The sequence below is a fragment of the Bradyrhizobium sp. McL0616 genome (assembly GCF_049993385.1).
Lineage (GTDB): Bacteria > Pseudomonadota > Alphaproteobacteria > Rhizobiales > Xanthobacteraceae > Bradyrhizobium.
In genome coordinates, this window is sequence record NZ_CP188255.1 from 8,184,199 (window position 1) to 8,241,529 (window position 57,331).

At 63.9% G+C, this 57,331-nt stretch carries 47 protein-coding genes (2 of these 47 running past the window's edge); 27 read left to right on the top strand and 20 right to left on the bottom strand.

The genetic code is table 11. The annotated features are described in order from the left end of the window. Positions 1-210, top strand: the final stretch of a protein-coding gene (locus tag ACPPVR_RS39520; protein WP_426611880.1) for an ABC transporter substrate-binding protein. Its footprint begins 1,386 nt before the window's first position; the window shows 210 of its 1,596 coding nt (coding positions 1,387-1,596); its start codon lies off the left edge, out of view; the stop codon is at positions 208-210. A 212-nt stretch (positions 211-422) separates the two neighbouring features. Here ACPPVR_RS39520 and ACPPVR_RS39525 read toward each other — a convergent pair whose 3' ends face one another. Continuing rightward, the gene (locus ACPPVR_RS39525; protein WP_426611881.1) at positions 423-2,654 is read right to left on the bottom strand and encodes a CHASE2 domain-containing protein; all 2,232 of its coding nucleotides are present in this window, start codon (positions 2,652-2,654) and stop codon (positions 423-425) included. A gap of 160 nt (positions 2,655-2,814) precedes the next feature. Continuing rightward, complete coding sequence (locus tag ACPPVR_RS39530) at positions 2,815-10,038, bottom strand: VCBS domain-containing protein (RefSeq protein ID WP_426611882.1); 7,224 nt, start codon at positions 10,036-10,038, stop codon at positions 2,815-2,817. Between the two features lie 616 nt (positions 10,039-10,654). On the opposite strand from ACPPVR_RS39530, the gene ACPPVR_RS39535 reads away from it, so the two are divergent. Together ACPPVR_RS39535 and ACPPVR_RS39540 are read left to right on the top strand one after the other, a co-directional pair. Continuing rightward, complete coding sequence (locus ACPPVR_RS39535; RefSeq protein ID WP_426611883.1) at positions 10,655-11,407, top strand: transglutaminase-like cysteine peptidase; 753 nt, start codon at positions 10,655-10,657, stop codon at positions 11,405-11,407. A 96-nt stretch (positions 11,408-11,503) separates the two neighbouring features. Beyond that, positions 11,504-12,628 carry a lysozyme inhibitor LprI family protein gene (locus ACPPVR_RS39540; RefSeq protein WP_426611884.1) on the top strand — a complete coding sequence of 375 codons (1,125 nt, stop codon included), beginning with the start codon at positions 11,504-11,506 and terminating at the stop codon, positions 12,626-12,628. A gap of 193 nt (positions 12,629-12,821) precedes the next feature. Here ACPPVR_RS39540 and ACPPVR_RS39545 read toward each other — a convergent pair whose 3' ends face one another. From ACPPVR_RS39545 to ACPPVR_RS39570, 6 genes are all read right to left on the bottom strand, one after another. After that, positions 12,822-14,021 (bottom strand): ABC transporter substrate-binding protein, encoded by a 1,200-nt coding sequence (locus tag ACPPVR_RS39545; RefSeq protein WP_426611885.1) that lies wholly within the window; start codon positions 14,019-14,021, stop codon positions 12,822-12,824. Between the two features lie 73 nt (positions 14,022-14,094). Beyond that, a complete protein-coding gene (locus ACPPVR_RS39550) occupies positions 14,095-15,933 on the bottom strand; it encodes an AMP-dependent synthetase/ligase (RefSeq protein ID WP_426611886.1) in 1,839 nt (612 codons plus the stop codon). A gap of 96 nt (positions 15,934-16,029) precedes the next feature. Beyond that, positions 16,030-16,818 carry an ABC transporter ATP-binding protein gene (locus ACPPVR_RS39555; RefSeq protein WP_426611887.1) on the bottom strand — a complete coding sequence of 263 codons (789 nt, stop codon included), beginning with the start codon at positions 16,816-16,818 and terminating at the stop codon, positions 16,030-16,032. Positions 16,819-16,822: 4 nt separating this feature from the next. Continuing rightward, entirely contained in the window at positions 16,823-17,581 is a 759-nt protein-coding gene (locus ACPPVR_RS39560) for an ABC transporter ATP-binding protein (RefSeq protein WP_280705026.1), read from the bottom strand. Then, entirely contained in the window at positions 17,578-18,729 is a 1,152-nt protein-coding gene (locus ACPPVR_RS39565) for a branched-chain amino acid ABC transporter permease (RefSeq protein ID WP_426611888.1), read from the bottom strand. The genes ACPPVR_RS39560 and ACPPVR_RS39565 overlap by 4 nt, the downstream gene beginning before the upstream one ends. Before the next feature lie 5 nt (positions 18,730-18,734). After that, entirely contained in the window at positions 18,735-19,610 is an 876-nt protein-coding gene (locus ACPPVR_RS39570) for a branched-chain amino acid ABC transporter permease (protein WP_426611889.1), read from the bottom strand. A 263-nt stretch (positions 19,611-19,873) separates the two neighbouring features. On the opposite strand from ACPPVR_RS39570, the gene ACPPVR_RS39575 reads away from it, so the two are divergent. The 4 genes from ACPPVR_RS39575 to ACPPVR_RS39590 all read left to right on the top strand — a co-directional run bounded on the left by ACPPVR_RS39575 (position 19,874) and on the right by ACPPVR_RS39590 (position 24,369). After that, positions 19,874-20,623, top strand: a complete 750-nt coding sequence (locus ACPPVR_RS39575) for an ABC transporter ATP-binding protein (RefSeq protein ID WP_426616279.1) — start codon at positions 19,874-19,876, stop codon at positions 20,621-20,623. Next, a complete protein-coding gene (locus tag ACPPVR_RS39580; protein ID WP_426611890.1) occupies positions 20,620-22,146 on the top strand; it encodes a permease in 1,527 nt (508 codons plus the stop codon). Before ACPPVR_RS39575 ends, ACPPVR_RS39580 begins: the two co-directional genes overlap by 4 nt. 105 nt (positions 22,147-22,251) lie before the next feature. Further along, positions 22,252-23,064 (top strand): MBL fold metallo-hydrolase, encoded by an 813-nt coding sequence (locus ACPPVR_RS39585; protein ID WP_426611891.1) that lies wholly within the window; start codon positions 22,252-22,254, stop codon positions 23,062-23,064. A 252-nt stretch (positions 23,065-23,316) separates the two neighbouring features. Beyond that, complete coding sequence (locus tag ACPPVR_RS39590) at positions 23,317-24,369, top strand: amidohydrolase family protein (RefSeq protein WP_426611892.1); 1,053 nt, start codon at positions 23,317-23,319, stop codon at positions 24,367-24,369. A 129-nt stretch (positions 24,370-24,498) separates the two neighbouring features. Here the strand turns inward: ACPPVR_RS39590 and ACPPVR_RS39595 are convergent, their stop codons facing one another. After that, a complete protein-coding gene (locus tag ACPPVR_RS39595; RefSeq protein ID WP_426611893.1) occupies positions 24,499-24,954 on the bottom strand; it encodes a cupin domain-containing protein in 456 nt (151 codons plus the stop codon). A gap of 269 nt (positions 24,955-25,223) precedes the next feature. On the opposite strand from ACPPVR_RS39595, the gene ACPPVR_RS39600 reads away from it, so the two are divergent. Then, positions 25,224-25,466 (top strand): hypothetical protein, encoded by a 243-nt coding sequence (locus ACPPVR_RS39600; protein WP_426611894.1) that lies wholly within the window; start codon positions 25,224-25,226, stop codon positions 25,464-25,466. A gap of 82 nt (positions 25,467-25,548) precedes the next feature. Here ACPPVR_RS39600 and ACPPVR_RS39605 read toward each other — a convergent pair whose 3' ends face one another. After that, the gene (locus ACPPVR_RS39605) at positions 25,549-26,805 is read right to left on the bottom strand and encodes an aminopeptidase (protein ID WP_426611895.1); all 1,257 of its coding nucleotides are present in this window, start codon (positions 26,803-26,805) and stop codon (positions 25,549-25,551) included. A 130-nt stretch (positions 26,806-26,935) separates the two neighbouring features. After that, on the bottom strand, positions 26,936-28,297 hold the full coding sequence (gene pcaB / locus ACPPVR_RS39610; RefSeq protein WP_426611896.1) for a 3-carboxy-cis,cis-muconate cycloisomerase: 1,362 nt from the start codon (positions 28,295-28,297) through the stop codon (positions 26,936-26,938). A 400-nt stretch (positions 28,298-28,697) separates the two neighbouring features. On the opposite strand from pcaB, the gene ACPPVR_RS39615 reads away from it, so the two are divergent. Next, positions 28,698-30,257, top strand: a complete 1,560-nt coding sequence (locus tag ACPPVR_RS39615; RefSeq protein ID WP_426611897.1) for a winged helix-turn-helix domain-containing protein — start codon at positions 28,698-28,700, stop codon at positions 30,255-30,257. A 38-nt stretch (positions 30,258-30,295) separates the two neighbouring features. On the opposite strand, the gene ACPPVR_RS39620 is transcribed toward ACPPVR_RS39615, so the two are convergent. Together ACPPVR_RS39620 and mddA are read right to left on the bottom strand one after the other, a co-directional pair. Beyond that, positions 30,296-30,718: a GFA family protein gene (locus ACPPVR_RS39620; RefSeq protein WP_426611898.1), complete on the bottom strand. Its 423-nt coding sequence runs from the start codon at positions 30,716-30,718 to the stop codon at positions 30,296-30,298. Positions 30,719-30,795: 77 nt separating this feature from the next. Next, positions 30,796-31,584: a methanethiol S-methyltransferase gene (gene mddA, locus ACPPVR_RS39625; protein ID WP_426611899.1), complete on the bottom strand. Its 789-nt coding sequence runs from the start codon at positions 31,582-31,584 to the stop codon at positions 30,796-30,798. Positions 31,585-31,718: 134 nt separating this feature from the next. On the opposite strand from mddA, the gene ACPPVR_RS39630 reads away from it, so the two are divergent. Further along, positions 31,719-33,269 (top strand): winged helix-turn-helix domain-containing protein, encoded by a 1,551-nt coding sequence (locus ACPPVR_RS39630; RefSeq protein ID WP_426611900.1) that lies wholly within the window; start codon positions 31,719-31,721, stop codon positions 33,267-33,269. A gap of 9 nt (positions 33,270-33,278) precedes the next feature. Here ACPPVR_RS39630 and ACPPVR_RS39635 read toward each other — a convergent pair whose 3' ends face one another. The 3 genes from ACPPVR_RS39635 to ACPPVR_RS39645 all read right to left on the bottom strand — a co-directional run bounded on the left by ACPPVR_RS39635 (position 33,279) and on the right by ACPPVR_RS39645 (position 35,433). Continuing rightward, the gene (locus ACPPVR_RS39635; protein ID WP_426611901.1) at positions 33,279-33,848 is read right to left on the bottom strand and encodes a DUF2147 domain-containing protein; all 570 of its coding nucleotides are present in this window, start codon (positions 33,846-33,848) and stop codon (positions 33,279-33,281) included. A gap of 32 nt (positions 33,849-33,880) precedes the next feature. Further along, entirely contained in the window at positions 33,881-34,543 is a 663-nt protein-coding gene (locus ACPPVR_RS39640) for a DUF3313 domain-containing protein (protein ID WP_426611902.1), read from the bottom strand. A 251-nt stretch (positions 34,544-34,794) separates the two neighbouring features. Then, positions 34,795-35,433, bottom strand: coding sequence for a TetR/AcrR family transcriptional regulator (locus ACPPVR_RS39645; RefSeq protein ID WP_426611903.1), 639 nt, complete (start codon positions 35,431-35,433; stop codon positions 34,795-34,797). 216 nt (positions 35,434-35,649) lie between these two features. Here ACPPVR_RS39645 and ACPPVR_RS39650 point away from each other — a divergent pair, with 216 nt between their 5' ends. The 4 genes from ACPPVR_RS39650 to ACPPVR_RS39665 all read left to right on the top strand — a co-directional run bounded on the left by ACPPVR_RS39650 (position 35,650) and on the right by ACPPVR_RS39665 (position 40,895). Next, positions 35,650-37,200, top strand: coding sequence for an ABC transporter substrate-binding protein (locus ACPPVR_RS39650; protein WP_426611904.1), 1,551 nt, complete (start codon positions 35,650-35,652; stop codon positions 37,198-37,200). A 265-nt stretch (positions 37,201-37,465) separates the two neighbouring features. After that, positions 37,466-38,437 carry an ABC transporter permease gene (locus tag ACPPVR_RS39655; RefSeq protein WP_426611905.1) on the top strand — a complete coding sequence of 324 codons (972 nt, stop codon included), beginning with the start codon at positions 37,466-37,468 and terminating at the stop codon, positions 38,435-38,437. Continuing rightward, positions 38,434-39,273 carry an ABC transporter permease gene (locus ACPPVR_RS39660; RefSeq protein WP_426611906.1) on the top strand — a complete coding sequence of 280 codons (840 nt, stop codon included), beginning with the start codon at positions 38,434-38,436 and terminating at the stop codon, positions 39,271-39,273. Before ACPPVR_RS39655 ends, ACPPVR_RS39660 begins: the two co-directional genes overlap by 4 nt. A 2-nt stretch (positions 39,274-39,275) precedes the next feature. Continuing rightward, positions 39,276-40,895: an ABC transporter ATP-binding protein gene (locus ACPPVR_RS39665; protein WP_426616280.1), complete on the top strand. Its 1,620-nt coding sequence runs from the start codon at positions 39,276-39,278 to the stop codon at positions 40,893-40,895. A gap of 18 nt (positions 40,896-40,913) precedes the next feature. On the opposite strand, the gene ACPPVR_RS39670 is transcribed toward ACPPVR_RS39665, so the two are convergent. Then, on the bottom strand, positions 40,914-41,177 hold the full coding sequence (locus ACPPVR_RS39670; protein WP_426611907.1) for a hypothetical protein: 264 nt from the start codon (positions 41,175-41,177) through the stop codon (positions 40,914-40,916). Between the two features lie 363 nt (positions 41,178-41,540). On the opposite strand from ACPPVR_RS39670, the gene ACPPVR_RS39675 reads away from it, so the two are divergent. The 4 genes from ACPPVR_RS39675 (at position 41,541) to ACPPVR_RS39690 (ending at position 43,090) form a co-directional block, all read left to right on the top strand. Further along, the gene (locus ACPPVR_RS39675) at positions 41,541-41,705 is read left to right on the top strand and encodes a hypothetical protein (RefSeq protein WP_426611908.1); all 165 of its coding nucleotides are present in this window, start codon (positions 41,541-41,543) and stop codon (positions 41,703-41,705) included. Continuing rightward, positions 41,702-41,911 carry a hypothetical protein gene (locus ACPPVR_RS39680; RefSeq protein WP_426611909.1) on the top strand — a complete coding sequence of 70 codons (210 nt, stop codon included), beginning with the start codon at positions 41,702-41,704 and terminating at the stop codon, positions 41,909-41,911. Before ACPPVR_RS39675 ends, ACPPVR_RS39680 begins: the two co-directional genes overlap by 4 nt. A 104-nt stretch (positions 41,912-42,015) precedes the next feature. After that, entirely contained in the window at positions 42,016-42,528 is a 513-nt protein-coding gene (locus ACPPVR_RS39685) for a PaaI family thioesterase (protein ID WP_426611910.1), read from the top strand. A gap of 139 nt (positions 42,529-42,667) precedes the next feature. Then, positions 42,668-43,090, top strand: coding sequence for an organic hydroperoxide resistance protein (locus tag ACPPVR_RS39690; RefSeq protein ID WP_426611911.1), 423 nt, complete (start codon positions 42,668-42,670; stop codon positions 43,088-43,090). An 18-nt stretch (positions 43,091-43,108) separates the two neighbouring features. Here ACPPVR_RS39690 and ACPPVR_RS39695 read toward each other — a convergent pair whose 3' ends face one another. After that, entirely contained in the window at positions 43,109-44,032 is a 924-nt protein-coding gene (locus ACPPVR_RS39695) for a LysR family transcriptional regulator (protein WP_426611912.1), read from the bottom strand. Between the two features lie 143 nt (positions 44,033-44,175). Here ACPPVR_RS39695 and ACPPVR_RS39700 point away from each other — a divergent pair, with 143 nt between their 5' ends. Genes ACPPVR_RS39700 through ACPPVR_RS39710 form a run of 3 tightly spaced genes read left to right on the top strand, consistent with a single transcriptional unit; the run spans position 44,176 to position 46,644 of the window. After that, complete coding sequence (locus ACPPVR_RS39700; protein ID WP_426611913.1) at positions 44,176-44,760, top strand: FMN-dependent NADH-azoreductase; 585 nt, start codon at positions 44,176-44,178, stop codon at positions 44,758-44,760. 27 nt (positions 44,761-44,787) lie between these two features. Then, positions 44,788-45,735: an alpha/beta fold hydrolase gene (locus ACPPVR_RS39705; RefSeq protein WP_426611914.1), complete on the top strand. Its 948-nt coding sequence runs from the start codon at positions 44,788-44,790 to the stop codon at positions 45,733-45,735. A 42-nt stretch (positions 45,736-45,777) separates the two neighbouring features. Next, the gene (locus ACPPVR_RS39710) at positions 45,778-46,644 is read left to right on the top strand and encodes an alpha/beta hydrolase (RefSeq protein WP_426611915.1); all 867 of its coding nucleotides are present in this window, start codon (positions 45,778-45,780) and stop codon (positions 46,642-46,644) included. 53 nt (positions 46,645-46,697) lie between these two features. Here ACPPVR_RS39710 and ACPPVR_RS39715 read toward each other — a convergent pair whose 3' ends face one another. Next, positions 46,698-46,979, bottom strand: coding sequence for a hypothetical protein (locus tag ACPPVR_RS39715; RefSeq protein ID WP_426611916.1), 282 nt, complete (start codon positions 46,977-46,979; stop codon positions 46,698-46,700). 110 nt (positions 46,980-47,089) lie between these two features. Continuing rightward, positions 47,090-47,431: a hypothetical protein gene (locus ACPPVR_RS39720; protein ID WP_426611917.1), complete on the bottom strand. Its 342-nt coding sequence runs from the start codon at positions 47,429-47,431 to the stop codon at positions 47,090-47,092. Positions 47,432-47,552: 121 nt separating this feature from the next. On the opposite strand from ACPPVR_RS39720, the gene ACPPVR_RS39725 reads away from it, so the two are divergent. The 6 genes from ACPPVR_RS39725 to ACPPVR_RS39750 all read left to right on the top strand — a co-directional run. Beyond that, positions 47,553-47,873 (top strand): hypothetical protein, encoded by a 321-nt coding sequence (locus ACPPVR_RS39725; RefSeq protein ID WP_426611918.1) that lies wholly within the window; start codon positions 47,553-47,555, stop codon positions 47,871-47,873. A gap of 213 nt (positions 47,874-48,086) precedes the next feature. Further along, a complete protein-coding gene (locus tag ACPPVR_RS39730; protein ID WP_426611919.1) occupies positions 48,087-48,812 on the top strand; it encodes an outer membrane protein in 726 nt (241 codons plus the stop codon). Positions 48,813-48,977: 165 nt separating this feature from the next. Continuing rightward, positions 48,978-51,119: a methyl-accepting chemotaxis protein gene (locus ACPPVR_RS39735; RefSeq protein ID WP_426611920.1), complete on the top strand. Its 2,142-nt coding sequence runs from the start codon at positions 48,978-48,980 to the stop codon at positions 51,117-51,119. Between the two features lie 95 nt (positions 51,120-51,214). Further along, positions 51,215-52,276 carry an MBL fold metallo-hydrolase gene (locus ACPPVR_RS39740; protein WP_426611921.1) on the top strand — a complete coding sequence of 354 codons (1,062 nt, stop codon included), beginning with the start codon at positions 51,215-51,217 and terminating at the stop codon, positions 52,274-52,276. A gap of 210 nt (positions 52,277-52,486) precedes the next feature. Further along, positions 52,487-53,716, top strand: a complete 1,230-nt coding sequence (gene hemA, locus ACPPVR_RS39745) for a 5-aminolevulinate synthase (protein ID WP_426611922.1) — start codon at positions 52,487-52,489, stop codon at positions 53,714-53,716. 156 nt (positions 53,717-53,872) lie between these two features. After that, positions 53,873-57,331, top strand: the 5' portion of a protein-coding gene (locus tag ACPPVR_RS39750) for a PAS domain-containing hybrid sensor histidine kinase/response regulator (protein WP_426611923.1). The gene runs 51 nt beyond the window's last position; only the first 3,459 of its 3,510 coding nucleotides appear in the window; the start codon lies at positions 53,873-53,875; its stop codon lies off the right edge, out of view.

Sequence of the window (57,331 nt, forward strand, 5' to 3'; positions counted from 1 at the left end):
GTCGACGCGTTGATCAGCGAGGCCAAGCAGACCTTCGACACCGCCAAGCAGGACGATCTGATCGCGCAGGCGCATGCCCTGATCGTCGACGATGCCGTGCTGGTCTGGGTCGTCCACGACACCAACCCGCACGCGCTGTCGCCGAAGATCAAGCAGTTCGTCCAGGCGCAGCACTGGTTCCAGGATCTGACCACGATCGGGGTGGAGTGAGGGGGCTGCGGCGCCAAATTCGATGAATGCGGTCGTCGCGGCCTTCGCCGGGACGACCGCCGAGAGCCATTGCCCACAAACCCCTCAACAGACTCGTCATTGCTAGCGGAGCGAAGCAATCCAGAAATGCATCCGCGGAGACACTCTGGATTGCTTCGCTCCGCTCGCAATGACGGAGTGCGGGCGACGGCGGAGCCCACACACTTGCCCCCCTACTTCGTCAGCAACGCATACGCCCCGTTCCAGCCCTCCGGCGGCGGATCGATCTTGAAATCCTTGATGCGCGCCTCATAAAGCCCGAACAGCTTTTCCAGCGTGTCGGCGTCCTCGCTCCGGCGGCCGCGTTCGATGGCGTCGAGAGCGCCCTGCCAGTTGCGGCTGCGGTAGCAGCCGAGCATTTCGATGGTGATGTTGCGCAGGCGCTGGAAGGCGCCCGAATGCATCACGTCATCGCGGCCGGCGATGGCGTAGATCACTTCCGGCTCGCTCTTGCCTTTGACCATGATGAAGTCGAGTTCGAGGATCGCGAACTTGTCCTTGACGGCGAGCGCCGTCCTGGAGCCGACGATGATCGGGAAGCCGTATTCCTTGGTCTGGCCTTCCAGGCGGGACGCCAGGTTCACGCTGTCGCCGAGCACCGAATAGTTGAATTTCTGGTCGGACCCCATGTTGCCGACCACGCCGATGCCGGTGTTGAGGCCGATACCGACATTGAGCGGGATGAAGACGTGACCGCCGTCAGTGGCCTCCTGCTGGCGCTCCTTGTTGACCTCGTCGAGCTTCTCCAGCATGCCGACCGCCGCCTCGCAGGCGTTGACCTCATGCGCCTTGTCGTCGAGTGGCGCGTTCCAGAACGCCATGATGGCGTCGCCCATATATTTGTCGATCGTGCCTCTGTTCGCGCGGATGACGTTGGTGAGCGGCGTCAGGAAGCGGTTCATCAGCGTGATCAGGCCTTGCGGATCACGCTTGAAGCTTTCCGAGATCGAGGTGAAGCCGCGCACGTCGGAGAACATGATCGTCATCTCGCGTTCCTCACCGCCGAGCTTGAGCTTCTCCGGTGCCTGCGCCAGCTGCTCGACCAGCTCCGGCGACATGTATTGCGCGAACATGCCGCGGATCTGCACGCGCTGCCGCTGCTCACGCACGAAGCTGGCGAAAATGAAGGTCAGGTAGATCGCGGTCGTCGACAGCAGCGGATAGGTGAAGTCGATGAGATAGCGGTATTGCGCATAGAAGAACCAGGACACACCGACCAGGATGGCCGCGAAGGTCGCGCCCGCGAGCACCAGCCGCACCGGCCCGAGATTCGGCGTGAAGATGATGACGAGAATGCCGATGATCAGCGCGGCGAGCAGTTCGACGCCGAGCGCATAGTTCGGCTGGGAGATGACCGCGCCGCTCAGCACGCTTTCGAGCACCTGGGCGTGGATCTCGACGCCCGGCATGTTGGAAGACACCGGCGTGGTCTTGAGGTCGTTCAACCCGACCGCGGAGGTGCCGATCAAGATCAGCTTGCCGGCGATCTTGCTCGGCGGCGCGGTGTTGTCGAGCACGTCGACGGCGGAGACGTAGATCGAAGAATCCTGGCGGGCATAATGCACCCAGAGCTGGCCGTTCTTGTCGGTCGGGATCTCGACGCCCTTGAGGCGGACGGCCCGTACGCCGGTCTTGTCGGTCCGGACCAGCAGCGTCGGCGTGCCGGTCACGACGCGCAGGATCTCGAGGCTGAGCGAGGGCATGATGTGGCCCTGGGCGCGCATGATCATCGGCACGCGGCGGATCAGGCCGTCGCGCTCGGTCCTGATCGTGAACAGGCCGCGGCCGGCGGCGACGTTCTCGATGATGGGCACGTTGCGCAGCAGACCTGGGAATTCGAACAGGAAGTTTTCGGCATTCTCCTCGCCGACCGTCGCGACGCCGGTGAAGGGAAGCGTCTTGTCGATCTCGGAGCCGATCGCAGGCTGCCCGGTTTCGCCCAGCACCACGCGCGAGCGCTTGATGGCTTCCGAAAGGATCTGGTCGTTGCTCGGCAGCTCACGCAGCCTGGCGCGGGTGGCGTCGTCCAGATAGCGCATCTGGTTCGCGACCAGGTCCGGGTTGAGCCGGTCGGGCTCGGAGAACACCACGTCGAAGCCGATCACCACCGCGCCATTGTTGGTGAGATTGGCGATCAGGTCGGCGATACGCGTGCGCGACCACGGCCACTGGCCGAGCCTGGCCAGGCTCTTGTCGTCGATGTCGACGATGGTGACCGGCCGTACCGTCTTGTGGCGCGGGTCGATCAGCTGAAACATGTCGAAGGTGCGCAGCCGCAGCTCCTGGACCGGCGGCGGATCCCAGAGCCGGATGCCGGCAAATATGACCAGCAGCGCAAGGCACATCAGCCGCGCAAGACCGAACTTTCGCGCGAACCATCGGCGCAAGATTCTGAGACGTTTCATGTCAGTCGAACTTCCTGCCGCGCATCACGCTCTCGGACCGATCATGGAGCGTCGGCGCGCGATTGGCCATTCCGCAGGCCGCAGGATCATCGATTTTTTGCTGCGGTCAAGATGCTCGCGCGTAGCCGGCAGGCCCGCCGGTCACCAGGTCCGCCGGCCATCAGGAGACGTGGAAGATGAAATCGCTGGCCTTGAGGGCTGCGGTCACGTTCTTCAGCAGCAGCTGCTCGTGCTCCGTGACCGATCCCTCGCCGATCTGATGCTGCCAGGCGACCACCGTATCGCCGGACTGCTGGGTGATGGTGAGACCGTAGATGGAGCTGACATCCGAGAACTGGCGCAGGTCGATTTTATCGCCTGTCGCGAAATCGGTGATGGTGTGATGGGCGTCGTCCCCGGTCCAGTTCGGCGCGAACACGAATTGATCCTTGCCACCGCCGCCGGTCAGCGTATCGCCAGTCGTCGTCGCGAAAATGACGTCCTTGCCGCTGGTGCCTTGCAGGGTGATGCCCTTACCAGGGTCACCGGCCTTGTTGAAGATGAAATGGATCGAATCATATCGACCTTCGGAATCGGCGACGGTCAGCACGATCTGCTCGGTAGCTGGCGGAGTCGGTCCCGGGTCGTAAGTACCACCGTTTTGGAAGATGGGGTTGATGTCGCTGAGCGAGCCCGACGCGAAGTCCGGCGTGACGCTCGTGCCCGAATGTCCCGTCGTCGCCGTGACCGTGAAGGTGTCCGTCGCGGCACCTGGATCGATGTCGGAAACCGTGAGGTTGGTGAGGGTATCGGTGTTGAACTCGCTGTTATACGAGATCAGGAGATGGCTGGTGTCGATGACGGGCCCGCCGACGGGCGCGGTCACGCTCGTACCGATCGTGGCGGCTTTGTCAGACACCGGGGCCGTGCCATCCGTGCTCATGGCCGTGATGTCGATCGTCGCCGGCGACGCGGAGGAGGTCGTGATAGCGCCGTTGTAGGTATTGTCGAGCGCGTGGACGCCGAGCGGGTCCGGCGTGCCGGTGTAGCCGTCGGCCGGCACGAAACGGATCAGCGTGTCGGTAGCCAGCACCAGCGCCTGCGTGTCGCAGACCGATCCGATATCCACCCACTGATGGGTGCCGGCAATCTCGTATTGCCAAACCCCCTCGGTGGCCGTAGCCGCGTCCGAGGTGACCGCGATGGCCTTGAAGCTCGCGCCGTCGTCGACGTCGTGGAACTTGCCTGCGAAGAGATCGCTGACGGTGTCGCCGCCGGGATTGCTCTGGTTGCCGGCGACGGAGGCCAAGGTCGTGCAGTCGAGCGTCGGCGCATCGTTGCTGCCGTTGATGTTGATGGTGACAATCTCGCCCGTGCCGGTCGTGTGACCGTCGTTGGGCACGATGGTGTATTGCAGCGAGAGCGTCTGGCCGGCGGCGAGAAAGTCGAAGGGCTGCTCGCCCGAATTGAAATGCCACGAGAACTGGGTGTGGGTGGCGGTGCCGTTGAGGATATCGCCGCACTGCACCGTGAGATAGCTCAGCAAATCCGGGGCCGACAATCCCTCAAACCCGTCCGCCTGCAAATGGCCATCGAGATAGATGGCGACGTCCGTGGCGGATGCCGTCACGTGATCGGTGGCGTCGGCGTCGGACACGGTCAGCGTGCCGGTCTTGCTCAGCCCCGCATTGGTCTCGGTCAGGGTGGCGCTGGCGGTGTCGTTGGTCCCGGTCGTGATCGCCGGCGCGTCGTTCTTGCCCGTGATGGTGACGGTGACCTCAGCGGTGTCGGTCTTGTGGTGGCTGTCCTCGATCGTGATGGTGGACACCACTGTCGCGGTCTGGCCTTCGCCGAGGAAATCCAGCGAGCTGTCGGCAATCGAATAGCTCCAGCCGACGGTGCCGTTGTTCTTGCCGGTCTGCTGCAGCGACAGCGCGTTTTCCAGCGCCGTGATCTCGTCCGGCGTCAACGTCAGGTGCGTGATGCCGTCGGTGTCGAGCCCGGTGACGGATTGGTCGGTGACCTTCGCCGTCGGCCGGTCTGTCAGGTCGACATCGGTGAAATGGATCGCGCCGCCAGTCGGCGTCGACTGGTCGATCGTCGCCGTGGCGCCGGTGAGGTCCGGCTGCTCCGTCAGGACCGCGCTCTGCGAGGTCTCGGCGGCGATGAAGGTCGGCTTGTCGTCGTCGGCATTGAGCGTGATCAGCGTGCCGCCATGGCCGTCGCTGCTGCCGGCGAAACTAGCGTTGCTGTAATCCTCGCCGACGAGCTTCACCGTGATGCTGTGACCGTAGGCATCGCTGACGACGAGATCGCCGGTTTCGTCGTCGTAGGTTGCCGAGGTGCCACCGTCGAACTTGATGGTCGACAGATCCAGCTTGTCGGTCGCGGCGAAGCCAGCCACTGATCCGCCGAAGCTCGTCGTGCCGATCTGGAGTTCGGCACCGTCACCATGGAAGCTCATAGTCTGCGACACCGTGCCGTCGACATCAAGCGTCGCGCCGGCGTCGATCGTGACCGAGCCGGTGCCCGACAGCGAGCCGACCAGCGTCAGGGTTCCGGTGTGAACCTCGATGGTGGCGGTGTTGGTGACAGTGCCGGAGATCGACGCGGTGCCCCAGCTATCGATCACACTGTCATTTTCGAGGCTCAGCCCGGTCCCGGAGATCGACGCGCCGTGCAGGTCGATCGTGCCATGATTGACGATCGAGGACGCATCGCCGAACACGCCGCTGCCGGCGACCGTCCAGGTGCCGCCGCTCTCGTTGTTGAACGTGGCGGTGGCGACCGAGATGCTGCCGTCGATGTGGCCGGTGTTGTTGATCGTGATGGCGCCGCCGGTCTCGAAGATCGCGTAGCTCGTCGAGGTCACGAGCGCGGCGTCGGGCCCGATGGTGCCGGAATTGGTGATCGTTGCCGTGCCGCTGGCATTCTCATAGATCGAGATCGCGGCAATACCGTTGGCGCCGACCACCGAGCCGGTGTTCGTAACGTGCGTCGAGCCGGTTGCGCCGGCGCCGTCCTGATCGACACTGATGCCGAACGAGCTCGTGCCGGTGACATGCCCGCTATTGGTGATGGTGACGTTGCCGGCACCGTTGGCGACAATGTCGAGACCGACCGCGCCGGTTGCAGCACCACCGATGGTCGCCGTGATGTCGCCTGCGCCGGTCGCGCCGTCGTGCAGGACAATGCCATCGCCGGCAAGCCCGATGACGTCGCCGACCGTCGTCAGCGAAATGTTGCCGATGCCGTTCTGGGTGACAACGATGCCGTTGGTCGCGCCGGTCAGCGTGCCGGTCGGCGTCAGCACGATGTCGCCGCGGCTACCGCTCAGCCCGCCCGACGCGGTGAAGTCGAGCGCGTCGCCCTTCCCGGTCGTGATGTTGGCATCACCGGTGACCGTGAAGGTCCCGGCGGTCGTCGCCTGACCGGTGATGGTGCCGGTAAAGGTATGGCCCGCAACCTTGTCGAGCCTGAGCGTATCGGCGCCGCCCGCGAAGGTGACGGTCTGCGCGTCGGCACCGCCGAGCTCCAACGTCGCCTTGTCGTCGATGATCAGCGTGCCGGCGCCAGTGAGGCCGCCAGCGAGATCGAGCGTGCCGGCCTGCACCTCGATGGTGCCGGTGTTGGTGACCGCAGCCGATATCGTGCTGGAGCCGGACACGCCGTAGAGATTGCCGGAATTGTTCAGGCTGCCGCCGTTGATCGAAACGTCCGTCAGATAGAGCTTTGACGTACCGTCAACCGTGACTGTCCCGCCGTCGTTGGTGACGGTCAGCGTCGAGAGCTTCAGGATGCCGCCGCCGATCGCCTTGATATCCGCGGTGTTGACGATCAGCTCGCCGGAAATATCGAGCTCGCCGCCATTCGCCTGGACCAGGTGGCTGTTGGTGAGCGTATGGGACACGACGGGATCAATCGTCAGCTTGCCGCTGGTAACAGTGATCGTGCCGGTGTTGGTGATGTCGGCTTCGGAGATCGCGCTCGTGCCAGTCGATTCCAGCGTGCCCGCGATCGTCACCGCGCCGCCGTCGATCGTCGCGCCGTTCAACGTCAGCGTCTTGCTCGCATCGACCGCGACCGTGCCGCGGTTGGTGATCGCGGTGCCCGCAACCGTCGCATCGTCGAGCGCCAGCGTGACGTCGCTCTCGACCGTGACGATGCCCTCGCTCAGCGTCGCCTGACCGTCGATCGTGCTGTCGCCGGTGACGTCGATGCTGCCGCCGCCCTTGACGGCACCGCCGCTGAGCGTGGCGCCGCTCAGGGTCAACGCGGCATTGGTGTCGACGATGATGCTGCCGCTGGAATTGTAGACCGTCGATCCCTCGATCGCGAGTGCGCCAAGGGCGACTACCTCGATGGTGCCGGCATTGGTGACGGTCTCGCCGTCCAGCGCATTGCCGGTGCCGCTGACATTGAGGGCGCTGTTGTTCTTCAGGATGCCGTGGCTGAGCACGGCGTTGCCGGTCAGATCAATCTCACTGTTGTTCGTAACAGTCCCCGCGCCGTCGATCGTCGCGCCGTTGACGATCAGCTTGCCGCTGGCATCGACGGTGACCGCGCCGTTGTTGGTGACGCTGGAGGCCAGATGGATCGTCAGCCAGCCATTTGCCAGGACCTCGATGGTGCCGCTCGACGTGTTGGAGACGGTCTCGTGGGCGAACTCTGCCGCGCCCTTGACGTTGACCATGCCGGAATTGTTCAGCGTGCCGTTCTCGATCAGGCCGTTGCCATCGAGCTCCAGCGCACCTGCGATCGTGACCGTGCCGCCGTCGACGGTCACGGTACCGGCGACCAGCGTCGCGCCGGCATCGACCTGCAAGGTGCCGCCGATATTGGCAATATCGCTCTTCAGTGCCAGCGTGCCGCCGGAGAGGTCGATCGTGCCGGAATTGCTGATTGTGGTCAGGGTATCGATCGTGCCGCCTGCGGCCAGCGTGAGCGTGCCCGCATTCGTAATCTTGCTGGTATTGGTGACGATCAGGCCGGATTTCCGGGTGATCGTTTCGACATCGATCGCGCCACCGAGGAAAACGTGGCCTCCGAGGGTGTTGGTGAACCTCGCGTCGGCGTTCAGGGTGAGCGTGCCCGCGATCGTCAACGTGCTCTGGTTGATCAGCTGCGGCGCCGTGTGGTGCACCTTTGTGTCGTAGTCGTCCATCGTCAGCGACTTGGCATACGCGGCCGCGTCGATCGTGACGGGATAGGACGGCGTCAGCCCGTGCAGCTGGTCGGTGATGACGATGGCATCATCTTTGAGCGTCGGCGCGGCGCCGGTCTCCCAGTTCGCGCCGTCCTTCCAGAAGCCGCCGGACGGCGCTCCGGGCTTGCTCGTCGCGATCCACACCACGGCGGGCGCGTCGGTACCCGTGATCGTGACGGTGATGGTCTGATCCGAGGTCGCGCCTTGCGAATCGGTGACCGTGACCGTGTAGGTCAGCGTCACCACTTCGCCAGCCGGGATGAAGTCGGCGAGGTAGACGGGAAGATCGGCCAACGACCAATCCACAACGCCATTGCCGGTTCCGGTGCTGTCAGTGTGGATCCCAACCGACATCGCGTTTGCGAAGATTTTCTGGATCGCGTCCGGCACGGTGCCGTCCGGCAGGGTGGCGCTGGTCAGATTCACCGACACCGTGTGCTTGTCGGTCAGGTCGACGTCGGTGAATTTCAGCGTGCCCGAGGTCGGGACGTCGCTGGTGAGCGGGCCGCCGGGAACGCTGGTGCCACCCGAGAATGTGATGGTCGGCACACTGGTGGTGATCACCGGCTTATCGTTGGTGCCGGTGATGGTGATGGTGATCGGGATGGTGGCGGTTTCGGGGTCGATCGAGAAATTGTTGTCGACGCGGACCATGTAGGTCAGCGTCAGCGTCTCGCCGGCCGCGAGGAAGTCGAAGGCGTGGTCGGGGATCGTGTAGGTCCCGAGCGCCGAGCCGTTGTTGTTGTTGCCACCGTCCGCGACGACATTGATCTTGATCAGCGTCGCCGCGATGTCCTGCTTCTGGAGAGCCGTGAGCGAGTTGGTGACGTCGTGATGGCCGGCGTCCATATAGGCGTAGTTCGGCGCGTCGGCGAGGTCCACCGATACCGTCGGCCGGTCGCCGAGGTTTTGGTCGACGAAGTTGACGCGGAAGATGATGATGTCGGGAGGCACGGCGTCGCCGGTCGTGTCCGCACGGTCGCCGGTCGCGTTCGCGTGCTCGGGCACCTTGAATGCCGACGTCACATTGCCGTTGGAATCGAGGATGCTCGAATGGGGCGGGCCAGGAATACGGGTGCTGGACTGCGGGGAAAGGTCCGGTCCTTGCGTTCCCGGTCCATTGAGGTTCGTGAACACCAGGGTCGCACTTGCGCCGGCCTGCGTCTTGATCATCAGACCGTCGACGGTCTGCGTGATCGTGTCGGTGAAATTCGAGGTCAGCTTGGTGTTGGTGCCATTGTCCGTGAACTTCAGCGTGAACACGTCCGTGATCAGCTTCTGCACATCCGGCGACATCAGCGCACTGCTGATCGAGACGTTGCCGCCGCTGATCTGGATCATCTGGCCGGCCTGGTTGACCGTCGCGATCGGCAGCAGCGTGAGCTTGTCGAACAGAATGTAGGAGCCGGTGGTGCCGTTCGGCTCGACCAGAACCTGGAAGCTCGCCTGCGGTTGCGGATCGCCGCCACCGGCGGGCACGACGAAATTGATCTGGGTCAGCACGGCCGTGCCACGGATGCCCATGGTGGCGACCGGCGTGTCGATCTTCATGTCGCCGTGCTTGGCGGTCTCGCCGGCGACGAAGGTGATGGTGCCCGCGACCAGGCTGAGCAGCGAGGAATTGTTCGACCCGTTGGGGTCGTAGACCATCTCGTTCAGCAGCATCCGCGCGTTGGAGGAGAGGCCGAACACGGTACCGTCGATGAAGGTGACGCCGAGCGTCGAGTCGCCGCCGGTCGAGACCACGTCGCCCTTCTCGACATTGTCGCCGTTGTTCAAAATGATCGAGACGCCGTTGCGGACCGCGGTCGCGCTACCGGAGAGCTTGGTGACGTGGCCGATGACCTGCGCCGCGGCGACGCCGGGCGCGGCCTGCGCGTATTCAACGTGCCCCGTGAGCGCGTTGACGATGTCACCGGTCAGGTGGGCGCCATCGGGCGAGGCGATCGCCGCGCGCTTGTCGCCCCTGAAATAATCGTGAACGACGAACTCATGGCCGTCATGAGACAGCACGAGGTCCACACCCTCGCGCTTGAACTCGCCGTTGAAGATCAGGTTGGCGTCGGGGACGACGAACGCGCCCTGGGGCACATGGCCATGCCCCTTCGCAGTAAAGGAATCGACATGGCCATCGGCGGGCAAGCGGGAACCCAAGCCGTCCATGGAGAGCGCGGCGTCAAATTTGCCTGCGTAGTTCAACCGGGCACCGTAATAGGGTTAATATTTAAATAAGTATCGACCGCCTAAGCTTGCATATCATTACCAAGTCCTTAGCGAAACCATCTATTGCTTGTGTGATTTCGCGTCACTAGGCGGTTGGCGCCCGTGCGGATCCCCTACCCACAGAGAAAGCAAGGTAATTCTGGGAATTTTTACAAGTAGATCTTAGTTTATTTGAACGCATGTCCCGTCATCCCATGTATTCCGCAGTAGAAATCTGACAGCGGATACTTACTTCATCTTTTCTTCGTGGTGCCCCACGGCATACTGCGGCAAATACGGAGCTAAATCTGTGATCCAGCTAACAGAACCGGTGAAATAGCGGGTCATTAGCCATAGGCGTAGAATCGACGTCCCCACAACTTCTATCTGCAATTGGTCCGCTTTCGCGGCGGCCGAGGTACCCCTAGCCCCCGATTCGTAAGATTTTACGCAAAATGGGCAGTCCCGCTTCAGCCTGCCCCACGGTTTTGGGACCGCAGCCGGGCGCATTAAGCAGAACAAAACGGCCCGTCTCGCACTATCTCCTCGAAAGCAACAAAGCCCGGCACGCACAGGTCGAGGGGGACCTGGCGAAGCCGGAAGGGGATGTCAGATGGAGACCGCTGCTCACAGGCGCGCCTGGCGCGCCATCCTTGCTCTGTGCGGATTGATCCTGTTCGGATCGGCCGCCGATCTTCGTGCCGGCACATTGCTGTCGCCGGGACCAGGCGTGCTCGTGCGCAAATCCGCCGAGCCGTTCGGCGTGTTCGCCTTCGCCATCTCCACCGGCAGCCTGCGGCAGAAATGGTTCGCGCTGAAGGACAAGCTGGACGACGACATGGTGCAGCTTGCGCTGTGCGACGGCGACCGCGACAATTGCGCGTCACCCGCGGCGCTCAGGCTGCTCGCCATTGTCGACCAGGCCCGCACCCGCGAGGGCCGCGCGCGGCTTGGCGAGACCAACCGCGCCATCAATCTGGCCATCCACGCCGCCAATGACGGCACTGAGGACGTCTGGAGCTCGCCGCTTGCGACTTTCGAGCGCGGCGCCGGCGACTGTGAGGATTACGCCATCGCCAAGCTCGCCGCGCTGCGGCTGGCGGGCGTTGCCGCCGAGGACCTCCGCATCGTCGTGGTGCGCGATACGCTGGCGGGCGAAGCGCATGCGGTTGCGGCTGCACGGCTCGACGGCCACTGGCTGATGCTCGACAACCGCCGCATGGCGATGGTCGAGGATGAGAACGCGCGCACCTACCAGCCGCTGTTCGTGCTCTATCAGTCCGCCGTGCTGAAATATGTCGGCGAGCCCGTGCAGTTCTCCGGGCTCGAGAGCCCGCGCCTGTCGCTGGTTGCCGAGACGCGCTGAATTATCTTGTAGCCTAGGCCGTTCCGCCACAACCCCATTCCGTCACGCCGCCTGGAACTGCTAGCATGGCTCCAACCATGCTGGGGGACGACTGGAATGCGGTTCATCGTGCTGTCTGTGCTTGCGTTACTGGCTTGGCCGGCGGCGCCAGGTTTCGCCCAATCCGGCACGCCCGACCGCTCCATCGCCGACAAGCTGCCGCTGTTCGCCAAGAACAACTGCCAGCAGAACCGCGACCCCGCCAATCAACTGTTGTGCGGTGACCCCGAGCTTGCCGCCGCCGCCGAGAAGCTGAGCGCGGCGATCGAGGCGCGGCTTGCCCGCCTGCCGGATCGCCTGCCCGCGATTGAGGAAAATGCGATCTGGATCAAGCAGCGGAGCCTCGGCTGCGGTATCATTGGCCAGACCGCGATCCGCTACGACGACGTCGACCGGATCAAGGCCTGCCTGCTCAAGGTCACCGAGGAGCGCGCCGCGATCCTGCGCGATGCCGATTTCGACTGTCTGGCGGCCAACACCGCGGCCGGCGCGATGATCTGCGCAGACCCGTCACTGGCGCTTACCGAGACCGAGCTCAACAGTGGCGTGCTCGGCCTGATCGGCAGACTGGACCCGACTGCGGCACGCTTTGCCTTCGCCGAATACGGAAGATGGACGCGGGAGCGCGACCGCAAATGCAATCTGGTCGGCAAGGAGAACGTGCCGCTTGCCGAGTTGACCTTCGCGGAGGACTGTCTCGCCGACTATCTGAAGCGCAGGACCGACGAGATCGCCGCCGCCAAGGGTGATCCGAAAAAGGTGTTCGGCCGGCAGGTCGCGGCCAAATCGCCCGACACCGACGCCGTCGACTTCTGCGCCGCGCGGATCCATGCCGCCAATTCCTGCGGCAATTTCGTCCGCATCAACCGCGTCTACGCGCTCGACAGCCAGGTAAGCGGGCAGGACGCGCAGGTCACCGGCGAGATCGAGATGGTCGTGCTGGCGCCCTTCACCGCCTGTAGCAAGGTCGCCACCACCTGCACCGGCACCTGCTGGGACTTGAGGACCGGTCGTCCGCAGCCCGGCGCCGGCAACAAAGAGCGCTCCGCAGAGGCCTTCAATGTCACCCGCCGGCTCAGGATCGAGCGGACCTTTGCCTTCGTGAAAGCCAATGACGGCTGGCGATGCCGGGAAGACGAGCTGGCGCCGGTGACTCTAGGTGTCTCGGGCGGGGGGTCGTAGAAGCCGCGTGTCGCGCTCTCTTCCTTCTCCCCTTCTTGTGGGAGAAGGTGGCGCGCGTAAGCGCGCCGGATGAGGGGTTCTTTCCGCGCGCAAGACTGTTCATGAGGATAGAGACCCCTCACCCGGCTCGCCGCTTCGCGGCGATCCACCCTCTCCCCATGGGGAGAGGGTGCACTGCCCGCGCGATCAGAAATCAAAACATCAGGTTGTCCTTCACCAGCACCCAACGGCCGCCCTTGACCTGCTGCACCTGGGTGATGGTGTTGGCGAGGTGGTCGGTCTTGGAGAACTTGGTCGGTGGCGAGTTGAAGATGTCGAGGAATTTGTCACCCGACTCCAGCGAATCCAGCATCTTCTGTCCGGTCAGATCCTTGCCCGCCTTGTCCGCATAGAACGCGAATGTCGTCACCGCGTTGTAGCCGATGATCGCCTGCGTGTTGGCGTCGGTGCCGAACATCTTCTTGTAGTTGATCAGCCAGTCGTGGACCTTGCCCTTGGCCGTGTCCTCATACGGGATCTCGAAGCCCGACGCCGCATAGAGCCCTTCGACCGCCTCCTTGCCCAGCGTCGGCACCTCCAGCACGTTGGTCGGCGTGGCGCCGAGGAAGGTGACGTCCCAGCCGAGCTTCTTCGCTTCCGTCATCGCGCCGATGGTCTCGCGGATCACGGTGCCGAGCACGACGAGATCGCAGCCGTCCGACTTCATCTTGGCGACCTGCGCGCTGAAATCGGAGGCGCCGCGCTTGTAGCTCGTGATCGAGGCCGGTTGCACCTTCATGGCGGTGAGCTGCTGATTGAAGCCGTCGAGCACGTTCTTCCCGTACTCGTCGTCCTGATGCATGATGCAGGGCTTCTGGAAGCCCTTCCATTCCATCATGTATTTCAGCGCGGCGCGCGTGCTCTCGACATAAGGCAAGAGATTGTTGAATTTCAGCCGCTCCTGCGGCTTGGCCGGATCGAACTTGAAGGTGAACTCGGCGGCGGTGAGCGGAAACAGCTGGAGCACGCCGGCGTCGAACAGGATGTCCTGCGCGGCCAGCGTCGGCGCCGATCCCATCGAGCCGATCATGACGAAAATCTTGTCGCGTTCGACCATTTTCTGCGAGGCCAGCACGCCCTTCTTCGGATCGTAGCCGTTGTCCTCGAGGATCATCCTGATCTTGCGTCCCTGAATGCCGCCGGCGGCGTTGATCTCCTCGACCGCCATCTTCATGCCGTTGGAGACCGGCACGCCCCACACCTTGATCGGGCCCGACAGATCCTGATGGGTGCCGATGACGATCTCGTTCGCCGAGATGCCTTCATTGGTGACCTTGGTTTGCGCTACGGCCGGCAGACACGTGAGCGCCATTGCCCCCACCGCAAGGCCGAACGCTCTCAACGATCTCGACATTGACGTCTCCTCCTCAGGCCTATGTTGCACGAAGGGCATGGCCACGGCTCCTTCGCTGTTTTTCAAACGAGATTCAAGCGACCGCCCGCGCGTGATACATCGCATCGATTTCGGCGGCATAGCGCTTGTTCACGAAATTCCGTTTCAGCTTCATGGTCGGCGTCAGCTCTTCGTCTTCCGGGGTGAGCTGGCGCTCGATCAGGTAAAATTTCTTGATGGTCTCGACGCGGGCGAAATTGCCGTTGACCGCTTCGATCTCGCGCCAGATCAGGTCCTGGATCTCCGTCGCCCGGCACAGGCTGGCGTAATTGGTGAAGGGGATGTCGTGATCCTGCGCGAACTTCTCGACGTTCTCCTGGTCGATCATCACGAGGCAGGTCAGATACGGCCGCTTGTCGCCGATCACCACGGCATCCGAAATGTAGGGCGAGAATTTGAGCTGGTTCTCGACCTCGGACGGCGTGATGTTCTTGCCGCCGGAGGTGATGATGATGTCCTTCATCCGGTCGGTGATGCGGACGAAACCTTCATTGTCGATGGTGCCGACGTCGCCGGTACGCAGCCAGCCGCGCGGGTCGATGGCTTCCGCGGTCTTCTCCGGCTGGTTCAGGTAGCCCATGAACAGGAAGTCGCCCTTGATCAGGATCTCGCCGTCGGGCGACAGCGCGACCTCGCCCCAGGACACCGGTGTGCCGACCGAGCCGAGCTTGATGCGCTCTGCCGGCATCATGGTGGCGACGCCGCAATTCTCGGTCTGGCCGTAGACCTCGTGGATGTCGATGCCGAGCGCGAGATACCAGCGGATCAAATCCGGCGCGATCGGCGCCGCGCCGGTGAAGGCGATGCGGCAGCGGTCGAGCCCGATCATGCGGCGGATGTTGCGGAACGCGAGCCGGTAGGCGAACTGGTTGGCGATGCGCAGCGACAGCGGCGGCATCTTGCCCTCGATCCGGCAATCCGTCATGCGCAGACCGACGTTAATGGCGCGGCGATAGACCCATTGCTGGAACGGCGTCGCATCCTTCAACGCGATGGTGATGGCGGAATAGAATTTCTCCCAGATGCGCGGCACCGCGAAGAAGACGGTCGGCTGCACCTCGCGCAGATTATCCGGCACCGTCTCCGGGCTCTCCGCAAAATTCATCACCGAGCCGAGCGCGACCGAAATGTAGTAGCCGGCGACCCGCTCGGCGACGTGGCACAGCGGCAGGAAGATCAGCCGGTCCTCGTCCTCTCGGGCCGAAATGAAATCGTTGGCGTGACGCATTTGGTGCGTCACGCTGCGGTTGGCGTGCATGGCGCCCTTGGGCGGGCCGGTGGTGCCGGAGGTGTAGACGAGCACGGCGAGATCGCCGGCGTTGCGGCAATTGATCATTTCCTGCCACAGCGCCTCGCGGCCAACCATGTGATTGCTACCGAGCCCGCGAAACTCGTCGAGCGACATCACCATGTCGTCGGAGAAGCCGCCGAGGCCCTCCATGTCGAACACGATGATCTTCTGCAGGCTCGGACAGCGCGCGCGGCGGGCGAGGATCTTGTCGAGCTGCTCCTCGTCTTCGGCGAAAATCACCTTCGTGGCGGAATCGTTGAGGAGATACTCGACCTGGGCCGCCGCATCGGTCGGATAAATTCCCGAGGAGACGCCGCCGGCGCACAAGATGCCCATGTCGGCATAGACCCATTCGGGCACGGCGTTGGCGATGATGGAGGCGACGTCGCCGGGCCTGAAGCCGATCGCATGGAGGGCGTAGGCGATCTCCTTCGAGATTTGCAGCCATTCGCGCCAGCTGGTCGGCTGCCAGATGCCGAAGGTCTTCTCGCGGATCGCAGGTCTGTCACCGCGCACCTCCGCTGCGCGCAAGAAGCTCCTCGCGATCGTATCAGCGACCGTCAGCACCGCCGGACGGGCCATGCGCGTCTCCTCCTTGTCGCTTTTCCCTCCGCTGCCTGCCTTGCCGGCGGTCTATGTTTTACGGATGGGCTTGTCCATTTAACGCCAAGTCTCGCTCTAACGCCAAGTTTTCTTCTTTTTCCAGCGCCGCTCACCGCGCGCGCCCTGTTCCTTGGCACCAAGGTAGAACTCCTGGATGTCCTTCGAATGCATCAAGCGGTCGCAGCTGTCGTTCATCACGATACGGCCGATCTCCAGCACGTAGCCGTAGTGCGCCGTCTCCAGTGCCACCCTGGCGTTCTGCTCGACCAGCAGGATCGACATGCCCTGCTCCTCGTTGACGCGGCGAATGATGGTAAAGATCTCCTTGACCAGGATCGGCGACAGGCCGAGCGAGGGCTCGTCGAGCAGCAACAGCGTCGGCCGGTTCATCAGCGCGCGTCCGATCGCGAGCATCTGCTGCTCACCGCCGGAGAGCTGGCCGGCCGGCTGGTTGATGCGCTCCTTCAGCCGCGGGAAGTAGCCGTAGACGCGATCGAGATCTTCCGCGACGCCGCCGCGATCCCGGCGCGGATAGGCGCCCATCATCAAATTCTCGCGCACGGAGAGGAACGGGAACACCTCGCGCCCTTCCGGCACGTGGCTGAGGCCGAGCCGCACGATCCTGTCGGCCTCCATGCGCTGGATCGGCTTGCCCAGGAACTCAATCGAGCCCTTCTGCGGATCGAGAATGCCCGAGATGGTCTTCAGCACCGTGGTCTTGCCGGCGCCGTTGGCGCCGAGCAGCGTGACGATGCGGCCGCGCGGCACCTCCAGCGAGATGCCGCGGATCGCCATGATCGGCCCGTAATAGCTCTCGATGTTGGAGAGCTTCAAGATGATGTCTGATGTCACCGCGGCATCCATCGCGTCAGGCCCCCAGATACGCAGCGACGACGTCGGGATGCTGCTGCACCTCGGCTGGAGATCCCATCGCCAGCACCCGACCGTAGTTCAGCGCGATGACGCGATCGGAGACGCGGTTGACCAGCGACATGTCGTGCTCGACCATCAGCACGGTGACACCGAGCTCGCTCTTCATGTCGCGGATCCAGAACGACATGTCGTCGGTCTCCTCCACGTTCAGCCCCGACGACGGCTCATCAAGCAGGATCAGCTTGGGCTCGGAGCACAGCGCGCGCGCGAGCTCGATCACCTTGCGCACGCCGTAGGGAAGACCCGAGATCAGCTTGTCGCGATAGGGTTCGAGGTCGAGGAATTCGATGACCTGCTCGACCCGGCGGCGATGCAGCTTCTCGTGCGCGCGCACGCTCGGCAGGAACAGCAATTCCTGCCAGAGCTGCGTGGTCGAATGGCGGTGGCGGCCGACCAGGAGATTCGACAATACGGTCGCGTTCTCGAACAGCTCGATGTTCTGGAAGGTACGGGCGATGCCGAGCCTGGCGATGTCGTAGGGCGGCTGCTCCGTGATGTCCTGGTCCTCGAAGAAGATGCGGCCCGAGGTCGGCCGGTAGATCCGCGAGATCAAATTGAAGATCGAGCTCTTGCCCGCGCCATTCGGCCCGATGATCGAAAGAATCTCGCCCTTCTCGACCGCGAACGACACCGCATCGACGGCCTTCAGGCCCCCGAAATGCAGCGACAAATTCTCGGCGCGAAAATAACTCATCGGTTGCGCTCAGACTTCACGTAGATCTTCTGCCGCTTGAAGGTCGCGCGCTTGTAGAGCGGGAAGAGCTGGAAGAAGAGCTTGATCTTGAGCCAGCGGCCGTAGAGCCCGAGCGGCTCGAATTGCACGAACAGCACGATGATGATGCCGTAGATCGCGCCCTTGAGACCGTTGAGCGAAGCGAAGGCCGCGACCTTCGACTGCACGTTTGCCGCGCCTTGCGTGCCGGCGCCGAAGGTGGCCGCAATGCCGGCGATGATGCCGGGCATGTCGTCCTTCAGGTAAGTCAGGAACGGATCGATCATCACGATGAAGATCGCGCCGAGCACCGCGCCGTGCAGCGAGAAAGTGCCGCCGATCAGGATCACGATGATGAACTCGATCGAGAGCTGGAGCGTGAACATCTCCGGCGAGATGAAGGAAAGCTTGTGCGCGAACAGCACGCCGGCAAAACCGGTGATCGCGGCCGAGATCGCAAAGGATTTGACCTTGTAGAGCGCGACGTTGATGCCCATGCTGCGCGCCGCTGTCTCGCTATCGCGGATTGCGACAAAGGCCCGGCCCGTCGGCGAGCGCAGCAAATTCAGCGTCCCGACGATGGTCAGCACCAGCACGGCGAGACAGAGGAAATAGAACGTCGGACTGTCGCGCGAGACCGTGACGCCGAGCAGCGACGGCGCCTTGATCCGCAGGCCCTCATTGCCGTTGGTGACGCTTTCCCAGCGCGCCAGAATCTCCTCGACGATGAAGGCGAAGGAGATGGTGGCGATGACGAGATAGATGCCCTGGAGCCGCAGCGCGGGAAATCCGACCAGCGCGCCGATCAGGCCGGTCAGCGCGCCCGCGGCGAGGAAATAGACCGGAAACGGCACATTGTATTTCTGCAAATAGGCGGCCGTGTAGGCGCCGATCGCGAGGAACGCCGCGTGTCCGAGCGAGGCTTGCCCGGTAAAGCCGGTGAGGATCAGCAGCGCCACGCCGACGGTCGCATAGATGCAGACGAAGACGAGCTGGCTCATCAGATAACTGGAGAGCACGTAAGGCGCGATCAGCAGCACAGCCAGCAAGAGGCCGTAGGAGACGAAATAGCCCGAATGCGGAAACAGCCTGATGTCGTCCTTATAGTCGGTCTTGAACAGGAAGCGCATCGCGTTCAGACCTTCTTGCGGACGTGCAGGCCGAACAGGCCTTCGGGCTTCAGCAGCAGCACGGCGAGCAGCACGATGTAGGGCGCGACGTCTTTCCAGCCCTCCGCCAGATAGAAGCCGGCCATGCTCTCGATCACGCCGATCAGGACGCCGCCGACGACCGCGCCGGGAATCGAGCCGAAGCCGCCAAGCACTGCGGCCGGAAACGCCTTCAGCCCGAGCACGAGGCCGACATTGGAGTGGATGAAGGTGATCGGCGCTAGCAGCACGCCGGCGCAGGTGGCGACCGCCGCGCTGATCGCCCAGACGATCGAGACCACGCGCTTGACCGGGATGCCCATGTAATAGGCCGCCAGCATGTTCTCGGAACTGGCGCGCATCGCGGTGCCGAGTGTGGTCTTGTTGAAGAACAGCCAGAGCAGCGCGCACAGGATCATCGTCGCCGCGATCACCGAGAGCTTGTCATGGGCGAGCACCAGCGAACCGATCCGCAGCACGCCCTGGCTGAAGGGGGTGTCGATCTTGAAATCGTCGGTGCCCCAGATCATGCCGGCGACGGAACGCAGGAAATAGCCCAGGCCAATGGTGGCCATGATGATGGAGAATTGCGGATAGCCGAGGATCGGCCGCACCACCACGCGTTCCGCCAGCATGCCGAACAGCGCCATCGCGGCCACCGCAGCGGCAAAGCCGACCCAGTAGTTCAGGCCCATCATGCCGATGAAGGTAAAGGCGAAGAAGCCGCCCAGCATCATCAAATCGCCCTGGGCGAAATTGACGACCTCGGTGGCCTTGTAGACGAGCACGAAGCCGAGCGCGATCAGGCCGTAGACGCAGCCGAGCGCAACACCGCTGACCAGCTGCTGAACGAAATCCAGCATCGCCGCGCTTCCTCCCGATGCAACCAGCGGTTCTTTTCGACCGCATTGCCGCATCTTGTGTCCAGCCGCCACGCAGTCGTTTCGCCGCGTGAGCGCCAAATGTCCCGGTGCCAATTCAGCCTGAACCGCCAAGCGCTGTCAACAAACGGTGACTTGCCTTTAGTCCAAGACGGATGCCGGAATTTGCGCCAGTGCGATTCACCGTGCCGAAACATCTTCAGGTCATGGTCGCGAGCAATGCAAAACCGGATGGTGTGGCCATCATGAAGCCCGACAGCTCGGCGCTCGAAGTCTTGGGGTTAACGAAGCGTTTTGACCGTTTGGCGGTCGATAGCCTCGATCTCACCATTCACGCCGGTGAATTCTATGCCCTCGTCGGCCCTAACGGCGCCGGCAAGACCACCACCCTGCGCATGGTCGCAGGCCTGCTGCGGCCCGATGCCGGCGGCGTCTCGATCTTCGGCATCGATGCGCTCGCAAATCCTGTCGCCGCCAAGCAGGTGACGGCGTGGGTGTCCGACGAGCCCATGATCTATGACAAGCTGACGCCGCTCGAATATCTCGAATTCGTCGGTGGCCTCTGGGGCATCGCGCCGTCGGTCTCGGAACCGATCGCGCAGGAGCTGTTGAGCTCGCTCGGGCTCGAGCCGCACCGGCACGAACGCTGCGAAGGTTTTTCCAAGGGCATGCGCCAGAAGGTGGCGCTGGCTGGCGCGCTGGTGCACGATCCCCGCCTCATCATCCTCGACGAGCCGCTGACGGGGCTGGATGCCGTCTCCGCCCGTCATGTGAAAGGTCTGTTGAGCGAGCGCGTCCGCGCCGGCTGCACAATCATCATGACCACGCATATTCTGGAGGTGGCGGAACGCATGGCCGACCGCATCGGCGTGATCGCGTCCGGCCGCCTGGTCGCCGAAGGCACGCTCACCGAATTGCGCCAACAGAACGGCCATGCCGACACCAGCCTGGAAGATCTCTTCATCGCGCTGGTGACGCTCCAGGAAGCCGCATGAGCTCGGCGACGGCGCTCTCCTGGTTTACCCGCCACGAGCTCCGGCTCGCCTGGCGCGAATGGCTCGCGATGATGACCGGCGGCCGGCGCCGGCGGACACGTGCCGCCGTGATCGGCCTGCTGTTCTTCGCCGCACTGCTGCACGTGCCGGCCTGGGCCGTGATCGGCCGCTTCGCCAATCTGCAACTGCCGCTCGACAAATCCTCGCTGATCGTGATCTCGGCGACGATTTTGCTGGCCTGGACGCTGATGCTGTCGCAGGCGATCGAATCGGTGACACGGGTGTTCTACGCCCGCGCCGATCTCGACCTCATCATGTCGTCGCCGGCGACGCTGGCCAATCTATTCTCGGTGCGCATCGCAGCGATCGCACTCACCGTCACGATGATGGCGCTGTTGTTCTCGACGCCCTTCATCGACGTGCTGGTGATTGGCGGCGGGCCGCGCTGGCTTGCGGCCTTCGGCGTCGTCATTGCGATGGGACTGTCGTCGGCAGCGGTCGCAATCGCCATCACCATCCTCTTGTTCCGCCTGATCGGCCCGGCACGGACGCGCTTCGTGGCCCAGATCCTGGCCGCGATCATCGGCGCCGGTTTCGTGATCGCGCTCCAGGTCGCGGCGATCATTTCCTATGGCACGCTGTCGCGCTTCACCATCCTGACATCCGGCACCTTTGCCGAACACGCCCCCGATGTCGACAGCATCTGGTGGTGGCCCGCGCGGGCGACAATGGGCGACAGCGAGGCGCTGCTGCTACTGCTGGCGTTCGGGCTGGTGCTGCTCGGAAGCGTGATGGCGATCTTCTCGGGCCGCTTCGCGGACACCGCGATAGAAGCAGCCGCCTACGGCAAGTCAGGGCGCCGGATCGCGAAGGAGCGCCCGTTCCGAGGCGGATCGCGGCAGCAGGCGCTGCGCCGCAAGGAATTCATTCTGCTATGGCGCGATCCCTGGCTGATGTCGCAGACCCTGATGCAGATGCTCTATCTGGTGCCGCCTGCATTGCTGCTCTGGCGTAGCTTTGCCGACAGTTCCGCGGCGCTGACGCTGATCACGCCGGTCATCGTCATGGCCGCAGGTCAGCTCGCCGGCGGGCTCGCCTGGCTGACAATCTCGGGCGAGGACGCGCCTGATCTCGTTGCCACCGCACCGCTGACGCCGTCCAGCGTCACCCGCGCCAAGATCGAAGTGGTGCTGATCGCAATCGCCGTCATCTTCAGCCCGCTGGTCGCGGTCTTGGTCTTCGCTTCGCCATTCCAGGCGGCGATCACGGCAGCCGCGATCATCATCAGCGCCGCTTCCGCCACCGCGATCCAGCTCTGGTTCCGGGTGCAGGCCCGGCGCAGCCAATTCCGCCGCCGCCAGACCTCGTCGCGGCTTGCGACCTTCGCGGAAGCCTTCTCCTCGATCGGCTGGGCCGCCACCGCCGCGCTGCTGCTCACGCTCCCGATTGCCGGCCTCGTCAGCGGCCTGATCACCGCGGGCCTCGTCGCCATCACCTGGAAGTTCAGCCCAAAGCACGAATAAACGCCGGGAGTGAGAGGTGCGACGCTGACGCGCTGTTGATCGCGTCCTGTTGGCCACGCGCTGCATTGCACGCTAGACTTTCCCCTGAAGTCATCGGGGACGGATATGTGGCGACTAGTTTCGGCGGCCCTGGCCCTGTTCGGCGCGACCCTTTCCCCTGCCCTCGCCCAGCAGCCCCCGCGCAGCGAATGCCTGGCGATGGCAAATGCCGCGCCCCGCGCCATGCCGGTCGTGTTCCGGCAGGCGGCAGCCGCGGCGGAGGTCGAGATCACCTATGCCGGCCATTCCACCTATTTCATCGACACACCGGGCGGCCTGCGTATCGCCACCGACTATAGCGGCGCCTATCAGGTCGGCCGGCTGCCCGACGTTGTCACCATGAACCGGGCCCACAGCACCCACTACTCTCTATATCCCGACAAGCGCATTCCCCACGTGCTGCATGGCTGGGGCGAGGACGGCAAGCCCGCGGTGGTTTCGGAGCGCATCGGCGACACGTTCATCCGCAACGTCACCACCGACATCCGCCGCTATTTCGGTGACGATTCCGGCTCCGACATGATCCGTGACGGCAACTCGATCTTCATCTTCGAGGTCGCGGGCCTCTGCATCGGCCATCTCGGCCATCTCCATCACAAGCTCGACGACAGCCATTTCGCCCAGATCGGGCGGCTCGACATCGTGATGGTGCCGATCGACGGCACCTACACCATGTCGCTCGATGGCGTCTCGGAGATCACCAAGCGGCTGCGGGCCTCGGTGGTGCTGCCGATGCACCGCTTCGCCACCCCGCTCGACGAGTTCATGCGCCTGATCGGCCAGCAATTCGAGATCGACCGGCGCACCGAGCGTTCCTTGCGGATATCGAGAGATACGCTGCCGTCGACGCCGACCGTCATCATCCTCGACGGGGTCTGACGCGGGCCGCGGGCTCACTTACCTCTTCCGCTTGCGGGAGAGGTCGGCGCGCCCTCGCGCGCCGGGTGAGGGTTCTATCCACTGTGGGAATCTCTCTGTGGAGACACCCCCACCCCAGCCCTCCCCCGCAAGCGGGAGAGGGAGCGCACCTCCTCCGCCGCTGCCGTGGTGCTCTGAGCGACACGCGCTCCTGCATGTGAGGACGAGGTGCTAGGCTCCCTCCACAAAAAACTGGAGAGGGAGCCAACGCCGATGGCTGCAAGTGGTCTGCCCGCCAATACGAGCGGGCTATTCGTCGAGCCGCGCGAGGACTGGCTCGCGCTGCATCGGGAGGAGATCATCGATCCCGCACGGCCAATCGTCGATCCCCACCACCATCTCTGGAATCGCGGTCATCGCTATCTGATCGAGGAGATGGCGGCCGATATCGCATCCGGCCACAACATCATCGCGACCGTCTATGTCGACTGCCGCTCGATGTACCGCGCGCACGGACCCGAGGCATTCCGGCCCGTGGGCGAGGTCGAGTTCGCCAACGGCGTCGCCGCAATGAGCGCGAGCGGCGGCTACGGCAATGCCGCGATTTGCGCCGGCATCGTCAGCCACGTTAATCTTCTGCTCGGCGATGCGGCCAAGCCGGTGCTGGAGGCGGAAATCGCTGCCGGCAACGGCCGCTTCCGTGGCATCCGCCATTCCTCGGCCTGGGACGAAGACCCCGCCGTCGCCGGCATGTATGCAAACAGGCCGAAGGGTCTTCTGCAGGATCCGACCTTCCGCAAGGGCTTTGCCTGCCTTGCGCCGCTTGGCCTCAGCTTCGATGCGTGGCTGTTTCATCCGCAGATCGGCGAACTGACTGAGCTCGCGCGCGCCTTCCCCGACACCAGGATCGTGCTCGATCATTGTGGCGGGCCGGCCGGAATCGGCCGATTCGCGGCGCGGCGCGAGGAGGTTTTCCCGCAATGGCGCGCCTCGATCCGCGAGATCGCAAAATGCGAGAACGTGGTCGTGAAGCTTGGCGGTCTCGCGATGTGCCTGCTCGGCTATGACTTCCATCTGCGCGAGAGGCCGCCGTCATCCGAGGAGCTTGCCGCGGCCTGGCGGCCCTATGTCGAGACCTGCATCGAGGCGTTCGGGCCCAAGCGCGCGATGTTCGAGAGCAATTTCCCGCCGGACAAGGGCCAGTGCAGCTATCAGGTGATCTTCAACGCCTTCAAGCGCATCGCAGCACCCTTGAGCGAGGCCGAGAAGACCGCATTGTTCGCGCAGACCGCCACCGATGTCTACCGGCTCGCGCCGCCGTCATGACGGAAAGAGGGGCCGGGATGTTGGTCCCGCCCCCTCTTCCGTCGTGGCCGCTGGGAAGCGTCCTTTGAAACGCTATTGTTTGAGCATGATCTTTTCGGAAAACCGCTTCACACTTTTCCGGATCATGCTTTAGCCGGCACCCATCAGGGTTGCGGGGCGGCGCTCGCCGGGCGAGAGGAACATCCGCTTCAGCTTGTTGACGACGCGGACCATGAAGCCGATCAGCGCCGGGTTGGTCTTGCGGCAGAAGGCGATCTTCTTAACATGGCCCTCGACATGCCATTTGGCGTGCGCGCCGTCGCGGAAGAAGATAACGTCGCCGACGCCATAGCGTTTCGGCGGCATCCCATCGCTCTCGAGCACGATCGATCCTTCCAGGATCATGATCGTCTCGTCGAAATCATAGTACCAGTTGAAGCGGCCTTCCGTGCACGACCAGATGATGGTCGACGAAGTGCCGTCGTCGCTGGTGGACAGGATGTGCGAGCGCGATACCGGGTTACCCTCGATGATCCAGGCCGGCTCGATCGGCCGCAGCTCGAGATCCACATTGCAACTACCGATTTCAATCAACGCGCGCGACATATGCTTCCCCGGGAAATAGAATAAGTCTGGCCCGGGGCGGACCCGGATTGTTTCGAAAGATGTTTGGAACGCTAGTAGCCGGTTTTTAATTCTTTCTTACGCAGGCCCCGAAAATCAGCCGCAAGTTGCATGTGCGAAGCGGTTAACGTCGCGATTTCCCTGCAGATTCGCGCATATGAACCCATCTTTTCCGGGGTGCGACAAAATGCGCGAAGCTAGCCTATTGGCGAGACATCCTCAAATTCTCCGCCGGCGGCGACCTTGCGGAGATGCGACGCGCGGCGACCGCGCTGGAAGCGACGCTCGATGACGAGGATGAGGTCAACGATGTCCGCGAGGATATCCGCGGCGCGCTCGACTTGTCGGAGCCGGATGATCCGGTCGGCGCGCACTACGACGCGGTCGCGGCTTCCGACGCCATCGTGCCGACCACCGACGGCAGTCCGTTCACGACGCTGTTCAACCGCTTCAGCATCGACAACAACCTGATGCTGCGCAACGCGGCGGCGTGAGGCGCTTGACGCCAGCGGTTGGGCTTTGCGGCACCACGGACGTGGGTGCCCGGGACAAGCCCGGGCATGACGAGCGGCAGCCTTACTTCGCCCACTCGCCCTTGCGGAACACCGGCTCCTTGCTGCCGTCGGCCAGAATGCCGTCGATGTCGGTCTCGACCGAGCCGATCATCCAGTCGATATGGATCAGGCTCTGGTTGCCGCCTTGCGCAGCGATCTGCTGCGGCGTGAGCTGCGCGCCGTTGACGAAACATTTCGAGTAGCACTGGCCGAGCGCGATGTGGGATGCCGCATTCTCGTCGAACAGCGTGTTGTAGAACAACAGCCCGCTCTGCGAGATCGGCGAGGAATGCGGCACCAGCGCCACTTCGCCGAGCCGGCGCGCGCCCTCGTCGGTGTCGAGCACCTTGTTCAGGACCTCCGCGCCGCGCGAGGCCTTGGCGTCGACAATCCTGCCGTCCTCGAAGCGCACCGCGATGTTGTCGATCAGCGTGCCCTGGTAGGACAGCGGCTTCGAGCTCACGACATGGCCATAGACCCGCCGGCAATGCGGTGTGGTGAAGACCTCTTCGGTCGGAATGTTGGCGTTGCAGTTGATGCCGTTCTTGGCGAGCGAGGCACCGCCCTCCCATTCATGGCCGTCGGCGAGCCCGATGGTGAGGTCGGTGCCGGGCCCCGAATATTGCAGCGCGCGGAAACGTTTTCCGTTCAGCCAGTTGGTGCGTTCGCGCAGCACCGCATTGTGGCTGGCCCAATTGCTCATCGCATCTTCGCGGTCGACGCGGGACGCCGCGAAGATCGCATCCGCGAGCTTGCTGATCGCGACCTCTTCGGGATCGTTGGGGAATACCTGTTTCGCCCAGGACGGGCTCGGATAGGCGATGATGTTCCAATTGGTGTCGAAATTGACGATTTTTTCCAGCGCCGGCTGATAAGCGATGGAATTGGCCTTGCTGGCGCGCGCCACCTTGGAAGGATCCTCGTTCGACAGCAGCATCGGATTGTCGCCGACGACGGCAAGCCGCGCGGTGTTGTCCGAAAACGCCTTCGCCATGCCCTCGTAGAGCCAGTTGGCGGCGCGATCAAAACTGTTGTCGTGGCCGTGGCGATAGCGCGCCAGCGTCATCTCCTCGTCGGAGAGGATCGGCGTCACGATGCCGGCGCCGGCCTTGTAGGCGTGCGCAGCGATCCGCCGCACCAGCGGCAGCGCGATCGCGGGCGCCGTCAGAAGAAGGTCCTGTCCCGGCCGCAAGCCCAATCCAACCTTTACCGCCACCTCGGCCAAGCGGTCGAGTTTCACGGGATCGATGGGAGTGGGGGAATTGCGTTGCTCGGTCATGCCGGGTCCTCTGTCGAAAATCTCTCGTTCAATCTAAGTCTAGCATCGCGAGACACAAGTGTACGAGCGTCTTGGAGCTTACGAAAGATTGGAGCTTACGAAAGATACGCAGTTTCACGCATTTTGGTTTTCAACGCGTTGCCGAATTCAGCACCCGGTCGACCATGGCGGGCGCAAGGCCGAGGTAATTTTTCGGTGAAGTCAGCACCTCGATGCTTGCACGATCGATTCTGGCCGAGACGCGCGGATCGGCCGACAGCGCATCGGCCAGCGTAAGACCCTTCTCGTTGGCGAGCCGGCAGGCGTCATAGACCACGTCATGCGCCTCCTGCCGGCCGATCTGCGGCGCGAGCCCCATCATGACCGCTTCGGCCACGATCAGGCCGCGACTAAGGGCGAGATTGTCGTTCATCTTCGTCTCGTCCACGATGAGGCCCCCAAGCGCAAATTTGGCCTGGTGCAGCGCACCGGCGGTCAGCACGAAACTTTCGGGGATCGCCATCCATTCGGCGTGCCAGGGACCGGTGGCGCGCTCGAAATCCTGCACCATGGCATCTAACATCAGCCCCGCGTGCTGGCGCACCGCCTTGGACGCCGCGAGCATCAGCTCCGAGGAGATCGGGTTGCGCTTCTGCGGCATGGTCGAGGAGGCGCCGCGGCCCTTGACGAAGGGCTCATAGACCTCGGCGAATTCGGTCGAGGCCATGATCATGATGTCGAGCGCGATCTTGCCGAGCGAGCCGGTGACGAGCGCAAGGAAGTTCACGGCCTCGGCAAAGCCGTCGCGCGCGACATGCCAGGTCGAGGCGGGAACGCCGAGCTTCAGCTCGGCGCACAGCGCCTCCTGCACCTCAAAGCCCTTGCCGCCTAGCGAAGCCAGCGTGCCGGCGGCGCCGGCGAACTGGCCGACCAGCACGCGCGACTTCAATTGCGTGAGCCGCTCGGCGTGGCGGTCGAACATCGCAAGCCAGATCGCGGTCTTGTAGCCGAACGTCACCGGCAGCGCCTGCTGGAGATGGGTGCGGCCGGCCATCGGCGTATCGCGATGGCGCTTGGAGAGGTCGGCAAGAATTTTGCGGAGCTCGGCGATGTCGCGCTCGATGATGTCGAAGCCTGCGCGCAGTTGCAGGACCACGGCGGTGTCCATGATGTCCTGCGTGGTGGCGCCCCAATGAACGAAACGCCCGGCCTCGCCGCATTGCTTCACCATCTGATGCACCAGCGGCAGGATCGGATAGCCGACGATGTCGGTCTCCTGCCGCAGCAGATCGAAATCGAAAGAGGTCGCGTCAGTCCGCGCCGCGATCTGATCGGCGGCCTCCTGCGGGATCACCCCGCATCTCGCCTCTGCCTTTGCCAGCGCCACCTCGACCTCGGCATAGCGTGCCACCAGCGCGACGTCGGAAAACACCTCCCGCATCTGTGGCGTGCCGAAGGCGTCGCGAAACAGCATGGAGTCGATCACGGTGGTAGAGGCGGGGAAGGCGGGCATGGGGCGTTTCTTCATGGTTGGCGTTTTGTGTGGGCGACAGCTTACGCAGGCCGCGATGTTCGGCAATGGACAAAGCCGCTACTTCCCTCATTCGGGGGTACGCCACTTAGCGCGAACCCGGAATCGATTCCTTCACATCGCCTGCACATCGCCTGCCGCATGATGGATTCCAGGCTCGCGCTTCCGGCGCCCGGAATGGCGAGAGAGAGCTTAGACCGCGACAAACTGACCGAAACCGCCACATTCTAATTCAGGTTGTATTCCTCCCCGCAAATGGCATAGCAGCCATCTGGCGTCGCGGTGAACCAAGCAGACCTTCCAGCGGACTTACAGACTCAGTTCGAATTCCATTTTTGATTTCATCATTGTTTGATGTCGTTGTGAGGCTTGAGTTTTCGACGTGCAGTTTCTGTTCCGGGATCACCTTCTTGATACTGACCGGCGCGAGCTGAGCCGCGAGCAGGTTCCCGTATCCGTGGAACCGCAGGTCTTCGATCTGGTCGTCCATTTGATGGAAAACCGCGGCCGGGTGGTCAGCAAGGACGAGCTGATTGACAAGATCTGGCACGGCCGCAGCGTCTCCGAATCCACCCTCACCAGCCGGATCAATGCGGCACGCAAGGCGGTCGGCGACAGCGGTGCTAGCCAGACCCTGATCCGCACCATCGCGCGCAAGGGCTTTCGCTTCGTCGGCGACGTCGAGACCAAGCTTGGCGCTGCCATGCCGGAACCGCGCCGCAGCGTCACTGCGTCGCAGGCGACGCTCGCACTGCCCGACCGGCCCGCGATCGCCGTGCTGCCCTTCACCAATATGAGCGGTGACCGCGAGCAGGACTATTTCTCCGATGGCATCAGCGAAGACATCATCACTGCGCTGTCGAAGCTGCGCTGGTTCTTCGTGGTCGCGCGCAACTCGTCCTTTGTCTACAAGGGCCGCGCCGTGCACATCCACGAGATCGCCCGCGAACTCGGCGTGCGCTACGTGGTCGAAGGCAGCGTGCGGCGAAGCGGCGATCGCGTGCGCATCTCGGCGCAGCTCAACGACGTCTCGACCGGCAGCCATCTGTGGGCCGAACGCTACGACCGCGATCTCGCCGACATTTTTGCCGTGCAGGACGAGATCACGGAAGCCATCGTCGCCGCGATCGAGCCGCAACTCTACGCCGCCGAGAGCTTTCGCGCCCAGCAGAAGCCGCCGGGCAGCCTGGATGCCTGGGACTTCCTGATGCGCGCGCTGTCGCATTATTGGCGCATTACGCGCGAGGACAATGCATCGGCCCAGGCCCTGCTCGAACAGGCGATCGCGATCGATCCCGCCTATGGCAAGGCGCTCGGCCTGCTCGCCACCAGCCACATCTTCGGCGCGCATATGGGCTGGGGCGACATGGCCGCGACCGTGCCGATTGCAGAGCGCGCGGCGCTAGCAGCCGTGGAAGCCGATCGCGAGGATGCCTGGGCCCATCACGGTCTCGCTTACACCTATTTGTTCCGTCGCCGCTTCGACGACGCGCTGGCGGAGTTCGAGCTGGCGCTGACACTCAATCCGAATTTCGCGATGGCGCACGCCTTCTATGGCGTGACGCTATGCTACGCAGGGCGGTGGCAGGACGGCGATGCGGCTGCCCGGCGCGCGTTGCAGCTGAGCCCGCGCGATCCGCTCGCGGCGATCTATTGCGGCGTTGCGGGCTACGCCCAGTTCATCGGGCACAATTACGAGGACGCCATGCAGATGGCGCGCGAATCGATGCGGCAGCGTGCCGATTTCGTCGGCGCGCACCGCGTGCTGACGGCGGCGGCCGGTATGCTGGGTGATCCCGCGCTCGCTGCGTCCGCGCTGGAAGGATTGCGCCGCACCCAGCCCGGCATTTCGCTCGCATGGATCATGCGCGAGTTGCCGATGCTGCGGCAAGAGGATCGCGCGCACTATCTCGAAGGATTCCGGCGCGCTGGGATGAAATGAAAGCTTCCTCTCCCCGCTTGCGGGGAGAGGAAGGACTCTTACTCCTGCATCATTTCACCACTACCGCCGAACTCGGCCGGAAAATCCTTCAGCTTGGGCAGGCCGTCGCGCATCGGCAGCACGGTCTCGGAATAGTTGACGTGGACGCCGGGTGCGAAGGCGAGCGTGGGGATGGTTGCGGTGAAGACGTCGATCAGGTCGAGCGGCGGGTGGTTGGTCATGAGATGACCGCCGCACTTCTTGCAATATTTTCGCTGGCTGAGCGGCGTCTTGGCAAAGGTCTCGACGTGCTGGCCGCCCTCGGTGATGCGCACGGCCTCGGGCTTCCACAGGCTGAAGGCATTCACCGGTCCGCCCGACCACGAGCGGCAGGAGCGGCAGTGGCAGTAGCCCATCGCCGCGGGCTCGCCCGTGACCTCGATCGTGACGGCGCCACAGAAGCAGTTTCCGACATGTTTCATCTGAGTATCTCCTGAATGAAATTGAAGTCCGCGAGCACATCCTCCGTTCGGCGGACGCACGTTGAGAGAGGCGACGCCTATACTGACTTCCGCCAGGGAATAAGCATCGACACCCGTTGTTTGTACTGCCGGTACTCGTCGCCGAAGAGAGCGACGAGGTCGCGCTCCTCCAGCGCGATGCCGAGCAGGATGTAGATCGTGGTCACCGCCGCGAACAGCAGATGACCAACGGTCATGACCGGTGCCGCCCAGAAGGCGATGATGAAGCCGAGATAGATCGGATGACGGACGAATTTGTAGAGCAGCGGCGTCTTGAAGCGCGGCGGCGACGCCGCCTTACCGACGAGGTTGTTGGTCACCTGATGCAATCCGAACAATTCGAAATGATTGATGATGAAGGTCGAGGTGAACACTAGCGCCCAGCCCGCCAACGACAGCGTGACCAGCGTCACGGCAAGATCCGGATTGCCGACGTCCCATATGACTGATGGCAACGGACGCCATTGCCAGAACAGGAGGAGCAGCGACAGGCTCGCCAGCAGCACATAGGTCGAGCGCTCGACCGGCTTGGGGACGAATTGCGTCCACCACGCCTTGAAGCGCTGGCGCGCCATCACGCTGTGTTGAACCGCGAACAGCGCCATCAGGAGGAGATTGATGATGACGGCTTCAGCCGTCGGCGTGTCGGTTCCGGTGTCGATGCTCTTCGGCACCACCAGCCCCATGACGAAGCCGATGGCGTAGAGAATGGTGACGAAAAACACGAGATATGCCGCAATTCCGTACAGAAAGGCGATGAACTTGAAAACTTTCGAGCCCGAAACGTCGGGGCCCAGGGAATGAACCTGGTGATCAATTTGGGTCATAAACAGCTCCGTTGTGCCAAAACATCGGCACTTCATTGGTCGCTGCACCATGCCGCATCAGACGTCCCCTGACTTTCGCGGACGGTTGATTTTCGCCTGAGACGACTTTGATTTTTGCTTGAGACGACAGAAACGTGCGATTTCTCTTTGAAAACAATGTGCTCGACGGCGATCTGCGCGAGCTGACGTGCGACGGCGCGGCTGTTCCGTTGCAGCCGCAGGTGTTCGACCTGCTGCTCTATCTGGTCGCCCAGCGCGCCCGGGTGGTCAGCAAGGATGACCTGATCAGCCAGATCTGGAGCGACCGCATCGTCTCGGACTCCGCGCTGAACAGCCGGATCAACGCCGCGCGCAAGGCGCTTGGCGATGACGGCGCGACGCAGCGGCTGATCAAAACGATCCCGCGCAAGGGCTTTCGCTTTGTCGGCGAAGTCCGCGATGAGGTGGCAGCAACGCCTGCGCCGGCCGAGGCCAAGTCTGCCCCCGCGCGCGTCGTGACGGACCGTCCTGGCATCGCGGTGCTCGCCTTCGAGAACATGAGCGGCGATCCCGCCCAGGAATACTTCGGCGACGGGATCAGCGAGGACATCCTCACCGCGCTGTCGAAGCAGCGCTGGTTCATGGTTATCGCCCGCAACTCGTCCTTCACCTACAAGGGACGCGCGGTCCACATCAAGCAGATCGCCGAGGAGCTCGGCGTCCGCTACATCGTCGAGGGCAGCGTGCGCAAGATGGACAACCGCGTGCGCATCACCGCGCAGCTCAACGACGCCACCACCGGCAGTCACCTTTGGGCCGAGCGCTACGACCGCGAGTTGGTCGACGTCTTCGCCGTGCAGGACGAGATCACCGAGCGGATCGTCGCGGCGATCGAGCCGCAGATCCATGCCGCGGAGAATTTTCGCGCTCACCGCAAGCCGCCGTCGAGCCTGGATGCCTGGGACCTGCTGATGCGGGCGCTGTCGCATTACTGGCGGGTGACGCCGCAGGATCATGTCGCGGCGCAGAAGCTACTCGAGCGCGCGATCGCGATCGACCCGGATTACGGCCAGGCCCTGTCGGTACTGGCGGCGAGCCACATGTTCGGCGTGCATCTCGGCTGGGCTGAGCTGGCCACGACGGCACCGATCGCGGAGACCGCAGCCCTCGCCGCGGTGCGCTGCGACCACGAGGATGCTTGGGCGCATGCCGCGCTCGGCAGCGTCTGCTTCTCGACGCGCAGGCTTGCGGATGCGCTGTCCGAGTTCGAACAGGCGCTCACACTCAATCCGAACTTCTCGCTGGCGCAGGGCTATTACGCGCTGGCGCTGTCCTATGCCGGACGACCGAACGATTCGTTCGAGGCGGCGCAAAAAGCGATCAGGCTCTCACCGCGCGATCCGTCGCTGGCGATCTATTACGGTATCGCCGGCTACGCGCGCTTCACCGAGCGGCACTACGACGAGGCCATCGCGCTCGCGCGCGAGGCGATCCGCCATCGCGGCGACCTTACCGGCGCCTATCGCGTGCTCGCGGTATCCGCCGGCATGACCGGCGACAGCGCGCTTGCGGAGATGGCGCTGCAGGAACTCCGCCGCACCCAGCCCCGCATCTCGCTGCACTGGATCGCGACGCAGCTGCCGTGGGCGAACGATGCCGATCGCGAGCATTATCTGGAAGGGTTCCGGCGGGCGGGGTTGAGCTGATCGACGCCGCTACTTTGCTTTCGCCTGCGTCGGCTTCGGGGCCGGCACCTGCGCCCATTCCTTGTCGGCGCGGGGGCCGTTGAGATCTCCGGTGAGACCGACCAGCTGGCCGGGCTGCACGTCGAGGGTCTGCTGCCAGGTCTGGGTCTGGCACAACAGCTTGATCAGGCAGCCCTTGAGCTTGAGGCGGTCGCCGGATTCGCGCCAGATCGAGACCGAGTAGGATTTGCCGTCCTCGGCATTGTAGATGTCGCCGGCGAACCGGCCCTCGGGCGTCGCCTGCAGGCCCATGATGAGTTGATGACCGAGCAGCGCGCGGGCGCGCTTGTCGGGATCGGCATTTTCCCTGTCGCGATAAGGCTGGCCGCGCTTGTCGGCCGGTTCCTTCATCCAGACGATGAAGCCGCAGATGCGGTCGCGCGAAGGCCCGCAGCGCTCCAGACGGATGCGGGCACGGCCGTCCTCGACGAGCCAGGTGCCGCTGGGATCATTGGGCGTGACTGCACCGGCGCGGTCGCCGAAGGCCATCATCACGATGGTGATGGCGACGCGCAGCACGAAGCGAATGACAAAGTTCATCAGCGGCAGCCTTCCTTGACTGGGTTGCGGCGTCAGTTCAGTTGCGCCATCAGCGCGTCGGCGCCCTTGTCGACGCCGGCATTGGCAGCCGCCAGCGCGCCGACGCTGGCCTTGATGTCGTAGGCGCCGGGGTATTGCTTGGTGACGTAGGCGCTGATCAGGCGCGAGGTCGCGGCGTCGAAGATCTCGACGCCGTAGATGACCGAGCCGGTCAGCGTCCCCTCGCCGTCACGCGCGGCCTGTACGCCGTTATAGACGGCGCCAGCGACGTCGAAGCGGGACAGCGTGCCGAGCACCGGCGTGTTGGTGACGGCGCCGGTCAGCGTCAGCCGTATCCGCAGCGTATTCGGCGCGCGCTCGCGCACCAGCATGAAGCGGCCGCGCAGCCGCTCAGCGAAACGGGTTTGCATGTAGGCGGCGAGCGCCGCCTTGTCCTTGTCGGACATATCGGCGAACTGGTGATCCCGGCCGCGATAGACCACGACAGGTTCGAGGATCACTTTATTGTAGGCGCGCCAATCGACCGGCGTGGAATAGCGGTAGGGCACGCGGCCGGAGGCGTCCGACTTGTCCGGCGCCATATAGGCCGAGGACGCCATCTCCGAATAGGGCAAGGGCGCAACCGAGGCGCAGCCAGCGAGGGCCGCGCCAAGCAGCAGCGTTCCCAGACCGCGCAGGGCGATCGAGCGATCCATTCCAAAACTCCTCTGGCTTTTCGAAAGGGCCATGGCGGCCGCAACCGCGTACGGGACCAGACGCGGCTGCGGCCTTCACCATTGCCAGCCCAAGGCATCGTCCGGGGCCATGTCAGACGCTTTGGGCCGCCTCAGTGTCTCCAGTTATAAAACCGACTGGTTGGTTTGTAAAGTGCCGCAGCTACCGCATGGCGCAGTTGGCCGCAGGCGCAGCTATGGGCAGCGACCGGCCGGAGTTTGTTAACGATGAATCAGGCGCGCTTGCGCGGGGTTGTGGCCTTTGGCGACGGCGCCGCAGCGGATTTGGCGGCGCGCGCTTTGGCAGGCCGTTCGAGGCTGGTCCACTGCCCGTCGTCGAGCAGGCGCGCGAACAGGCGATCATGCTCCGCCTTGCTGAGCGGAGACATGCCGAACAGCCCACTCAACAGCAGCCCGCGCGCCGCCGCCCAGCGCAGCAGCGCCAGATCCGGATCGGCGGCTTCGGCCTTGATGGCTGCGACCCGCTTCATCTCGCTGTCGCGCGGTAGCGACATCAGGCCGGGATTCTCGACCATGGCCGCGACCAACGCCAGCGCCGCCGAATTCGGCGCCGTGGCTGCTTCGCGCACGGTCGCAAGCTGGGTGGCGAGTTCGGGGTTCTCGGACGTGGCGCTCACCTTCGCCTGATAGCGGTTCGAAAACTCCTCGAAATGCGCCATCTGCCGCTCGAGCAGCGCCTTCAGCACTGCCTCCTTGGTGCGGAACTGGTGCATCACGCCGCCCTTGCTCAGCCCGCTCTCGCGCGCAATCGCATCGAGGGTCAACCGGCCGGGCCCGTCGCGCGCGATGATCGCGATGGCCGCTTCGAGCGCAGCGTTGCGGGATCGTTCCGAGCGGCTGGCATTGTCCATGGCCGACTTGTCTCCGTGACAAGAAGATGAATCAAGTGAAAACAGGACGCGCTGTACATTTTTTGTGCGAACACTGTCGAGACTTTCATCTTGCGGCGCGGAATGAGACTATGTGAGCCTCGATGCTGGATGGGGACTGGGATGGGCCGGCCGTGGCTTCGCGCGCGAGGACGTTGCGAAGCGTTTACGGCTGGTCTCGCTTGAGAAAGATACGACATGTCGAAACGAGTGTTGCTTGGTCTCCTCCTGGCTTGCGGCATCAGCGCCTCGGCGCTGGCTCAGGAGCCGAAAATGGGGGGCACGATCAATGCCGTGATCCAGCCCGAGCCGCCCGGCCTGATGCTGGCCATGGTCCAGAACGGGCCGGTCCAGATGGTGTCAGGCAACATCTTCGAGGGCTTGCTGCGCTACAGCCCCAAGCTCGAGCCGCTGCCGGAGCTCGCCGAGAGCTGGACCGTCAGCGAGGACGCCAAGACCTACACTTTCAAGCTCAAGAAGGGCGTGACCTGGCATGACGGCAAGCCCTTCACCGCCGCCGACGTCCTGTTCTCGATCGAGATGCTGAAGCAGACGCATGCGCGCGCCCGCGCCAACCTCGTGCAGGTCGACAAGGTCGAGGCGCCCGACGACTACACGGTGGTGTTCACGCTGAAGCAACCGTTCGGCCCGTTCCTCGGCATCTTCGAGGTCGGCTCGATGCCGATGGTGCCGAAGCATCTTTATGAAGGCACCGACTGGAAGACCAATCCCTACAACAACGCGCCGGTCGGCACCGGCCCCTTTATGTTCAAGGAATGGCAGAAGGGCTCGTTCATCCGGCTGGTCAAGAACCCGAACTACCACGAGAAGGGCAAGCCCTATCTCGACGAGGTCTACTGGCAGATCATCCCCGACGCCGCCGCGCGCTCGGTTGCGTATGAGACCGGCAAGATCGACGTGCTGCCCGGCGGCTCGGTCGAGAATTTCGACGTGCCGCGGCTGTCCAAGCTGAAGGACACCTGCGTCACCGGCGCCGGCTGGGAGTTCTTCTCGCCGCTGGCCTGGCTGTGGCTCAACAACCGCCAGGGCCCGCTCGCCGACAAGCGCGTGCGGCAGGCGGTCATGTATGCGATTGACCGCGATTTCGCCAAGGACGTGATCTGGAACGGGCTCGGCAAGGTCGCGACCGGACCGTCGGCCTCGACCATCAAGTACTACACCGACGACGTGCCGAAATATCCCTACGATCCCGCCAAGGCCAAGGCGCTACTGAAGGAAGCCGGCTACAAGGGCGAGAAGATCCGCATGTTGCCGCTCGCCTATGGCGAGACCTGGCAGCGCTGGGGTGAAGCCGTGAAACAGAACCTCATGGACGTCGGCATGAACATCGAGACGATCGCCACCGACGTTGCCGGCGGCAACCAGAAGATCGGCGATTGGGACTACGACATCGCCTTCACCTATCTCTACCAGTATGGCGATCCCGCTCTCGGCGTCGGCCGCAATTACGTCTCCAGCGCGATCGCCAAGGGCCAGGTCTTCAACAATGTCGAGGGCTACTCCAACCCGGAGATCGACAAGCTGTTCGCCGACGGCGCGGTCGCAACGCCCGATTCCAAGCGCAAGGAGATCTACGAGAAGGCGCAGAAGATCCTGGTCGAGGACGTGCCGGTGGCCTGGATGCTCGAACTGCAATTCCCGACCATCACCCGCTGCAAGGTCAAAAACCTGATCACCACGGGGATCGGGGTCAATGACGGCTTCAAGGACGCATGGCTCGACAAGTGATGACGTGCTCCGCGTCTGATCGTTCTTGCTATAGCTTTCGCCAAATGATTGCTGCTCGCGCCACGCACAAGGTGCACCTCTCCCGCTCGCGGGGGAGGTCGACGCGCGCCGGGCGATGCGAAGCATCGTCCCAAGCGCGACGGGTGGGGGCTCTCTCCACTCGAAGCCCCCCTCTACGGAGGCACCCCCACCCTCCCCCGCAAGCGGGAGAGGGGGCGTACCGTCGCCGTGGTGGCCTTCACGTCAAACAGGCGTCGCTCTAAATATGCTCTCCTTCGTCGCTCAGCGTGTCGTGAAGGGCGTGATCGTCCTGCTCGCGATCGTCGTCCTCAATTTCTTCCTGATCCGGCTCGCACCCGGCGACCCCGCCGTCGTGATGGCGGGCGAAGCCGGGGCCAGCGACCAGGTCTTCGTCCAGCAGCTCAGGGAAAAATTCGGCCTCGACAAGCCGCTGCCCGAGCAGCTCTTCATTTACGTCAAGGGCATCGCCACGCTCGATCTCGGCTTCTCCTTCCGCCAGCAGGCGCCGGTGTCGAAGCTGATCCTCGAACGGTTGCCGGCGACCCTGCTGCTGACGCTGACCGCGTTCACGATCTCGCTCGTGCTCGGAGTCCTGTTCGGTACCTTCGCCGCGCGCTTTGCAGGGACCTTCCTCGACACCGCCATCACCGTCTTCGCCCTGATCTTCTACGCCATGCCGATCTTCTGGGTAGCGCTGATGGGGATCCTGCTGTTCTCGGTCACCATGGATTGGCTACCGAGCTTCGGCTACGAGACGGTCGGCGCCAACTACACCGGCTTTGCCCATGTGGTCGACGTCGGCGCGCATCTGATCATGCCGGCGATGACGCTCGGCCTGTTCTTCATGGCGACTTACACCCGCATGACGCGCGCCTCGATGCTGGAGGTGAAACGTCTCGACTTCGTCAAGACCGCGCGTGCCAAGGGCCTCAGCGATGCCGTGATCCAGCGTCGCCACGTGCTGCGAAACGCGCTGCTGCCGGTCGTGACGCTCGCCGGCGTGCATTCCGGCACGCTGATCGGCGGCGCCGTCATCACCGAGACCGTGTTCGCCTGGCCCGGCATCGGGCGTCTCATGTACGACGCTTTGCTCCAGCGCGACTACAATCTGCTGCTCGGCGTCTTCGTGATCTGCTCCGCCATGGTCCTGATCTTCAACCTCATCACCGACCTGGTTTATCGCCTGGTCGATCCGCGCATCGAATACGCCTCATGAAACAGGTCTGGAAATCGATGCTGAGGAGCCCGAGCGGCGTCATCGGGCTCATCATCCTGCTGCTCGCGATCGCGGTCGCGGTGTTCGGGCCGCTGCTGTTCCCGAACTCGCCCTGGCGCATGGTGCAGCGGCCGTTTTTACCGCCGTTCACGCTCTCGGCCGTGCCGCTCGGCACCGACGCGCTCGGCCGCGACGTCTTCGCCGGCATGATCTTTGGCGCACGCGTCTCGCTGCTGGTCGGTCTGGTCTCGACGCTGGTCGCCCTGATCGTCGGCATGCCGATCGGCGCCATGGCCGGCTATTTCGGCGGCAAGGTCGACGACGCCCTGATGCGCTTCACCGAGTTCTTCCAGACCATTCCGAGCTTCGCGCTCGCGATCGTGCTGGTCGCAATCCTGCAACCCTCGATCTATTCGATCGTGACGTCGATCGCGGTGGTGAGCTGGCCGCCGGTCGCCCGTCTGGTGCGCGGCGAGGTGCTGTCGCTACGCACGCGGGAATATGTCCAGGCCGCCGTGGTCACCGGCCAGAGCAACACCTGGATCATTTTGCGCGAGATCCTGCCCAACGCACTATCGCCGGTGATCGTGCTGGCCTCGCTGATGGTCGCGACCGCGATCCTCTTGGAATCCTCGCTGGCATTCCTCGGCCTCGGCGATCCCAATCTGATCTCCTGGGGCTATATGGTTGGCGCCGGCCGCACTGTGATCCGCCAGGCCTGGTGGATCACGGTGTTTCCCGGCGTCGCGATCCTGATCTCGGTGCTCGGGCTGAACCTGATCGGCGAAGGCCTCAACGACGCGCTCAATCCGCGCCTGTCGCGCGAGGGACGCTGATGATGACCGCCCCGCCTGCCGTTTCCATCAAGAACTTGCGGATCGCGCTGCCCAAGGGCGCCGAGCGTCCTTTCGCGGTCGACGGCGTCTCGCTCGATTTGCGACCCGGCAAGATCGTCTGCGTCGTCGGCGAATCCGGCTCCGGCAAATCCATGTGCGCGCATGCGCTGATGGGCCTGCTGCCGGACACGGTCGACGTCACCTCTGGCGAGATCCAGTTCGAAGGCCGCGACCTGCTCAAGCTCGATGACGACGGCTGGCGCGATTTGCGCGGCCGCCGGCTCGCGATGATCTTTCAGGAGCCGATGACCGCGCTCAATCCGCTGATGCGGATCGGCGATCAGATGGCGGAGATGTTTGAGGCGCACGGCCTGCTCTCGCCCAGGGAGCGCCGCGCCAAGGCGCTGTCGCTGGCGCGCGAGGTCGGCCTGCCCGACCCCGAGCGCATCGTGCGCGCCTATCCGCACCAGCTCTCCGGCGGTCAGCGCCAGCGCGCCATGATCGCGATGGCGCTCGCGCTCGAGCCCGCCGTGCTGGTCGCGGACGAGCCAACCACCGCGCTCGACGTCACCACACAGGCGCAGATCCTGAAGCTGATCCGCAACCTCCAGCGCAACCGCAACATGGCGGTGATGTTCATCACCCATGATTTCGGCGTGGTCGCCGATATCGCCGACCAGGTCGTGGTGCTCAGGCACGGCAAGGTCGTCGAGGAAGGCCCCGCTAGCTCCGTCTTCAACAATCCGCAGCACGATTACACCAAGGCGTTGCTTGCTGCCGTGCCGACGATGGATCCGCCGGCACGCGAGCCGCTCGACGATCAGGCCAAGGCCGTCGAGGTGATCGGGCTGGACAAGACCTATGTCACCTCAGGCGGCTGGTTTCGCGAGGACCGCCGGGTCGACGCCGCACGCGAGGTCAATTTCACGATCCTCAAGGGCGAGACGCTCGGTCTCGTCGGCGAGTCCGGCTCCGGCAAATCGTCGGTGGCGCGCCTCGTGATGAGGCTGATCGAAGCCGATCGCGGCACGGTGCGGATCGGCAAGACCGATCTCACCAAATTGTCGGGCAAGGCGCTGCGCGCCGAACGCCATCGCATCCAGATGATTTTTCAGGATCCGTTTGCCTCGCTCAATCCGCGCCGCAAGATCGGTCACATCATCGCTGACGGCCCGATCGCGGCCGGCATCGATCCAAAAGTCGCGTTCGACCGCGCCCGCGATCTCCTCAAGCTGGTCGGCTTGGACGCCGGCGCCCTCGACCGCTACCCGCATGAATTCTCCGGCGGCCAGCGGCAGCGCGTCGGCATTGCCCGTGCACTCGCGCTCGAGCCCGAGATCATCGTCGCCGACGAAGCCGTTTCCGCGCTCGACGTGTCCGTGCAGGCGCAGGTGCTCAGGCTGCTCGAAGATCTCAAGGCACGCCTTGGGCTCTCGATGCTGTTCATCACCCACGATCTGCGCGTCGCCGCGCAAATCTGCGACCGCATCGCGGTGATGCAGCGCGGCGCCATCGTCGAGCTGAAGCCGACTGCGCAACTGTTCGCCTCGCCGGAGCATCCCTATACACGGGAATTGCTCGCGGCGGTGCCGGGGCAGAAGGAGCGCGCGCCGGCGGCGTGAGGCGGACGATCGCGATTGCTACTTGGCCCGAGGATTGGTGTTGTTCCAGTTAGGGACTGAGTTGGTCACGCCGACGGATGGCTGGTTAAACGTTCCGACTGACGGCGCCGTAACGGTTCCGACAGTCTGTCCGGAGCTTCCATAAGTCGTGGCTGGCGCTCCGGAGCTTCCGCTCATGTTGGTTGATGTGCCCGTCGCGGACGTTTGCGCGCTTGCTGCGAATGGCGCTGCCGCAAATCCAACAGCGATAAGTGCGGCAATGAAGCGTCTCGTTCTTTTCATGGCTGATCCTTTCGGGTGCGGTCCCTCGGTCGCGTCAGCCGTTCGTTGATCGAACCGCTCCAGCACCGAGCAAACTTACAACTCCACGCGCGCGAAAATGTGCCGCAACGCGCGCATGCTGCGGCCTTAACATGCCATCACGATGCTGCGACGAGCGACACCGGCCAAAACCCCAATGAGCGAGTGCCGGGGGCGTGAGGCGGACATCACTCCGGTATCCCCGTTCCGCTCCCGCCGGAGTAGTCACGGGCTTTTTATCCGGCGTGACCGACCTCGTAGCTGCAAATCCCGATTCCGCACCCTACATCCGGGTTGAATGATTGTTATCATCTGATGATGGATCACAGATCCAGCGGAGCCGACATGGGCCAGGTTATTCAGTTTGTTTCAAAATCCGAGCGCGAACGCGTTCGCCTCATTCAGGAAGCGCGCGCGATCTATGACAGCATCTTCCCGCCGGCTGATCCCGTCGGCGAACAACAGATCGGAGCAAGTCCCCGCCGCGGCGACGGAGGTAACCTCGCGTGATCAAGATCATCGCCGTGCTTTGCAGCCTCTCTTCTCCAGCCAATTGCCACGAGCAGATCGTCACTACCTCGGACTTCGCCGACGTTTCGATGCAGTCCTGCCTGATGGGCGCGCCACAGCTCGCCGAATGGATGCACCAGCACCCGGCCGAGCGGCTGGCGGGATGGCGCTGCGTAATGGGTCAGCAGGGCGGCAGAGGAGCTTAGGGCCGCTCTCGCGTTACGTTCTCGTTGCCGGTCTTGACCCGATCCTTCTGAAGAATGAAGAATGCCCGGATCAAAGTCCGCGCATGGCGGCGTGGGGTTGAGCGATGGCTGACGAGAAATCCGGCAAGCAGGCTGTTGAATACGGCGTTGTGCCCGTCGAGGTGATGGCATCGATGACCGGCCTCGATTTCGTCCGCGCCATCTTCGCGAGGCAATTGCCCGAGCCGCCGATCATGCAGACGGTCGAGCCGTTCGACTGCACGGCCGAGCCCGGAATTGTCGTGATCCACAGCGTGCCGGGCACGCGTCATTACAACCCGATCGGTTCGGTGCATGGCGGCTATGCCGCGATCCTGCTGGATTCAGCGATGGGGCTTGCGGTGCAGAGCACCCTTCCCGCGGGGACCGGCTACACGACGCTGGAATTCAAGATTTCGTTCGTGCGCGGCATGAGCGAGGCGAGCGGCGTGATCCGCACTGAGGGCCGCCTACTCAACGCCGGCCGCCGCGTCGCCACCGCCGAAGCGCGCATCACCGACGCAAAAGGCCGGCTACTGGCGCATGCGACGACGACGTGCCTTGTGTTCGGGATTGCGGCGGGCAGCGCGGAAGGCTGACGTTGCACTACTTCGCCAGCGCGCGTTGAATTATCTCGATATCGTCACCAGTCTTGTGGCAATCAGGGTCTAATCCCAACGATCTTGCTCCCTTAGTGATGACATGACCCGGTAGCAGTGCCAGCCATGGAGCATCCCGATGAACATCGTCTACGAGACCCAGGCGACCGCGATAGGCGGCCGAGGAGGAGCTGCGGCGAGCGAGGATGGCGCGCTGCGCGTGCGGCTCGCCATGCCCGAAGCGCTCGGCGGCCGCGGTGGTGAGGGTACCAATCCAGAGCAACTGTTCGCGGCCGGATATGCCGCGTGTTTCCTGTCCGCGATCAAATCGGTCGCCACACAAGAAAACATCACCATTACCGACGACGCCAATGTCACCGCGACGGTTGGGCTCGGCGTGCGTGATGGGGAACCGGGCTTCGGATTGGAGATCGCGCTCGGCGTCGACTTGCCCGGCGTCGACCGTGCCACGGCCGAACGGTTCGTCGTGGCGGCACAGCAAGCCTGCCCGTATTCGAACGCGACCCGCGGCAATGTCGACGTTCGCGTGAGGATTGCCTGAACCAAAATCCCGTGCGGCTCAGGTCTCGATGCCCTGGGCCCAGGGTTGGGCTGCGAAATGCGCGCGCAGGAAATCGATCAGCACCCTGACCCGCGCCGGCCGGGCCCGGCCGGGCGGCGTCACGACATGAACGGCTGCGGGCGTGACCGGCCAATCCTTCAACACCTCCTCCAGCCGCCCGTCGTGCAATTCCTGCACGACATAGGCTTCCGGCAGCGCGGTAATGCCGAGTCCTGCCACCAGCGCCGGCACGGCGGCGACGCCGTTGTTGACGTGGAAGGGACCGTCGACATGGACGCTGACCTCGCCATGCGTCGGGTGGTGGAAATTCCAGATCTCCGCCCCGACAATGTGAGTGAACACCAACGCTGGAAAACGCGTGAGATCGGTCGGGTGCTCCGGCCGGCCATGCTTCTCGAAATAAGCGGGTGACGCGACGACCGGCACCCGGAAGGCGAACAACTTGCTGATCCGCAGCGACGAGTCCGGTTCGGGGCCTACCCGCAGGACCAGATCGACGCCTTCGCCGACGAGGTCGATCCGGCGGTCGGTGATCTCCAAATCGATCTCGATCTCCGGATGGGTCTTGACGAATTCCGGCAACAGCGGCGCCAACTGCGCCACGCCGAAGGCGGTGGTGGACGCGAGCCGGATCAGGCCGCGCGGGATCGCGGCCTCCTCCAGGATTTCAGCTTCGACGGCCGCGCCGTCGGCCAGGATACGCGCGGCACGCTCCAGCGACTGACGGCCGCTCTCGGTCAATGACAGCGAACGCGTGGTCCGGTGCAGCAGCGTCGTCCGCATCCGCTCCTCGAGCCGGGTCACCGCCTTCGAGACCGTCGTCTTGGCAAGCCCAAGCTCCTGCGCGGCCTCGCTGAAAGAGCCACGCTCGGCGACTTTGGCAAAGATCGCCCAGGCCTCGAAATCCGGCATATGCGGCATTGAATTCATCCCCTTGTCGGCCGGGAAATACACCAGCCGGTCATTGCGCTCAAATCGGCAACAATGATGTGCCGCGGCGGCGGATAATCACACACCTTGCCCAGGGGTATCCAGACGTTGCCACCGAACAAGGAGCAACGGTCATGAACATCCTGCAAATCGATTCCAGCATTCTCGGAACCAATTCCATCACCCGCCCGTTGTCGGCCCTGGCCGTCGCCAAGCTGACCGCGGCGCATCCGGGCGCCCATGTCGAACATCGCGACCTCGGCGAAGACCCGATCGGCCATCTGACCGGCGCCGAATTTGCCGCGCGTGGCACGACTGCCGATCCCGTGCTCGCACAATTCAAGGCCGCCGACACCATCGTGATCGGATCGCCAATGTACAACTGGACGATCTCCAGCCAACTCAAGGCCTGGATCGATCGGATTGCGGTTGCGGGCGAGACTTTCGCCTACTCGCCGCAGGGGCCGAAGGGACTGGCCGGCGGCAAGCAGGTGATCGTGATCACCGGCCGCGGAAGCTCGATGCTGGATGACCGCTACGCAGGCTTCGACCATCAGGAGCCTTATCTGCGCACCCTCTTCCGCTTTCTCGGTATCGACGATGTGACCTTCATCCACGCCCAGGGCGTGTCGCTGGCAGCCGATGCGCGCCCCGCCATCATCGCGCAGGCCGAAGCCGAGATCGCAAGGCTGATCCCCGCTCTGCCTCTCGCCGCCTGAACCACCCGATCATCAAGGAGAAGTCCAATGTCTTCGCGTTCCATCAGACCCGTTTGGGTGCGTCGTATCGCCGCCTTCCTGTCGGCAGTGAGCCTGCTCGCCGCGACACCCGTGATGGCTGAAATCAAGCCGTGGCCGGCAACCTTCCGTAGCGAGCAAATCCCCGTCAGCGACGGCACGCAATACGTTCGGATCGGTGGATCTGGTCCGGCCGTCGTGCTGCTCCACGGCTTCGGCGACACCGGTGACATGTGGGAGCCGCTCGCCGAAATCCTGATGAGGGATCATACTGTGGTCATTCCCGACCTCCGAGGCATGGGCCTGTCGTCCCACCCCGAAGGCGGTTATCGCAAGGTCGAACAAGGCCGCGATCTCGCGGGCATTCTCGACAAGCTCGGCATCAAGGACGTCGCGCTCGTCACCCACGATATCGGCAACATGGTCGGCTACGCCTTCGCCGCGCAGTATCCGTCGCGAACGACGAAGTGGGTCGCAATGGACGCCCCGCTGCCTGGGCTCGGACATTGGGACGACCAGCTGAAGAATCCCAAAGTCTGGCACTTCAACTTCCGCGGGCCCGACGTCGAACGCCTGGTCGCAGGCCGCGAGCGCATTCTGCTCGATCGCTTCTACAACGAACTCTCGGCGAACCCCGCGGGCATCGATGAACAGACGCGCGAGCATTATGCGGCGCTCTACGCCCAACCGCTCGCGATCCATGACGCCTTCAGCGGCCAGTTCGCGGCCTTCGCGGAGGACGCCGTAGACAACCAGAAGCTCGTCGTAAATGGCAAGTTGACCATGCCGGTTCTTGCCATCGGCGGCGACCACTCCTACGGCGCGCAATTGGCGATCGAGATCGGAGCTGCAGCGAGCAACGTCCGCTCCGGAGTCGTCAAGGATTCCGGCCACTGGATCATGGAAGAGCAGCCCGATCAGGCGATCGCGCTCATCACGTCCTTCCTGGCGCAATAGCTGGTCATCGACCTCAGACATTCAAAATCAAGGAGCAAGACAATGCAACTCGCGAAACAGATGGAATCATATCCTGCGACTTCCGAACAAACCTTCGAGGGCGTCGGCGGCCTTACCATCTTCACGCGGTCGTGGCGGCCGGCCGGACAGCCACGCGGCGTTGTCGTGATCGCGCCTGGCTTCAATTCGCACAGCGGCCAGTATGGCTGGGTCGCCGAGCAATTTGTGGCGGCAGGACTCGCGGTCTACGCGCTGGATCATCGGGGCCGCGGCAAATCGGGCGGCGAGCGGTTTCACGTCGAGCACTTTGCCGACTATGTCGACGATCTCACGACCTTCATCAGCCGTGTCAAATTTCGCGAACCACGACTTCCGGTCTTCCTGCTCGGCCATAGCGCCGGCGGCGTGATCTCGTCACTCTACGCGATCGCACACCAACCCGAGCTCGCGGGGCTGATTTCGGAGAGCTTTGCGTTCGAACTGCCGGCGCCCGGCTTCGCCCTGGCCGTGCTCAAAGGCGTCGGCCGGCTGGCACCACACCTCCGCGTGCTCAAGCTGAAGAACGAGGATTTTTCGCGCGATCCTGAAATCGTCGAATCCATGAATGTCGATCCGCTGATCGCTGGCGAGAGCCAGACCGCGAGAACCGTCGCTGAGCTTATCCGTGCCGACGAGACGCTCAAAATGGAATTTCCGCGCATCACATTGCCGCTGCTGATCCTGCACGGCACGGCGGACAAAGCGGCGAAGCCGAGCGGCAGCCAGTTCTTCCACGATACCGCCGGCTCGAAGGACAAGACGCTCAGGTCATACGATGGTGCGTTCCACGATCCGCTCAACGATATCGACCGGGCGAACGTGCTCGCCGACATCGTAAACTGGATTGATGCGCATCTGGCCGCAGGCTAGACCGAGAATATCCGAACATTGAGCGGGCGGCTGCAGCAGTCGTCCACTTTATCTCACCGCGGGTTGGTATTGCGCCAGGTCGGGACCGCATTGGTCACGCCCACCGACGGCCAATTATACGTTCCGATCGATGGCGCCGTGACCGTCCCGATCGACTGGCCCGACGATCCATACGATCGGGGCTGCGTCGCTGTCACTCCGGAGCTTACGTACCCTGGGGCCAGCACGCTCGTGGCATAGTGCCTGCTGGATCTGTGCTTCTTCGCATCGGCCGCGAGAGGCACTACCGCCAGTCCGACCGCAATGAGCGCGGCAAGGGCGAACCTGATTGTCATGGCCGATCCTTTCCTAGATACGGGCCGTTCGTTGATCGAACGGCTTCCCAAGGAGCCAAAATTACAACGCCGTGTGCGCGGAGATGTGCCGGAACAACGGCGCCGCGGCATCACCGCCGCTTCGGGCGGCACGCCTTGCGGCCGTGGCGCTCCTTCACGGTCGCGACTGAATGCATCAACTCCTTGAAGGCGGCAATTGCCTGGTCATCCGCGAGCACATTTCCGGGATGTGCTTCCAGATGCTCGATCACGGCGAGGAGAGCATCCGCGATCTGGCCGATCTGCTTGCCGTAGCCGGCGACATCCGACAGCACGTCCTTCTCGACATCCGGCGCCGAGGATTGCCCGACCGTGATGTTGACGAGGCCGAACTGGCCGCCGGTGGGACTGAAGAACGACGGATAGATCGACTGGACGACATCCCCCGACAAAGGCAGCCTGAACACGGGCATGCGATTTCCCCTCGCTGAAGCTCGACCGGCGCGGAAACATTACCACGAACACGCTTGCCTTCGGATGGACCCGAATCAGCGCTAGTGCAGTCACCTGAACGAAATCGCGTATTGAGGTGACATGACGGGCCCCGAACTGAAGCAATTGCGCGCCGACCTGTCCGAGGTGCTCGGCCGGGAGCTCACGGTTGCCGACATGGCAAAACTGTGCGGCCTGCCGGCGCCGACGGGCGCGGTCACGGTCAGGCGCTGGGAGGTGAGCGGCCCGACCGTGGAGGCGACCAAGGTGCTGCGCGTGCTCGCGATGGCAAGCGAGCGCTATCCGATCCTGGAGAAGTTCGACATCTTCGATCGGCACGACGTGCGCGTGGAAGACCGGCCCGCAAAGCGCGCGGCATTCCGCCAGCAGATGCGCGACGAAGCGCGGCGGCGTCTTGGTTAATGAAAGGCGCGCGAAGGCTCCAGCATTAAGCCTTCCTTCATCACTTTTTAAGCCGGCATTAAGCACGAAAACCATTTGCAGCCCAATAAGTTAGGTTGGGTGCCGCTGTGCCATGCATGTGACAGCATTTTCATCAAAAGCGAGCTATCTGCAAAACCAACGACGGCGCGGAAAGCGCGCCAGCCGGGGACCTGAGTGTTGGAGTTCAAGACGATGAAGAAGATTCTGTTTGCGACCGTGGCGCTGCTCGTGGTGGGCGCGGCCGCGCCGGCCGTCGGTGCCGATCTCGGCGCCCGCCCCTATTACAACAAGGCTCCGCCGGCCTATGCCGCGCCGATCTACAACTGGACCGGTTTCTACATCGGTGCGCATGTCGGCGGCGCGTTCTCCAGCGACAACAATTTCAACGGCCTCTCCACCGGCAACAACGGCAATGGCCGTTTCCTCGGCGGCCTGCAGGCCGGCGCGGACTGGCAGGTCAACCCGAACTTCGTGGTCGGCGCCGAGGCCCAGTATTCCTGGCTCTCCGGCAATGTCGGTGCGGTGTTCCCGGGCGGCGTCGCCTACACCAACGACCAGCGTGGTCTCGGCTCGATCACCGGTCGCGTCGGCTACACCTGGGGTCCTGGCCTGCTCTACGTGAAGGGCGGCTACGCCTATTCGGATAACAACGAGAAGGTGACGGTCGGCGGCGTGCCGACGGCCTTCGTCATCACTGGCGATCACCGCAACGGCTACACCGTCGGCGCCGGCCTCGAGTACATGTTCGCTCCGAGCTGGTCGGCCAAGGCCGAGTACCAGTACTACAATTTCGGCGACGCGCACTTCACCGGAGGCCCGCTGACCGGCACCGGTAACTTCACCACCGACGATCACACCATCAAGGCGGGCGTCAACTACCGCTTCAACTGGGCCAACTCGACGGTCGCGCGCTACTGATCGCGCGTCGAAATCTCTTCGCTATCAAGGGCCGGCAACTTTGCCGGCCCTTTCTTTTTTCGCTCTGCGGAACTAGCCAACCAATTGTGCAACTTGCGATTTTTTAACCCGCCCCAAGCATACTCCGCGGCGAAAACAAGAGATTGCGGGTGTGGGGGAATTTCGATGGCGATCCGTCTGAGCCTTGGTCGTTTCAAGACTCGTTTCAAAATGCCGAAAATGGGCCTGCGTGGCAGCCTGTTTGCGGCCTTCGCCGTGATCGCGGGCATGGGCCTGGTGATCGCAGCCGGCGCCGGCTTCGTGTTCAACCATCTGGGTTCGACCATGATGGATCTGAGCGGCCGCGACATTCCACGCCTGTCCGCAAGCCTTCAGCTCGCCTCGCAGAGCGCAACGCTCGCGGCGCAGGGCCCGGGCCTGCTGGCATCGCCGTCCGACGAGGCGCTGAAGGAGCGCACCAAGAAGGTGCAGGAGATCCAGCAGCTCGCGATGGCCAAGCTCGGCGAGATCATCGAGCTCGGCGCCGATCAGCAGACCGCGACCGCGCTGCGCGACACCGTCAAGAGCATCGACGAGGCGACGCAGAGCCTGGTATCGGCCGCACGCGAACGGCTCGACACCGGCGCGCTGCACGACAAGCAGTATGAGGCGCTGCGCAAGGCGCAGCTCGCCTTCGTCGGCGCCGCCGGCCCTGCGATGCTGGATGCGCAGACGCGCCTGAACGCGATCCTCGGCGCCGCCGATCTCTCCGCGGACGATGCCACCGAAGCCGCCCGCACCGTCGCCCAGATCTCGACCGTCTCCGCCAACGGCAATCTGATGGCCGCCGACATGATGGCGGCGCTCTCCGCCAACAACAGCGACACGCTGGAGGTGATCGAAAAGGAATTCAAGACAACCCGCGACCGCGTCAAGTCGAACCTCGAGGACCTCTCGAACATTCCCTCGATGCAGGCGGTGCGCGACGCCGTGCAGAAACTGTTCGCCTTCGGCGAGGGCAAGACCGGCGTCTTCAAGATCCGCGAGAAGGAGCTCGACTCCATCGACTACGGCCAGACCATTTTGGACGAAACCCGCAAGCTCAATGTCGGTCTCGGCATCAGCGTGCAGCAGCTGGTCGACGGCGTGCAGAAGGAGACCAACGCCTCGACCTTCCAGGCGCGCCAGGAGATTTCGCTCGCCACCACCGCCATGCTGGCGCTGGGCGCGCTGACGCTGGTCGGCTCGGCCCTGTTCGTCTGGCTCTATGTCGGCCGCAATATCCTGCGCCGCATCCGCGAGCTCCAGCGCGCGATGCAGCTGCTCTCGGCCGGCGATCTCGACACCGAGATCGTCCGCTCCCGGCAGAATGACGAGATCGGCGCGATGAAGGAGACGCTGACAGTGTTCCGCGACAGCATGATCGAGGCCCGGGCGCTTACCAGCGAGCAGGACAAGGATCGTGTCCTCAAGGCCGAGCGCGCCGCGCAGATGGAAGCGAAGATCGCCGAGTTCGAGGGTACGGTGCGTTCCGCGCTCGACAATCTCGCGCAATCGGCCAATTCGATGCAGTCGACCGCGCAGAGCATGTCGACGACAGCCGATCAGTCCAACGCGCTGGTGAACGCGGTGGCCTCGGCCGCGGAAGAGACATCGGTCAACGTGCAGACCGTGTCGTCCGGCACCGAGCAGCTCTCGTCCTCGATCGAGGAGATCAGCAAGCAGGTCGTCACCTCGGCGGCGATCGCCAAGAAGGCGGTCGAAGAAGCAGGTGCCACCGACGCCACGGTGCAGAGCCTTGCCGACAGCGCCAGCCGCATCAGCGTCGTCGTCGACCTGATCCAGACCATTGCGTCGCAGACCAATCTGCTCGCGCTCAACGCCACCATCGAGGCAGCGCGTGCGGGCGAAGCCGGCCGCGGCTTTGCCGTGGTCGCCTCCGAGGTAAAGAGCCTCGCCAGCCAGACCGCGAAAGCGACGGAAGAGATCCGCACCCAGATCGCCAGCATGCAGCAGGTCACGACCTCGGCCGTCGGCGCCATCCAGGGCATCGGCCGGATCATCGGCGAGATCGACAACGTCACCACGACGATCGCGGCTGCGGTCGAGGAACAGGGCGCGGCCACCCGCGAGATCGCGCGCAACATCCAGCATGCGGCCGGCGGCACCAGCGAGGTCTCCAGCAACATCGTCGGCGTCTCCACGGCGTCCGCCGAGGCCGGCGCTGCGGCCAGCGAAGTGCTCGGCGCCTCGGATGCGCTCCGCCGCGAGGCCGACATGCTGCGCGGGGAGATCGACGCGTTCCTCAACAATATGCGGGCGGCGTAAAGCGCCGTTCCGTCACCCGGAATGACCGCTATGCGGGCCACGCCAGCGTCCTTTTTCGGCTGGCGCGGCGCGCCCCGTGGGTTTAAGCCGGAAGCATGAATTCAAAAAGCGACACCGCGCAGTCCTCGGCCGAGGCCTTGCGCTACCCTTGGGAGCAGCATCCCGGCCCCGACGAGGTCGTGGAGGTGCGGCCCGGCGTGTTGTGGGTGCGGCTGAAGCTGCCGTTCCGCCTCAACCACGTGAACATCTATCTGCTCGCCGACGGCGACGGCTATGCGATGGTCGATGCCGGCTTCGGCAACGAGGAGACCATCGAGGCCTGGACGAAGTTGTTCGACGGCCCGCTGAAGGGCGTCAACATTACCCGCCTGATCGTGACGCATTCGCATCCCGATCATGTCGGGCTCGCCGGCTGGATCATCGAGCGGTTCAACTGCCCGCTGGTGATGTCGCAGGTCGAATATCTGCAATCGGTCTATCACCAGAACCGCGGCACCGAGGAGCGGCGCAATGCGCAGCGGTTGTTCTTCCGCCGCCACGGCATGGACGAATCGCTCACCGAAAAGCTGCTCGGCCGCGGCCAGGATTATCTGAAGCAGGTATCGGTGCTGCCGCCGTCCTACCGCCGCATCTCGCATGGCGACGAGGTCGTGATCGGCACGCGCCGCTTCAAGGTGATCACCGGCGGCGGGCATGCGCTCGACCAGGTGATGCTGTATTGCGCCGACGACAAGCTGTTCCTGTCCGCCGACCAGGTGCTGAGCAAGATCTCGCCCAATGTCAGCGTGTGGGCGGTCGAGCCCGACCAGAACTCGCTCGGCGAATACCTGGCGTCGCTTGCAAGCCTCACCACCACGCTGCCCTATGATTTGCTGGTGCTGCCCGGCCACGGCGTGCCGTTCTACGGACTGAAGACCCGCATCAAGCAGCTCGCCGATCACCACGAGGAACGCTGCCGCCTGATCGCCGAAGCCTGCCGCGAAGTGCCGCAGACCTCGCGCGCCCTGGTGCCAGTGGTGTTCAACAAGCACGTGCTGGACGAACATCAGATGGGCTTTGCCGCCGGCGAGCTTGTCGCGCACGTCAACTACATGATCGTCGAGGGCCGTCTGACAGCCGAGCCGAAGGACGGCGTGCTCCAGTTCAGGACGACGTGAACGCAAAGGCCGGTGAGACGGCACTCCGGCGCATGGTGCAGGGCAACATTGCACCTCGCGTGAACTTGATCCGGATCAAGTTTCAAATCGCACGATAGGGCATTTTGCCCAAATGCCCCTCATGCCCAAATGTGGGATAGCGCATAGACATTAGAGCTGGAAAAGCTCTAAAAAGATGCGGCCCCTTGGTTCCGTTGCAGGTTTTTGTCGATGGATTACAGCCAGTTCTTTAGTTCCGCCCTCGATCGTCTCCACACCGAGCGGCGCTATCGCGTGTTCGCCGACCTCGAGCGCATCGCCGGCCGGTTTCCGCATGCGCTCTGGCATTCGCCCAAGGGCAAGCGCGACGTCGTGATCTGGTGCTCCAACGATTATCTCGGCATGGGCCAGCACCCGAAAGTGGTCGGCGCCATGGTCGAGACCGCAACGCGCGTCGGCACCGGCGCCGGCGGCACCCGCAACATCGCCGGCACGCACCATCCGCTGGTGCAGCTCGAGGCCGAGCTCGCCGACCTCCACGGCAAGGAAGCCTCGCTGCTGTTTACCTCGGGCTATGTCTCGAACCAGACCGGCATCGCGACCATCGCCAAGCTGATCCCGAACTGCCTGATCCTGTCGGACGAGCTCAACCACAATTCGATGATCGAGGGCATCCGCCAGTCCGGCTGCGAGCGGCTCGTGTTCCGTCACAACGACCTCGCCGATCTCGAAGAGCTGCTGAAAGCCGCCGGTCCGAACCGGCCAAAACTGATCGCTTGCGAGAGCCTCTATTCCATGGACGGCGACGTCGCTCCGCTCGCAAAAATCTGCGATCTCGCCGAGAAGTACGGCGCGATGACCTATGTCGACGAAGTCCATGCGGTCGGCATGTACGGCCCGCGCGGCGGCGGCATCGCCGAGCGTGACGGCGTGATGCATCGCATCGACATTCTCGAAGGCACGCTGGCGAAGGCGTTCGGCTGCCTCGGCGGCTACATCGCCGCCAACGGCCAGATCATCGATGCCGTGCGCTCTTACGCGCCGGGCTTCATCTTCACCACCGCACTGCCGCCGGCGATCTGCTCGGCCGCGACGGCTGCGATCAAGCACCTGAAGACCTCGAGCTGGGAGCGCGAGCGCCATCAGGACCGCGCCGCCCGCGTCAAGGCGATCCTCAATGCCGCCGGTCTGCCGGTGATGTCGAGCGACACCCACATCGTGCCGCTGTTCATCGGCGATGCCGAGAAGTGCAAGCAGGCTTCGGACCTGCTGCTCGAGGATCACGGCATCTACATCCAGCCGATCAACTATCCGACGGTCGCCAAGGGCACCGAACGCCTGCGTATCACGCCCTCGCCCTATCACGACGACGGCCTGATCGATCAGCTCGCCGAAGCGCTGCTGCAAGTGTGGGACCGCCTCGGCCTGCCACTCCGCGAGAAGTCGCTGGCGGCGGAGTAATCGTCTCTTTTCGCCTCGCCCCGCGGCTTAACGACAACCCCAGTTCCTGCCCCCACGCGGCATTTCCCTGTCGCTTGCCGCCCTCCAACGCGCTAGATTTGCTGGGAAAATGAGGTCGGACGCGGGGCTGCCGCGTCCAGGGAGAGCGCGCTCGCCATGCTGCACGATTGGGGCGTGATCGCTGCCGCCTTCGGCTATATCGGCTTCCTGTTCCTGGTGGCGAGCCATGGCGACCGCCGCTCGCCGGCCGGGCGTGGTCGCGCGTCCGGGCTGATCTATCCGCTGTCGATGGCGATCTACTGCACCTCCTGGACCTTCTTCGGCTCGGTCGGCTTCGCCACCCGCACCTCGACCGACTTCCTCGCGATCTATGTCGGCCCGATCCTGATGATCGGGCTCGGCGCCGGCGTCCTGCGCCGCGTGATCCAGCTCGCGAAAGCAAACAACATCACCTCGATCGCCGACTTCATCGGCGCGCGCTATGGCAAGAGCCAGGCGGTGGCCGCAACCGTGGCGCTGATCGCGATCATCGGCTCGGTGCCCTACATCGCGCTGCAGCTCAAGGCAGTCGCCTCCTCACTCGAAGTCATCCTGAGCGAGGACCAGGCGTTTTCCCACATCCCGATCCTCGGCGACATGGCGCTGATGGTGACGCTGGCGATGGCAGCCTTCGCCGTGCTGTTCGGTACGCGGCACACCGACGCCACCGAGCACCAGCACGGCCTGATGCTGGCGGTGGCGACCGAATCCATCATCAAGCTGGTCGCCTTCCTCGCTGCCGGTATCTTCGTCACCTTCTGGATGTTCTCGCCGCACGAATTGATCGAGCGCGCCATGAAGACGCCGGAGGCAGTGCGCGCCATCAACTATTCGCCGTCGATCGGCAACTTCCTGACCATGACGCTTTTGTCGCTCTGCGCGATCATGCTGCTGCCGCGCCAGTTCCACGTCAGCGTGGTCGAGAATTCCTCGGATGCCGAGGTCGGTCGCGCCCGCTGGCTGTTTCCGCTCTATCTCGTCGTCATCAATCTGTTCGTGATCCCGATCGCGCTCGCCGGCCTGGTCAGCTTCCCATTCGGCGCCGCCGATCCCGACATGTACGTGCTGGCATTGCCGATGGAGGGCGGCGCGGACCTGCTCAGCGTCGCCGTCTTCGTCGGCGGCCTGTCGGCTGCGACCGCGATGGTGATCGTCGAATGCGTCGCGCTCTCGATCATGGTCTCGAACGATCTCGTGGTGCCGCTGGTGCTGCAGCGACGACCCGAAGGCCGCACCGGAGGCACCGATTTCGGTGACTTCCTGCTGCGCTCGCGGCGGCTTGCGATCTTCGCCATCATGGTGATGGCCTATTTCTACTATCGCGCGCTCGGCAACACCCAGCTTGCGGCGATCGGCCTGCTTTCCTTTGCCGCCATCGCGCAGCTCGCGCCAGCCTTCTTCGGCGGGTTGTTGTGGCGGCGGGCCACCGCACGCGGCGCGATCGGCGGCATGCTGGTCGGTTTCGCGGTGTGGGTCTACACGCTGTTCATGCCAAGCTTCATGGACACCTCGACCTCGGGCATCCTGTTGCTCCAGCACGGCCCCTTCGGCATCGAGGCGCTGCGGCCGCAGGCGCTGTTCGGCGCCGACCTGCCGCCGCTGATGCATGGCGTGGTCTGGTCGCTCTCGCTCAACATCCTCACCTACGTGCTGCTGTCGCTGGCGCGGCAGCCCTCTTCCATCGAGCTGGTGCAGGCCGATCTGTTCGTGCCCAACACGCTCGCCCCGATCGCCCCGAGCTTCCGCCGCTGGCGCACCACCATCACGGTGCAGGACATCCAGACCACGGTCGCGCAATATCTCGGGCCCGATCGCGCCCGGCATTCCTTCGAGGCGTTTTCGGCACGGCGTAACATGCGGCTGGAGCTCTCGGCCCCTGCCGATTTCGAGCTGTTGCAGCACGCCGAGCACCTGATCGCCTCGTCGATCGGAGCGGCGTCCTCGCGCCTCGTGATGTCGCTGTTGCTGCGCAAGCGAACGGTCTCGGCGCGAGCCGCGCTCAAACTGCTCGACGATTCCCATGCGGCGCTGCATTTCAACCGCGAGATCCTCCAGACCGCGCTCAACCATGTGCGCCAGGGCATTGCGGTGTTCGACGCCGATTTGCAACTGATCTGCTCCAACCGGCAGTTCGGCGATCTCCTCAACGTGCCGCCGCATTTCATCCAGTTCGGCACGCCGCTCCGTGAGATCCTGGAATTCATGGGCGTGAGCAATCCCGACAATCCTGTCGAGCGGGAAGCGGTGCTGGAGCGGCGGCTCGCGGCCTACACCACCGACGGCGAACCCTATCTCGAGCGCCTGCCGGAACGGCACATGGTGATCGAGATCCTGACCAACCGCATGCCCGGCGGCGGCTTCGTCATCACCTTCACCGACGTCACGCCCACCTTCGAGGCGGCCGAAGCGCTGGAGCGCGCCAATGCGACGCTGGAAAAGCGCGTGCGCGACCGCACCGAGGAATTGACCCGGCTGAATTCGGAGCTGGCGCTGGCAAAGAGCTCGGCGGAGGACGCCAGCATCTCCAAGACGCGCTTCCTCGCGGCCGCGAGCCACGACATTCTCCAGCCGCTGAACGCGGCACGGCTCTACGTCACGAGCCTGGTTGAGCGTCAGCACAGCGGCGAGGAGACGCGGCTGGTCGAGAACATCGACGAGTCTCTCCAGGCGATCGAGGAAATCCTCGGCGCGCTGCTCGACATCTCAAGACTCGATGCCGGCGCGATGACGACTTCGATCTCCAGCTTCAAGATGGCCGATCTAATGCGTTCGCTGGAGATCGAGTTCGCCCCGATCGCGCGCGCCAAGAACCTCGAGCTCGCCTTCGTGCCCTGCTCGCTGCCGGTCGAGTCGGACCGGCTGCTGCTGCGACGGCTGTTGCAGAACCTGATCTCCAACGCGATCAAATACACTCCGCGCGGACGCGTGCTGGTCGGCTGCCGCCGCCAAGGCGCCTCGCTCAAGATCTGCGTCTACGACACCGGCGTCGGTATACCGCTGGCCAAGCGCGGTGAAATTTTCAAGGAATTCCACCGCCTCGAGCAGGGCGCGCGGATCGCGCGCGGTCTGGGGCTGGGACTGTCGATCGTCGAGCGGCTGGCGCGCGTGCTCAACCACGGTATCGCCATCGACGCCAATACGAGCCGCGGCTCGTTGTTCTCCGTGACCGTGCCGACAGCGAAGGCCGTGACGCTGACCGCGGCGGTGACCAGCGCGACGCCGCTGGCGCGCACGTCGATCTCCGGCGCGCTGATCGTCTGCATCGAGAACGACACCGCGATCCTCGACGGCATGCGAACGCTGTTGAAGGCCTGGGATGCCGAGGTGATCGCGGTTGCCGATCCTGAAGGCGCGATCGCCGCGATCGAAGCCGCCGACAAGCGCGTCACCGGCCTGCTGGTCGACTACCACCTCGACCGCGGCAACGGCATCGCCGCCATCCGCGACATCCGCCGCCGCTTCGGCGACACCATCCCCGCGATCCTAATCACCGCCGACCGCAGCCCCGCCGTGCAGTCGGCTGCGCGCGATGAGAAGATCGCGGTGCTGAACAAGCCGGTGAAGCCGGCTTCGCTG

What these genes read in the sequence shown, in the direction of transcription:
- ACPPVR_RS39525 (WP_426611881.1), bottom strand. Translation starts at nt 2,654, where the DNA reads ATGAAACGTCTCAGAATCTTGCGCCGATGGTTCGCGCGAAAGTTCGGT.
- ACPPVR_RS39535 (WP_426611883.1), top strand. Translation starts at nt 10,655, where the DNA reads ATGGAGACCGCTGCTCACAGGCGCGCCTGGCGCGCCATCCTTGCTCTG.
- ACPPVR_RS39540 (WP_426611884.1), top strand. Translation starts at nt 11,504, where the DNA reads ATGCGGTTCATCGTGCTGTCTGTGCTTGCGTTACTGGCTTGGCCGGCG.
- ACPPVR_RS39545 (WP_426611885.1), bottom strand. Translation starts at nt 14,021, where the DNA reads ATGTCGAGATCGTTGAGAGCGTTCGGCCTTGCGGTGGGGGCAATGGCG.
- ACPPVR_RS39550 (WP_426611886.1), bottom strand. Translation starts at nt 15,933, where the DNA reads ATGGCCCGTCCGGCGGTGCTGACGGTCGCTGATACGATCGCGAGGAGC.
- ACPPVR_RS39555 (WP_426611887.1), bottom strand. Translation starts at nt 16,818, where the DNA reads ATGGATGCCGCGGTGACATCAGACATCATCTTGAAGCTCTCCAACATC.
- ACPPVR_RS39560 (WP_280705026.1), bottom strand. Translation starts at nt 17,581, where the DNA reads ATGAGTTATTTTCGCGCCGAGAATTTGTCGCTGCATTTCGGGGGCCTG.
- ACPPVR_RS39565 (WP_426611888.1), bottom strand. Translation starts at nt 18,729, where the DNA reads ATGCGCTTCCTGTTCAAGACCGACTATAAGGACGACATCAGGCTGTTT.
- ACPPVR_RS39570 (WP_426611889.1), bottom strand. Translation starts at nt 19,610, where the DNA reads ATGCTGGATTTCGTTCAGCAGCTGGTCAGCGGTGTTGCGCTCGGCTGC.
- ACPPVR_RS39575 (WP_426616279.1), top strand. Translation starts at nt 19,874, where the DNA reads ATGAAGCCCGACAGCTCGGCGCTCGAAGTCTTGGGGTTAACGAAGCGT.
- ACPPVR_RS39580 (WP_426611890.1), top strand. Translation starts at nt 20,620, where the DNA reads ATGAGCTCGGCGACGGCGCTCTCCTGGTTTACCCGCCACGAGCTCCGG.
- ACPPVR_RS39585 (WP_426611891.1), top strand. Translation starts at nt 22,252, where the DNA reads ATGTGGCGACTAGTTTCGGCGGCCCTGGCCCTGTTCGGCGCGACCCTT.
- ACPPVR_RS39590 (WP_426611892.1), top strand. Translation starts at nt 23,317, where the DNA reads ATGGCTGCAAGTGGTCTGCCCGCCAATACGAGCGGGCTATTCGTCGAG.
- ACPPVR_RS39595 (WP_426611893.1), bottom strand. Translation starts at nt 24,954, where the DNA reads ATGTCGCGCGCGTTGATTGAAATCGGTAGTTGCAATGTGGATCTCGAG.
- ACPPVR_RS39600 (WP_426611894.1), top strand. Translation starts at nt 25,224, where the DNA reads ATGCGACGCGCGGCGACCGCGCTGGAAGCGACGCTCGATGACGAGGAT.
- ACPPVR_RS39605 (WP_426611895.1), bottom strand. Translation starts at nt 26,805, where the DNA reads ATGACCGAGCAACGCAATTCCCCCACTCCCATCGATCCCGTGAAACTC.
- pcaB (WP_426611896.1), bottom strand. Translation starts at nt 28,297, where the DNA reads ATGCCCGCCTTCCCCGCCTCTACCACCGTGATCGACTCCATGCTGTTT.
- ACPPVR_RS39620 (WP_426611898.1), bottom strand. Translation starts at nt 30,718, where the DNA reads ATGAAACATGTCGGAAACTGCTTCTGTGGCGCCGTCACGATCGAGGTC.
- mddA (WP_426611899.1), bottom strand. Translation starts at nt 31,584, where the DNA reads ATGACCCAAATTGATCACCAGGTTCATTCCCTGGGCCCCGACGTTTCG.
- ACPPVR_RS39635 (WP_426611901.1), bottom strand. Translation starts at nt 33,848, where the DNA reads ATGAACTTTGTCATTCGCTTCGTGCTGCGCGTCGCCATCACCATCGTG.
- ACPPVR_RS39640 (WP_426611902.1), bottom strand. Translation starts at nt 34,543, where the DNA reads ATGGATCGCTCGATCGCCCTGCGCGGTCTGGGAACGCTGCTGCTTGGC.
- ACPPVR_RS39645 (WP_426611903.1), bottom strand. Translation starts at nt 35,433, where the DNA reads ATGGACAATGCCAGCCGCTCGGAACGATCCCGCAACGCTGCGCTCGAA.
- ACPPVR_RS39650 (WP_426611904.1), top strand. Translation starts at nt 35,650, where the DNA reads ATGTCGAAACGAGTGTTGCTTGGTCTCCTCCTGGCTTGCGGCATCAGC.
- ACPPVR_RS39655 (WP_426611905.1), top strand. Translation starts at nt 37,466, where the DNA reads ATGCTCTCCTTCGTCGCTCAGCGTGTCGTGAAGGGCGTGATCGTCCTG.
- ACPPVR_RS39660 (WP_426611906.1), top strand. Translation starts at nt 38,434, where the DNA reads ATGAAACAGGTCTGGAAATCGATGCTGAGGAGCCCGAGCGGCGTCATC.
- ACPPVR_RS39665 (WP_426616280.1), top strand. Translation starts at nt 39,276, where the DNA reads ATGACCGCCCCGCCTGCCGTTTCCATCAAGAACTTGCGGATCGCGCTG.
- ACPPVR_RS39670 (WP_426611907.1), bottom strand. Translation starts at nt 41,177, where the DNA reads ATGAAAAGAACGAGACGCTTCATTGCCGCACTTATCGCTGTTGGATTT.
- ACPPVR_RS39675 (WP_426611908.1), top strand. Translation starts at nt 41,541, where the DNA reads ATGGGCCAGGTTATTCAGTTTGTTTCAAAATCCGAGCGCGAACGCGTT.
- ACPPVR_RS39685 (WP_426611910.1), top strand. Translation starts at nt 42,016, where the DNA reads ATGGCTGACGAGAAATCCGGCAAGCAGGCTGTTGAATACGGCGTTGTG.
- ACPPVR_RS39690 (WP_426611911.1), top strand. Translation starts at nt 42,668, where the DNA reads ATGAACATCGTCTACGAGACCCAGGCGACCGCGATAGGCGGCCGAGGA.
- ACPPVR_RS39695 (WP_426611912.1), bottom strand. Translation starts at nt 44,032, where the DNA reads ATGCCGCATATGCCGGATTTCGAGGCCTGGGCGATCTTTGCCAAAGTC.
- ACPPVR_RS39700 (WP_426611913.1), top strand. Translation starts at nt 44,176, where the DNA reads ATGAACATCCTGCAAATCGATTCCAGCATTCTCGGAACCAATTCCATC.
- ACPPVR_RS39705 (WP_426611914.1), top strand. Translation starts at nt 44,788, where the DNA reads ATGTCTTCGCGTTCCATCAGACCCGTTTGGGTGCGTCGTATCGCCGCC.
- ACPPVR_RS39710 (WP_426611915.1), top strand. Translation starts at nt 45,778, where the DNA reads ATGCAACTCGCGAAACAGATGGAATCATATCCTGCGACTTCCGAACAA.
- ACPPVR_RS39715 (WP_426611916.1), bottom strand. Translation starts at nt 46,979, where the DNA reads ATGACAATCAGGTTCGCCCTTGCCGCGCTCATTGCGGTCGGACTGGCG.
- ACPPVR_RS39720 (WP_426611917.1), bottom strand. Translation starts at nt 47,431, where the DNA reads ATGCCCGTGTTCAGGCTGCCTTTGTCGGGGGATGTCGTCCAGTCGATC.
- ACPPVR_RS39725 (WP_426611918.1), top strand. Translation starts at nt 47,553, where the DNA reads ATGACGGGCCCCGAACTGAAGCAATTGCGCGCCGACCTGTCCGAGGTG.
- ACPPVR_RS39730 (WP_426611919.1), top strand. Translation starts at nt 48,087, where the DNA reads ATGAAGAAGATTCTGTTTGCGACCGTGGCGCTGCTCGTGGTGGGCGCG.
- ACPPVR_RS39735 (WP_426611920.1), top strand. Translation starts at nt 48,978, where the DNA reads ATGGCGATCCGTCTGAGCCTTGGTCGTTTCAAGACTCGTTTCAAAATG.
- ACPPVR_RS39740 (WP_426611921.1), top strand. Translation starts at nt 51,215, where the DNA reads ATGAATTCAAAAAGCGACACCGCGCAGTCCTCGGCCGAGGCCTTGCGC.
- hemA (WP_426611922.1), top strand. Translation starts at nt 52,487, where the DNA reads ATGGATTACAGCCAGTTCTTTAGTTCCGCCCTCGATCGTCTCCACACC.